This window comes from Parasphingopyxis lamellibrachiae, assembly GCF_003385775.1.
In the GTDB taxonomy this organism is placed as follows: Bacteria; Pseudomonadota; Alphaproteobacteria; order Sphingomonadales; family Sphingomonadaceae; genus Parasphingopyxis; species Parasphingopyxis lamellibrachiae.
Genome location: NZ_QRDP01000004.1, coordinates 1,957,243 through 2,010,613, shown reverse-complemented (window position 1 = coordinate 2,010,613; position 53,371 = coordinate 1,957,243). Strand labels below are relative to the sequence as shown.

General features: G+C 61.6%; 65 protein-coding genes (2 of these 65 running past the window's edge). 26 read left to right on the top strand and 39 right to left on the bottom strand.

The annotated features are described in order from the left end of the window. From sucC to DFR46_RS09985, 3 genes are all read left to right on the top strand, one after another. A protein-coding gene (gene sucC / locus DFR46_RS09995; protein ID WP_116236313.1) for an ADP-forming succinate--CoA ligase subunit beta crosses the window boundary here: on the top strand, positions 1–196 show its end. The gene continues 998 nt to the left of window position 1, outside the view; only the last 196 of its 1,194 coding nucleotides appear in the window; its start codon lies off the left edge, out of view; its stop codon occupies positions 194–196. 185 nt (positions 197–381) lie between these two features. Further along, positions 382–1,128 carry an electron transfer flavoprotein subunit beta/FixA family protein gene (locus tag DFR46_RS09990; RefSeq protein ID WP_116236312.1) on the top strand — a complete coding sequence of 249 codons (747 nt, stop codon included), beginning with the start codon at positions 382–384 and terminating at the stop codon, positions 1,126–1,128. After that, positions 1,128–2,057 carry an electron transfer flavoprotein subunit alpha/FixB family protein gene (locus tag DFR46_RS09985; protein ID WP_116236311.1) on the top strand — a complete coding sequence of 310 codons (930 nt, stop codon included), beginning with the start codon at positions 1,128–1,130 and terminating at the stop codon, positions 2,055–2,057. Before DFR46_RS09990 ends, DFR46_RS09985 begins: the two co-directional genes overlap by 1 nt. Positions 2,058–2,110: 53 nt before the next feature. Here the strand turns inward: DFR46_RS09985 and DFR46_RS09980 are convergent, their stop codons facing one another. Next, positions 2,111–3,088 carry an oxidoreductase gene (locus DFR46_RS09980; protein ID WP_116236310.1) on the bottom strand — a complete coding sequence of 326 codons (978 nt, stop codon included), beginning with the start codon at positions 3,086–3,088 and terminating at the stop codon, positions 2,111–2,113. Between the two features lie 122 nt (positions 3,089–3,210). Next, positions 3,211–3,777: a CarD family transcriptional regulator gene (locus DFR46_RS09975; protein WP_116236309.1), complete on the bottom strand. Its 567-nt coding sequence runs from the start codon at positions 3,775–3,777 to the stop codon at positions 3,211–3,213. Positions 3,778–4,307: 530 nt separating this feature from the next. On the opposite strand from DFR46_RS09975, the gene DFR46_RS09970 reads away from it, so the two are divergent. The 3 genes from DFR46_RS09970 (at position 4,308) to DFR46_RS09960 (ending at position 6,698) form a co-directional block, all read left to right on the top strand. Beyond that, entirely contained in the window at positions 4,308–4,490 is a 183-nt protein-coding gene (locus DFR46_RS09970; RefSeq protein WP_116236308.1) for a hypothetical protein, read from the top strand. A gap of 89 nt (positions 4,491–4,579) precedes the next feature. Next, positions 4,580–6,001, top strand: a complete 1,422-nt coding sequence (locus tag DFR46_RS09965; protein WP_162843460.1) for a radical SAM/SPASM domain-containing protein — start codon at positions 4,580–4,582, stop codon at positions 5,999–6,001. Between the two features lie 31 nt (positions 6,002–6,032). Further along, complete coding sequence (locus DFR46_RS09960) at positions 6,033–6,698, top strand: hypothetical protein (protein WP_116236306.1); 666 nt, start codon at positions 6,033–6,035, stop codon at positions 6,696–6,698. Positions 6,699–6,743: 45 nt separating this feature from the next. Here DFR46_RS09960 and fdxA read toward each other — a convergent pair whose 3' ends face one another. From fdxA to DFR46_RS09945, 3 genes are read right to left on the bottom strand one after another with little or no spacing between them, the layout of a single operon-like run. Continuing rightward, a complete protein-coding gene (gene fdxA, locus DFR46_RS09955; RefSeq protein WP_116236305.1) occupies positions 6,744–7,082 on the bottom strand; it encodes a ferredoxin FdxA in 339 nt (112 codons plus the stop codon). Positions 7,083–7,141: 59 nt separating this feature from the next. Beyond that, positions 7,142–7,426: a S4 domain-containing protein gene (locus tag DFR46_RS09950; RefSeq protein WP_162843459.1), complete on the bottom strand. Its 285-nt coding sequence runs from the start codon at positions 7,424–7,426 to the stop codon at positions 7,142–7,144. Next, positions 7,419–9,956 carry a helicase-related protein gene (locus DFR46_RS09945; RefSeq protein ID WP_116237271.1) on the bottom strand — a complete coding sequence of 846 codons (2,538 nt, stop codon included), beginning with the start codon at positions 9,954–9,956 and terminating at the stop codon, positions 7,419–7,421. The genes DFR46_RS09950 and DFR46_RS09945 overlap by 8 nt, the downstream gene beginning before the upstream one ends. A gap of 215 nt (positions 9,957–10,171) precedes the next feature. On the opposite strand from DFR46_RS09945, the gene DFR46_RS09940 reads away from it, so the two are divergent. Then, complete coding sequence (locus DFR46_RS09940; protein ID WP_245953799.1) at positions 10,172–11,740, top strand: M23 family metallopeptidase; 1,569 nt, start codon at positions 10,172–10,174, stop codon at positions 11,738–11,740. Between the two features lie 258 nt (positions 11,741–11,998). Here DFR46_RS09940 and DFR46_RS09935 read toward each other — a convergent pair whose 3' ends face one another. The 5 genes from DFR46_RS09935 to DFR46_RS09915 all read right to left on the bottom strand — a co-directional run bounded on the left by DFR46_RS09935 (position 11,999) and on the right by DFR46_RS09915 (position 17,992). Beyond that, a complete protein-coding gene (locus DFR46_RS09935) occupies positions 11,999–13,681 on the bottom strand; it encodes an ATP-binding protein (RefSeq protein WP_116237270.1) in 1,683 nt (560 codons plus the stop codon). A gap of 89 nt (positions 13,682–13,770) precedes the next feature. Further along, positions 13,771–14,532: a TIGR02186 family protein gene (locus DFR46_RS09930; protein ID WP_116236303.1), complete on the bottom strand. Its 762-nt coding sequence runs from the start codon at positions 14,530–14,532 to the stop codon at positions 13,771–13,773. Next, positions 14,529–15,443, bottom strand: coding sequence for a sulfite exporter TauE/SafE family protein (locus DFR46_RS09925; RefSeq protein WP_116236302.1), 915 nt, complete (start codon positions 15,441–15,443; stop codon positions 14,529–14,531). The genes DFR46_RS09930 and DFR46_RS09925 overlap by 4 nt, the downstream gene beginning before the upstream one ends. A 69-nt stretch (positions 15,444–15,512) precedes the next feature. Continuing rightward, positions 15,513–16,601 carry a hypothetical protein gene (locus DFR46_RS09920; RefSeq protein WP_116236301.1) on the bottom strand — a complete coding sequence of 363 codons (1,089 nt, stop codon included), beginning with the start codon at positions 16,599–16,601 and terminating at the stop codon, positions 15,513–15,515. After that, positions 16,598–17,992, bottom strand: a complete 1,395-nt coding sequence (locus tag DFR46_RS09915; RefSeq protein WP_116236300.1) for a glycosyl transferase family protein — start codon at positions 17,990–17,992, stop codon at positions 16,598–16,600. The genes DFR46_RS09920 and DFR46_RS09915 overlap by 4 nt, the downstream gene beginning before the upstream one ends. A gap of 159 nt (positions 17,993–18,151) precedes the next feature. Between DFR46_RS09915 and nhaA the strand changes: the two genes are divergently transcribed. The 3 genes from nhaA (at position 18,152) to DFR46_RS09900 (ending at position 21,097) form a co-directional block, all read left to right on the top strand. After that, a complete protein-coding gene (gene nhaA / locus DFR46_RS09910) occupies positions 18,152–19,459 on the top strand; it encodes a Na+/H+ antiporter NhaA (protein WP_116236299.1) in 1,308 nt (435 codons plus the stop codon). A 59-nt stretch (positions 19,460–19,518) separates the two neighbouring features. Further along, positions 19,519–20,241: a head GIN domain-containing protein gene (locus DFR46_RS09905; protein WP_162843458.1), complete on the top strand. Its 723-nt coding sequence runs from the start codon at positions 19,519–19,521 to the stop codon at positions 20,239–20,241. 97 nt (positions 20,242–20,338) lie between these two features. Continuing rightward, complete coding sequence (locus DFR46_RS09900) at positions 20,339–21,097, top strand: head GIN domain-containing protein (protein ID WP_116236297.1); 759 nt, start codon at positions 20,339–20,341, stop codon at positions 21,095–21,097. Between the two features lie 10 nt (positions 21,098–21,107). Here DFR46_RS09900 and DFR46_RS09895 read toward each other — a convergent pair whose 3' ends face one another. From DFR46_RS09895 to DFR46_RS09865, 7 genes are all read right to left on the bottom strand, one after another. Continuing rightward, positions 21,108–21,425, bottom strand: a complete 318-nt coding sequence (locus DFR46_RS09895; RefSeq protein WP_116237269.1) for a phosphoribosyl-ATP diphosphatase — start codon at positions 21,423–21,425, stop codon at positions 21,108–21,110. Positions 21,426–21,456: 31 nt separating this feature from the next. Then, complete coding sequence (locus DFR46_RS09890; protein WP_116236296.1) at positions 21,457–21,648, bottom strand: hypothetical protein; 192 nt, start codon at positions 21,646–21,648, stop codon at positions 21,457–21,459. 123 nt (positions 21,649–21,771) lie between these two features. Further along, positions 21,772–22,548, bottom strand: a complete 777-nt coding sequence (hisF, locus tag DFR46_RS09885; protein WP_116236295.1) for an imidazole glycerol phosphate synthase subunit HisF — start codon at positions 22,546–22,548, stop codon at positions 21,772–21,774. Positions 22,549–22,672: 124 nt separating this feature from the next. Then, entirely contained in the window at positions 22,673–23,404 is a 732-nt protein-coding gene (gene hisA, locus DFR46_RS09880; protein WP_116237268.1) for a 1-(5-phosphoribosyl)-5-[(5-phosphoribosylamino)methylideneamino]imidazole-4-carboxamide isomerase, read from the bottom strand. A 157-nt stretch (positions 23,405–23,561) separates the two neighbouring features. After that, a complete protein-coding gene (gene hisH / locus DFR46_RS09875) occupies positions 23,562–24,182 on the bottom strand; it encodes an imidazole glycerol phosphate synthase subunit HisH (protein WP_116236294.1) in 621 nt (206 codons plus the stop codon). Next, positions 24,182–24,772: an imidazoleglycerol-phosphate dehydratase HisB gene (gene hisB / locus DFR46_RS09870; protein ID WP_116236293.1), complete on the bottom strand. Its 591-nt coding sequence runs from the start codon at positions 24,770–24,772 to the stop codon at positions 24,182–24,184. Before hisB ends, hisH begins: the two co-directional genes overlap by 1 nt. Before the next feature lie 72 nt (positions 24,773–24,844). After that, on the bottom strand, positions 24,845–25,864 hold the full coding sequence (locus tag DFR46_RS09865; protein ID WP_116236292.1) for an AraC family transcriptional regulator: 1,020 nt from the start codon (positions 25,862–25,864) through the stop codon (positions 24,845–24,847). Between the two features lie 131 nt (positions 25,865–25,995). Between DFR46_RS09865 and DFR46_RS09860 the strand changes: the two genes are divergently transcribed. The 6 genes from DFR46_RS09860 (at position 25,996) to DFR46_RS09835 (ending at position 30,469) form a co-directional block, all read left to right on the top strand. Beyond that, positions 25,996–26,823, top strand: coding sequence for a DUF2306 domain-containing protein (locus DFR46_RS09860; protein WP_116236291.1), 828 nt, complete (start codon positions 25,996–25,998; stop codon positions 26,821–26,823). A 98-nt stretch (positions 26,824–26,921) separates the two neighbouring features. Then, a complete protein-coding gene (locus DFR46_RS09855) occupies positions 26,922–27,398 on the top strand; it encodes an SspB family protein (RefSeq protein ID WP_116237267.1) in 477 nt (158 codons plus the stop codon). 37 nt (positions 27,399–27,435) lie between these two features. After that, positions 27,436–27,843, top strand: coding sequence for a tetratricopeptide repeat protein (locus DFR46_RS09850; protein WP_147297664.1), 408 nt, complete (start codon positions 27,436–27,438; stop codon positions 27,841–27,843). A gap of 31 nt (positions 27,844–27,874) precedes the next feature. Further along, positions 27,875–29,269, top strand: a complete 1,395-nt coding sequence (gene fumC, locus DFR46_RS09845) for a class II fumarate hydratase (RefSeq protein ID WP_116236289.1) — start codon at positions 27,875–27,877, stop codon at positions 29,267–29,269. Between the two features lie 70 nt (positions 29,270–29,339). Then, positions 29,340–30,206 (top strand): mechanosensitive ion channel family protein, encoded by an 867-nt coding sequence (locus DFR46_RS09840; RefSeq protein WP_342769835.1) that lies wholly within the window; start codon positions 29,340–29,342, stop codon positions 30,204–30,206. Further along, positions 30,203–30,469 carry a hypothetical protein gene (locus tag DFR46_RS09835; protein WP_116236288.1) on the top strand — a complete coding sequence of 89 codons (267 nt, stop codon included), beginning with the start codon at positions 30,203–30,205 and terminating at the stop codon, positions 30,467–30,469. The genes DFR46_RS09840 and DFR46_RS09835 overlap by 4 nt, the downstream gene beginning before the upstream one ends. Here DFR46_RS09835 and DFR46_RS09830 read toward each other — a convergent pair. Together DFR46_RS09830 and DFR46_RS09825 are read right to left on the bottom strand one after the other, a co-directional pair. After that, positions 30,466–31,530 (bottom strand): transporter family protein, encoded by a 1,065-nt coding sequence (locus DFR46_RS09830; RefSeq protein WP_116236287.1) that lies wholly within the window; start codon positions 31,528–31,530, stop codon positions 30,466–30,468. The genes DFR46_RS09835 and DFR46_RS09830 overlap by 4 nt on opposite strands. Positions 31,531–31,589: 59 nt before the next feature. After that, entirely contained in the window at positions 31,590–32,024 is a 435-nt protein-coding gene (locus DFR46_RS09825; protein WP_116236286.1) for a hypothetical protein, read from the bottom strand. Between the two features lie 122 nt (positions 32,025–32,146). Here DFR46_RS09825 and DFR46_RS09820 point away from each other — a divergent pair, with 122 nt between their 5' ends. Then, positions 32,147–32,548, top strand: a complete 402-nt coding sequence (locus tag DFR46_RS09820) for a hypothetical protein (RefSeq protein ID WP_116236285.1) — start codon at positions 32,147–32,149, stop codon at positions 32,546–32,548. Further along, the gene (locus DFR46_RS09815; protein WP_116236284.1) at positions 32,545–33,738 is read left to right on the top strand and encodes a DUF418 domain-containing protein; all 1,194 of its coding nucleotides are present in this window, start codon (positions 32,545–32,547) and stop codon (positions 33,736–33,738) included. The genes DFR46_RS09820 and DFR46_RS09815 overlap by 4 nt, the downstream gene beginning before the upstream one ends. Positions 33,739–33,935: 197 nt before the next feature. Here the strand turns inward: DFR46_RS09815 and DFR46_RS09810 are convergent, their stop codons facing one another. Next, positions 33,936–34,490 (bottom strand): DUF2585 family protein, encoded by a 555-nt coding sequence (locus DFR46_RS09810; RefSeq protein WP_116236283.1) that lies wholly within the window; start codon positions 34,488–34,490, stop codon positions 33,936–33,938. A 48-nt stretch (positions 34,491–34,538) separates the two neighbouring features. Between DFR46_RS09810 and gmk the strand changes: the two genes are divergently transcribed. Both gmk and DFR46_RS09800 read left to right on the top strand, forming a co-directional pair. Next, a complete protein-coding gene (gene gmk / locus DFR46_RS09805; RefSeq protein WP_116236282.1) occupies positions 34,539–35,171 on the top strand; it encodes a guanylate kinase in 633 nt (210 codons plus the stop codon). Positions 35,172–35,239: 68 nt separating this feature from the next. Beyond that, positions 35,240–35,806: a hypothetical protein gene (locus DFR46_RS09800; protein WP_116236281.1), complete on the top strand. Its 567-nt coding sequence runs from the start codon at positions 35,240–35,242 to the stop codon at positions 35,804–35,806. 159 nt (positions 35,807–35,965) lie between these two features. Here DFR46_RS09800 and DFR46_RS09795 read toward each other — a convergent pair whose 3' ends face one another. The 6 genes from DFR46_RS09795 to crcB are packed head-to-tail and all read right to left on the bottom strand — an operon-like array spanning position 35,966 to position 39,623. Continuing rightward, on the bottom strand, positions 35,966–36,667 hold the full coding sequence (locus DFR46_RS09795; RefSeq protein WP_116236280.1) for an ATP12 family chaperone protein: 702 nt from the start codon (positions 36,665–36,667) through the stop codon (positions 35,966–35,968). Then, a complete protein-coding gene (locus DFR46_RS09790) occupies positions 36,664–36,897 on the bottom strand; it encodes a hypothetical protein (protein ID WP_116236279.1) in 234 nt (77 codons plus the stop codon). Before DFR46_RS09790 ends, DFR46_RS09795 begins: the two co-directional genes overlap by 4 nt. Further along, complete coding sequence (locus tag DFR46_RS09785; RefSeq protein WP_116236278.1) at positions 36,894–37,556, bottom strand: HAD-IA family hydrolase; 663 nt, start codon at positions 37,554–37,556, stop codon at positions 36,894–36,896. The genes DFR46_RS09790 and DFR46_RS09785 overlap by 4 nt, the downstream gene beginning before the upstream one ends. Beyond that, on the bottom strand, positions 37,553–38,149 hold the full coding sequence (locus DFR46_RS09780) for an FMN-binding negative transcriptional regulator (protein WP_116236277.1): 597 nt from the start codon (positions 38,147–38,149) through the stop codon (positions 37,553–37,555). The genes DFR46_RS09785 and DFR46_RS09780 overlap by 4 nt, the downstream gene beginning before the upstream one ends. Then, a complete protein-coding gene (locus tag DFR46_RS09775) occupies positions 38,149–39,249 on the bottom strand; it encodes an RluA family pseudouridine synthase (RefSeq protein ID WP_116236276.1) in 1,101 nt (366 codons plus the stop codon). Before DFR46_RS09775 ends, DFR46_RS09780 begins: the two co-directional genes overlap by 1 nt. Then, positions 39,246–39,623 carry a fluoride efflux transporter CrcB gene (gene crcB / locus DFR46_RS09770; RefSeq protein ID WP_116236275.1) on the bottom strand — a complete coding sequence of 126 codons (378 nt, stop codon included), beginning with the start codon at positions 39,621–39,623 and terminating at the stop codon, positions 39,246–39,248. The genes DFR46_RS09775 and crcB overlap by 4 nt, the downstream gene beginning before the upstream one ends. A gap of 71 nt (positions 39,624–39,694) precedes the next feature. Here crcB and DFR46_RS09765 point away from each other — a divergent pair, with 71 nt between their 5' ends. Beyond that, complete coding sequence (locus DFR46_RS09765) at positions 39,695–40,180, top strand: MgtC/SapB family protein (protein ID WP_116236274.1); 486 nt, start codon at positions 39,695–39,697, stop codon at positions 40,178–40,180. 3 nt (positions 40,181–40,183) lie between these two features. Here the strand turns inward: DFR46_RS09765 and DFR46_RS09760 are convergent, their stop codons facing one another. The 3 genes from DFR46_RS09760 to DFR46_RS09750 all read right to left on the bottom strand — a co-directional run bounded on the left by DFR46_RS09760 (position 40,184) and on the right by DFR46_RS09750 (position 42,345). After that, positions 40,184–40,963: a hypothetical protein gene (locus DFR46_RS09760; RefSeq protein WP_116236273.1), complete on the bottom strand. Its 780-nt coding sequence runs from the start codon at positions 40,961–40,963 to the stop codon at positions 40,184–40,186. A 134-nt stretch (positions 40,964–41,097) separates the two neighbouring features. Further along, positions 41,098–41,808: a hypothetical protein gene (locus DFR46_RS09755; protein ID WP_116236272.1), complete on the bottom strand. Its 711-nt coding sequence runs from the start codon at positions 41,806–41,808 to the stop codon at positions 41,098–41,100. 42 nt (positions 41,809–41,850) lie between these two features. Further along, positions 41,851–42,345 carry a hypothetical protein gene (locus tag DFR46_RS09750; RefSeq protein ID WP_147297663.1) on the bottom strand — a complete coding sequence of 165 codons (495 nt, stop codon included), beginning with the start codon at positions 42,343–42,345 and terminating at the stop codon, positions 41,851–41,853. Between the two features lie 118 nt (positions 42,346–42,463). Between DFR46_RS09750 and DFR46_RS09745 the strand changes: the two genes are divergently transcribed. Next, entirely contained in the window at positions 42,464–42,685 is a 222-nt protein-coding gene (locus DFR46_RS09745) for a hypothetical protein (RefSeq protein WP_116236270.1), read from the top strand. 15 nt (positions 42,686–42,700) lie between these two features. On the opposite strand, the gene DFR46_RS09740 is transcribed toward DFR46_RS09745, so the two are convergent. Then, positions 42,701–43,138 (bottom strand): DUF1330 domain-containing protein, encoded by a 438-nt coding sequence (locus tag DFR46_RS09740; protein ID WP_116236269.1) that lies wholly within the window; start codon positions 43,136–43,138, stop codon positions 42,701–42,703. A gap of 122 nt (positions 43,139–43,260) precedes the next feature. Between DFR46_RS09740 and DFR46_RS09735 the strand changes: the two genes are divergently transcribed. After that, positions 43,261–43,680, top strand: coding sequence for an ExbD/TolR family protein (locus DFR46_RS09735; RefSeq protein ID WP_162843457.1), 420 nt, complete (start codon positions 43,261–43,263; stop codon positions 43,678–43,680). A 51-nt stretch (positions 43,681–43,731) separates the two neighbouring features. Continuing rightward, a complete protein-coding gene (locus DFR46_RS09730) occupies positions 43,732–44,316 on the top strand; it encodes an SOUL family heme-binding protein (RefSeq protein ID WP_116236267.1) in 585 nt (194 codons plus the stop codon). Here DFR46_RS09730 and DFR46_RS09725 read toward each other — a convergent pair. The 4 genes from DFR46_RS09725 to DFR46_RS09710 form a co-directional block, all read right to left on the bottom strand. Beyond that, the gene (locus tag DFR46_RS09725; RefSeq protein WP_116236266.1) at positions 44,313–44,759 is read right to left on the bottom strand and encodes a hypothetical protein; all 447 of its coding nucleotides are present in this window, start codon (positions 44,757–44,759) and stop codon (positions 44,313–44,315) included. The genes DFR46_RS09730 and DFR46_RS09725 overlap by 4 nt on opposite strands. Before the next feature lie 103 nt (positions 44,760–44,862). Then, positions 44,863–45,237 (bottom strand): glycine zipper 2TM domain-containing protein, encoded by a 375-nt coding sequence (locus DFR46_RS09720; protein WP_116237265.1) that lies wholly within the window; start codon positions 45,235–45,237, stop codon positions 44,863–44,865. Positions 45,238–45,378: 141 nt separating this feature from the next. Beyond that, positions 45,379–45,918 carry a hypothetical protein gene (locus DFR46_RS09715; protein WP_116236265.1) on the bottom strand — a complete coding sequence of 180 codons (540 nt, stop codon included), beginning with the start codon at positions 45,916–45,918 and terminating at the stop codon, positions 45,379–45,381. A 101-nt stretch (positions 45,919–46,019) separates the two neighbouring features. After that, positions 46,020–46,352, bottom strand: coding sequence for a TraR/DksA family transcriptional regulator (locus tag DFR46_RS09710; RefSeq protein WP_116236264.1), 333 nt, complete (start codon positions 46,350–46,352; stop codon positions 46,020–46,022). A gap of 130 nt (positions 46,353–46,482) precedes the next feature. Here DFR46_RS09710 and DFR46_RS09705 point away from each other — a divergent pair, with 130 nt between their 5' ends. Further along, positions 46,483–47,106, top strand: coding sequence for a thermonuclease family protein (locus DFR46_RS09705; RefSeq protein ID WP_245953798.1), 624 nt, complete (start codon positions 46,483–46,485; stop codon positions 47,104–47,106). A gap of 48 nt (positions 47,107–47,154) precedes the next feature. On the opposite strand, the gene DFR46_RS09700 is transcribed toward DFR46_RS09705, so the two are convergent. From DFR46_RS09700 to DFR46_RS09680, 5 genes are read right to left on the bottom strand one after another with little or no spacing between them, the layout of a single operon-like run. Continuing rightward, complete coding sequence (locus DFR46_RS09700; protein WP_116236263.1) at positions 47,155–48,942, bottom strand: ATP-dependent nuclease; 1,788 nt, start codon at positions 48,940–48,942, stop codon at positions 47,155–47,157. 11 nt (positions 48,943–48,953) lie between these two features. Next, a complete protein-coding gene (locus DFR46_RS09695) occupies positions 48,954–50,003 on the bottom strand; it encodes a ribonucleotide-diphosphate reductase subunit beta (protein WP_116236262.1) in 1,050 nt (349 codons plus the stop codon). Between the two features lie 33 nt (positions 50,004–50,036). Then, a complete protein-coding gene (locus tag DFR46_RS09690; RefSeq protein ID WP_245953796.1) occupies positions 50,037–50,249 on the bottom strand; it encodes a hypothetical protein in 213 nt (70 codons plus the stop codon). Beyond that, positions 50,246–50,563, bottom strand: coding sequence for a hypothetical protein (locus DFR46_RS09685; protein WP_116236261.1), 318 nt, complete (start codon positions 50,561–50,563; stop codon positions 50,246–50,248). The genes DFR46_RS09690 and DFR46_RS09685 overlap by 4 nt, the downstream gene beginning before the upstream one ends. Continuing rightward, the gene (locus DFR46_RS09680; RefSeq protein ID WP_425453160.1) at positions 50,563–52,434 is read right to left on the bottom strand and encodes a ribonucleoside-diphosphate reductase subunit alpha; all 1,872 of its coding nucleotides are present in this window, start codon (positions 52,432–52,434) and stop codon (positions 50,563–50,565) included. The genes DFR46_RS09685 and DFR46_RS09680 overlap by 1 nt, the downstream gene beginning before the upstream one ends. Before the next feature lie 568 nt (positions 52,435–53,002). Between DFR46_RS09680 and DFR46_RS09675 the strand changes: the two genes are divergently transcribed. Beyond that, positions 53,003–53,371, top strand: the beginning of a protein-coding gene (locus DFR46_RS09675) for an Acg family FMN-binding oxidoreductase (protein WP_116236259.1). The gene runs 792 nt beyond the window's last position; 369 of the gene's 1,161 nt are visible here — the first part of the coding sequence; the start codon lies at positions 53,003–53,005; the stop codon falls past the right edge of the window.

Here is a 53,371-nt window from a genome sequence, read left to right as displayed (position 1 = left end):
GAAGTGCGACATCATCGCCGAGGGCATCGTCGCCGCGGCCAAGGAAGTCGATCTGGATGTGCCGCTGGTGGTGCGCCTGGAAGGGACCAATGTGGCCAAGGGCAAGGATATTCTCGCCAATAGCGGCCTGCCCATCGTCAGCGCCGACGATCTTGGCGACGCCGCGCGCAAGATTGTCGCCCAGGTCCGGAAATAAGACCATAAGCGACCTGAAACGAGCATAGGCTGAGCACGTCCGGGGCTATGGACGCAGCCTTGAACAGGCGCAGGGCGAGCGTGGCGGGATTGACGAGAGAGTTGATTTTTTGCAGTGCAACATGCTAGCTAGGTTTACGTGAACGTAAAGGGCGATAGAAAAGCAAGCCCAGGAGGAAGAAAGCAATGAAAATCTTGGTCCCGGTGAAGCGGGTGATCGATTATAATGTGAAACCGCGGGTCAAGGCCGACGGTTCGGGCGTCGATCTCGCCAATGTCAAAATGTCGATGAATCCGTTCGACGAAATTTCGGTTGAAGAGGCGATCCGCCTCAAGGAAGCCGGTAAGGCGGAAGAAATCGTTGCCGTATCGGTTGGTCCGGCCAAGGCGCAGGAAACGCTGCGCACCGCGCTCGCCATGGGCGCCGACCGCGCGATCCTGGTCCAGACGGACGACGAGGTAGAGCCTCTCGCCGTGGCCAAGATCCTGAAAGCCATTGTCGAGGCCGAAGACCCGGGTCTCGTGATCCTCGGCAAGCAGGCGATCGATGACGACAGCAACCAGACGGGCCAGATGCTTGCAGCATTGCTCGGCTGGGGCCAGGGCACGTTTGCCAATACGGTGGAAGTCGGCGACGGCACGATCGACGTGAAGCGCGAAATCGATGGCGGCCTCCAAACCGTACAGCTCAAGCTGCCGGCGATCGTCACCACCGATCTGCGCCTCAACGAGCCGCGCTATGCGTCCCTGCCGAATATCATGAAGGCGAAGTCCAAGCCGCTCGATCAGAAAACGCCGGCCGATTATGGTGTCGATACGGCGCCGCGCCTCACCACCAGCAAAGTCACCGAGCCGCCGAAGCGCGAAGCCGGTGAGATCCTCGAAGATGTGGATACGCTGGTCGCCAAACTCAAAGAAATGGGAGTCGCCTAATGAAGACGCTCGTATGGGTTGAGCATGACAATGCTCAGATGAAAGATGCAACGCTGGCCGCCGTCACGGCCGCGTCCAAGCTCGGCGAAGTCCACGCCATCGTCGCCGGTTCCGGCTGTCAGGCCGTGGCCGATCAGGCCGCAAAGGTCGCCGGGATCGGCAAGGTCCATCTTGCCGACGATGCCGCTTATGCCAATGCGCTGCCGGAAAATGTCGCGCCGCTGATCGCCGATCTTATGGGCCATCACGATGCGTTTGTCGCGCCGGCCACGACGACGGGCAAGAATATCGCCCCGCGCGTTGCCGCGCTTCTGGACGTTATGCAGATTTCCGACATTCTCTCGGTCGAAGGCGACAAGACCTTCACGCGCCCGATCTATGCCGGCAACGCAATCGCCACGGTCACGACGTCGGACGAAAAGCTCGTCATCACCGTGCGCGGCACGGCGTTCGACAAAGCCGCGACCGAAGGCGGCTCGGGCGAAGTCGAAGCAGTGAGCGGTTCCGGCGATGCCGGGCTCTCCGCCTTTGTCAGCGAGGAAATTGCGAAAAGCGATCGTCCCGAACTGACCAGCGCCAAGATCATCGTTTCTGGTGGCCGCGCACTGGGGTCTTCGGAAAAGTTCGAGGAAGTCATCACGCCTCTGGCGGACAAGCTCGGTGCCGGTATCGGTGCTTCGCGCGCCGCGGTCGATGCGGGCTATGTGCCCAACGATTACCAGGTCGGCCAGACCGGCAAGATCGTCGCGCCGGAAGTCTATATCGCCATCGGCATCTCCGGTGCGATCCAGCATCTTGCGGGCATGAAGGATTCCAAGACGATCATCGCGATCAACAAGGATGAAGACGCACCGATCTTCCAGATCGCCGATTACGGCATCGTCGCGGATCTCTTCAACGCCGTGCCGGAGCTGACGGGCAAGCTTTAGGCGCGATGCCCTGGCTAAAAAAAGAGAAGCCCCGGTTCGCGCCGGGGCTTTTTTTATGCCTCCGCCAGCAACTTCTCGCTGATTACCCATAGCCGCTCCGCCGCGTCATCGTCGCACACATAGGCCTCGACGCCCATGAACCGGGACATCGGGCTTTGCGGGTCGGTCGGCACGGCGATGTCGCAATCCTCGCAATAGACGCCGGGCTTGCCTTCCAGCCTGGGCGACGTTGCCGCCCAGAGGGTCGTCGAGCAGCCCTGCGCCGGAGTCTTGAAGCCCATCTTGGCAAGCTCGGACATGCTGCCATCTTCGTTGAGCCAGCCCAGTTCCACCTGTTCCTCGAGGGAAAGATGCCGCTGGAGCGGGGTGAAGATACCGCCGGGATGGACGGAGAAGGCGAGGCCGCCGCCTGCTTTCAGGCGGCGGCTCAGCGCATTGGCGAACAGTGCATTGGCCGTCTTCGCCTGCCCATAGGCATCCCATTTGTCATAGGGCGTGTTTTCGAACTGGATATCGTCCCACTGGATGTCACTGCGCTTGTGTCCGGTCGAAGACAGCGCGACGACACGGGCACCGGGGGTTTTCTCGAGCAGCGGCATCAGCCCGACGGTCAGCGCGAAATGGCCCATATGGTTGGTGCCGAACTGCGATTCCCAGCCCGGGCCGACCCGCGCTTCGGGGCAGGCCATGATCCCGGCATTGTTAATCAGGAGATCGAGGCTGTCGAGCTGGTCCACCATCGCATCGGCAAAGCGGCGGACCGAGACGATATCGCCCAGGTCCATATCGCCGACCTGAACATCGCCGTCGACCTCGGCAAGATTGCTCTCCGCCTTTTCGCGGTTGCGCGCCGGCACGATCACAGTGACGCCGGCGCCGACAAGCGCGCGCACGGTTTCGAGCCCGATCCCGCTATAGCCGCCGGTAACGATCGCGATTTTGCCCGCCAAGTCTATGCCCTTGATAACGTCCGCGCCGTCCGTCTTGGCCGGAAAACCGGACTCTGTCGGAATTTGGTCTGCAATTGCCATGGCGTGGTTCCCCCTGTTCGGTGCCTATCTTAAACGAAGAAGCCCGGCCGAACCACTGGGGTGCGACCGGGCTTCTTCCCACTCTCGCTTGCGCGAACTGTTTTGGCGCTTTCGCGGCCTGCTTAGCTGTTGGCAGCGGCTTCGGCCTTCGCGGCCTCTTCCTCGGCCTTGGCGGCGTTCCAGATGGCCGCTGCCTTGTTGAGGATTTCGAGAATCTTCTCCAGCGCTGCCGGTTCGTCCGTCTTTTCCATCGCCGCGAGTTCGCGGGCGAGGCGGCTGGAGGCCGCTTCGAAAATCTGGCGTTCGGAATAGCTCTGCTCGGGCTGGTCATCGGCGCGGAAAAGATCGCGCGTCACTTCGGCAATCGAGATCAGATCGCCGGAATTGATCTTCGCTTCATATTCCTGCGCCCGGCGCGACCACATGGTGCGCTTGACCTTGGGCTTGCCTTCGAGCGTCTTGAGTGCGTCCTTGAGCGTCTTGTCGGAGGAGAGCTTGCGCATCCCCACACCTTCCGCCTTGTTCGTCGGAACGCGGAGCGTCATCTTTTCCTTTTCGAACCGCAGGACGTAGAGTTCGAGCTGCATGCCCGCAATCTCTTCATTCTGGAGTTCGATGACGCGGCCTACGCCGTGTTTCGGGTAGACGACATAATCTCCGACTTCGAAGTCAAGCACCTTGCTAGCCATGCAGTAAGACCTTTCTTGACGGACAGCCGTGCGAATCGTGCAGAAGACCGTTGCCGACCCTCACTGCATTTTCGATTTTATCAGCCTTTTCCGTGTGTTAGACCATTTGCGGAACTAATTATTCCCGCTTCGCGACATTATGTAACACATTCGTAAGAAAATTTCCAGTGTTGCGCTGCGGCATGGCGCGGCCGGGCGCCTGTGTACGTCGATCGGGCGTTTCGCCCGGAGGCGCAGGGACTCGCCGGGTGCCGGGCCGTTGCCGCGCCATCAAGCGCAAGATGATCGGAAACGGATCAGCTTTCCCGCCGTTCGGGCCGCCCGTTGATTGACTCGATTGGGGGCGGAAACCACAATATTGGCACTGACGAGTCGTACTATAATATGCAGGTATTACTGCATTGAAACATGTATTGTTGCGTATAGTAGGCGTTGATTTGCTTGAAATGACCGGTTCCGTGAAAATGCTGGCTGTGTGCCGGCAGGGCGGAGCTTTGACAGGACAGTCTGACCCAAAAGGAGAATGACCAATGGCCAATGCAGGACATCTTCACCAACCCGATTATCTCAAAGGCCTCGCACAGCAATTGCGTGCGGAAGCCGATCGCGCCGAAGCGCGCGCCAGCCGGCTTGAAACCGGCGAGGAAGCCGTCGGATGCGAATCCGGCTGCTGGAACGTGCTGTCCACCTGTATCCAGGTGCAACCGCTCTAGAACATAACGGTCCGGCGCGCGCCAGCCGGTGCGCCGCCGGCCCAATCATCAGCCATTGTCAGGTCGCGTGCGGGGAACTGCCGATCCCAATGCGTGCCCCGACGGCAAGCGTTCAGGAGGCATGGACCATGGGCATCGAGCAGAATGATTTTATCCCCGCACTGAAATCCGATGTGCGGCTGAAGCCGATGAACGGCTATGCGCTGGCCCATGGCTATCATCCGTCTCTGATCCGGATGATCGACCCGTCCCACGCCTTTTTCCTGGCCCTGTGCAATGGCACCTTCCGGCCGGCCGAAATCGCCTATCTTTACGGCGAGACCTTTGGCCTGGACGCGGACGATGCGGATTATCAGGCGAGCCGCCTGCTCGACCAGCACCGCATGTTCCTGGATTTTGGCGGTGAACCCGGAGAGGCTGTCCGGTTCAGTCCGCAGGACTTCCTCTTTCCGGGCGACAAGGGCAAGATTGACGGCGCGGCCTATGGCAAATGGCCGGTGCCGGCAGGCATCAATGTGACTCTCACCTTCAAGTGCAATTTCAACTGCTCCTATTGCTATCAGGATCTGCTCCAGACCGGCGACAATCGCTGGGATCTCGGCAAGTGCCGCGAACTGGTCGAGGAAGCGGCCGACTGGGGCGTGGTGTTTCTCGGGCTGACGGGCGGCGAACCGACGATCTTCAAGGGCTGGCTCGAACTGATCGAGGCCGGGCTGAAACGCGGCATGATCCCGACCATGACCTCGAACGGAACGGTGATCGGCAGCGATCCGGAGATCGCTCAGCGTCTCGCGGCGGCCGGCATGGAGGAAATCACGATCAGCTTCGATGCGCCTTCGGCCGAACTGCATGACGAGATTACCCGGTCAAAAGGCCAGTTCCCGAAAGTGCTCAACGCTGTCCGCTATCTGGTCGATGCCGGGCTTCGCGTGGTGATAAAAAGCGTGCTGACGCCCAGGACGCAGCATTCGGTCGAGCCGATGATCGACATGCTGGTAACGATGGGCGTCCATGAGATCGGCATTTCCTTCATGGAAGGCGGGGCGATCGAGTCCGGCGCCAACGCCGCCGACAATGTATCGATGGACGAGTTGCGTATTGTTCGCGACCGGGTCCAGGCGAAGCGCGAACTCTATGCGGGCACGTGTGATATCCATCCGCCGAAGGATGCCGAAAAAGTCTGGAAGGACGGTGACTGGTATCCGTGCGGTGGGATCAATATGGGCATGTCGATTTTCCCGACCGGCGATGTATCGGTGTGCGACAAGATGCACGGGGTGAAGGATTTCACCTATGGCAATGTCTTCGACCGGGGGCTTGAGGCGATCTGGAACGGTGAAGCCTTTGCCGATCTGCGCGAGCGCACTGTCCAGCCCGACCTGATCGACCCGGACTGCGCCAAATGCAGCAAGCTCTATCAGTGCCGCACCTCCTGTTTTGTCGATGCCTATAACGCGACCGGCAAATATCTGGCCAAGGACCCGCATTGCGGCGGCCCCTTTTTCGATTAGCAGAGCGCCGCAATGGCGAAAGGAGAGCGCGATGAGCGTCCAGTTCGATATCGGCTATCACAGCGAGCTTACCTCCGAGGCGAATGACGGCGTGCTCGATACGACGCAGCTTGCCTATGTCGTGGCCGCCAATATTGCGCAGGATCTGCTACAGACTCAGAGCAAGGTCCATTTCGACAATTGCGACTTTCCGGGCGGGATCGACCATCTGGCCGCCGAATGGGCGGTGATCGACACGGTCGGCGACAAATATGCCGATAGCGCGCTCGGTGCGTTCGGCGCGCTGCTCCATACGACGCAGGATTTCTACGCCCATTCCAACTGGATCGAGCTGCATCAGGGCCAGTCGCCGGTCCCGGTATGGGATCAGACGCTCGCCAGCCTGCCCGAGGCCATTGTCAGCGGCACCTGGTGGATCGGCTCGCCCAAGCTGTGCGGGCCGAATGCGCCGACCCATAGTCAGCTCAACAAGGACAGCCCCAAATCGGCCGAAGGCAGCAAGATCGTCGATAGTGGACCGAATCAGGGCAAGACGCTGTTCGAGCTCGCCTATGAAACGGCGCTGGAAGCGAGCAAGCTGCAATATGCCCGGTTCAGGGCCGTCAGGATCGATTTCACGGGACTCGCCGAGGCGGCAGGCGGAACAGCGCTCGAAGAGATTATCGCGAGCAACCAGAAATTGCGCGATATCTACTAAAGCCGGTTGCCAGCCTGTGTCTCAGGCCGGAATTCCTCCAGGCGATCAATCGCCCTGGCCGGGTTCCGGTGAGAAATATTTCTCATATTTGCCTTCTTCGCCCTTATGCTCGTCCGCGTCTTCGGGGGCTTCGCGGCTCTGCGTGATATTGGGCCATTCCTCGGCAAATTTGGTATTCAGCTCGAGCCATTTTTCCTGGTTCGGCTCCGTGTCCGGGAGGATGGCTTCGGCCGGGCATTCAGGCTCACACACGCCGCAATCGATGCATTCGGCCGGGTGGATGACGAGCATATTGTCGCCTTCATAGAAGCAGTCCACGGGACAGACTTCCACGCAATCCATATATTTGCATTTGATACAGGCATCGGTGACGACATAGGTCATTGGCGCGGCTCTCCCTCGCTGGTGCGCATGACGCTGCTAGCCACTTGTTGACGCTGCCGTCAACGCTTTCTGTCATCAAGGCTTTCCACGGTCCGATAAACCTCAGCTACCAGCTTCGGAGATACCCGTCGTTCGGGCAGTGTATCGATGCGGATAACCCGCACACCGCCGGGCATCGGCACGCTCAGCACGTCGCCGGTGCGCACCATGGCATGGGCCCTGTCGATCCGCCGGCCCGCACAGCGGATATGGCCTTTCTGGGCGATCTTGCGGGCCAGGGCGCGGGTCCGGGCAAGGCGGGAGAACCACAGAAATTTGTCGATCCTCAGCCCGTCCTCAGCCATGGCCCAGATCGAGTTCGGCGAGTTTGGCGAAAGCGTTGCCGGGAACCGGTTTGCGCGTCCTTTTCTTCGGTGCGCGCCGGCCGCGCCACACCCATTGGGCGGGGCTGTCGCCGACTGTCTTGCGGATAGACTGGAAGCCCAGCGCCTGCATCAGCCGGGTGAGCGCCGCATCGCTGAGACCCAGCGATGTCGAGAGTGCCGGATCGGGCACGAAGGGCTTCTTGCCGTCGCGGGCATCATGTGCGGCCCGGGCGATCCGTTCGGCCATGTCGACCCGCAGCATCTGCCCGGCAAAGCCGCGAAACCCGGCGGAACGCCAGGCTGCAAGCGTCCTGCCTTTGGGCTCCGGTACGAGCGTCGCACCCGCTGGGGGCAGCTCGGGCATCTTTTGGTTATTCAGCACGGCGGCCAGCGCCGCGCGCCAGCGCATCGCTTCGGGCTTGAGGAGCTTGGGATGGAATATGTCGAGCGCGCCAATGATCAGTCCGATCCGGCCGATACGGTACCGTTGCTCCTTGTCGAGCGCGCCGAGCGGTTCCAGCGCCGCCTTGCGCGGGAGAATGCCGCCCGCATCTGTGAGCGGTGCCAGCAGGGCGCGAATGGCGGGTGCCGTGCCGGGGGCTTCGAGCACGGCCTCCATCTTGCGGAGCGGCCCGAGTATATGGGCAAGGGTCCGCTCGAGCCAGCCGAGCAGCCGGTCCGCGATCCGCCCCTGCTGAGTGGCGGTCAGGGTGCCAAGCGAAGCGTCCAGCGCGATCTCGGGCCTCAGCAACATCCTGCCGGGGGTCAGCCGCGCCACGGTTTCGCCATGCCAGGCCAGGGTGGCGGTCTCGCCCGGTGCGGCGACAAGCGCGAAGGCATCGTCGTCATCGGCCGCCAGTGCTGCCGTGCGGGCAGCCCATTCTCCGCCCAGACGCCGTTCGGCCGCGGCCAGGAGGCGCTTCGTGTCGGCATGGTTGGTGCCGGCATCGACGTGAAAGCGAAAGCCCGATACCCGGCCGATCGGTTCGTCGTCGACGGTCACGATGCCCTCGGTATCGACATGCACAGGCAGCGCGTCTTCGTCGCTCGCGCCGAGATCGCGCATCAGGATGGTCGTCCGGCGGTCCACGAAACGCTGGGTCAGGCTGTCATGCAGCGCGTCGGACAGGCGCTGCTCGATCTGCTGGGTCCGCGCAATTCCCCTGGCCGGGTCGGCGAGCCAGTCTGCGCGGTGTGCGACATAGGCCCAGATGCGGATCGCTGCGAGCCGGCCAGCCAGCGTTTCCACATCGCCCGCCAGATTCTCGAGCACACTGACCTCCTGGGCGAAAGCCGCGCCGGGAATATGGCCCTCGCCTTCGGAGAGATGCCGGAACAAGCGGCCGACGAGCCGGGCATGGCCGTCGACACCGGTCTTGCGAAAATCGGGCAGGCCGCAGGCCGACCAGAGCCGCTCGACAAGCGCCGGCTGGACCGTGCGCTCTCGTACCCAGCCCTCCTCGGCCAGCTTTCTGAGGACAGCGAGATCGGTCGCTTCGGGCGCGGCCTGCAGCACCGCATCCTGCGGCTTGGCCTCAAGGTCGGCGATCAGCGTATCGAGCGTCTCGAAGCGCGGGTCGCCCTCGCGCCAGTAGAGCTGGCGCAGAGGCGGGAAATCATGCGCCTCGATGCGCGCAACTTCCTCATCGGTGAAGGCGGTATGGCTCTCTCCCTCCAGCCCCAGCGTGCCGAATGTCCCGTCGCGCTGGTGCCGGCCTGCGCGCCCGGCGATCTGCGCCATTTCGTGAATATGGAGGCGGCGGCGACGGCGGCCGTCAAATTTTCTCAGCGAGGCGAAGGCGACATGGTGGACATCCATATTGAGGCCCATGCCGATCGCATCGGTCGCCACGAGATAATCGACCTCGCCGGCCTGGAACATCGCGACCTGCGCATTGCGGGTGCGCGGGGAAAGCGCGCCCATCACGACCGCCGCCCCGCCCCGCAGCCGCCTGAGCATTTCCGCAACGGCATAAACCTCCTCGGCGCTGAACGCGACGATCGCCGAGCGCGGGGGGAGGCGGGAGAGTTTCCTCGGTCCGGCATAGGAAAGCGTCGAAAAGCGCGGACGCGAGATGATATCGGCCTCGGGCGTCAGCGCGGAGAGCATCGGCCTCAGGCTGTCCGACCCCAGGATCATGGTCTCCTCGCGGCCGCGCATATGGAGCAGGCGGTCGGTAAAGACATGGCCGCGTTCAGGGTCTGCCGCCAGCTGCGCCTCGTCGAGTGCGACAAAAGCCACATCGCGGTCGCGTGGCATCGATTCCGCCGTGCACAGCAGCCAGCGCGCTTTTTCGGGCAGGATTTTTTCCTCGCCGGTAATCAGCGCGACGCTTTCCGCGCCCTTTGCCGCAACCACCCGGTCATAGACTTCGCGGGCCAGCAGGCGCAGCGGAAAGCCGATCATTCCGCTAGCATGGCCCATCATCCGCTCAGCGGCGAGATGGGTCTTGCCGGTATTGGTCGGGCCAAGCACGGCGGCGAGCGGTGCGCGGGCGAAATCACTCATGGCTGCATGATCGGGGATGATGGATGCAGGCGCAAGGCATATGGCCCCCAAAAAGCAACAGGATTCGGCTTGTCGCCGCCGAGTCACGGCTCGCCGCATCGACGATTCACCCTGTCCCACCTTAATTTGACTTTAACACTTTTTAACCACAACGCTCATACCCGGATTTGCGCCCGATGCGCCCGGGCCAGAAACAGTTTCAAACGGGGTCGCTCTTGTATCAGCGCAACGAATTCGAAGGGTCACAGGGCAGCGGTACAGCCGCTCTCTCCATCGATTCAGCCGTTTCCGATGGAAAACCCGGAAGAACTCCGATTTTCGGTGAAGCGATGCGATCGACCCAGCCCGGCGGCGGCTGGCGGGATATCGATCTCGTTGTCGATCTTGGCGCCCAGGTTGGCAGCAAGCTGTGGTGGCGCGGCGCGCTGACCTGCGCGGTGCTGTGCGGTACGACCTTCCTAATGGCACCAAGCGTCGAAGCCATCCCGACCATGATCCAGCCGCTCGAGGCCGGGCAATGGGACGAAGCTCGCGCCCAGGCGATAACACCGCTGGCGCTGGGTGGGGATACCGGCCGCCGGATGGCCGCGACCGACGCCGTGGAGCCGCTTGCCGGCACACCCGAACGTCCGCGTATCGAAATGTCCGCAACCCTTGGCCGCGGCGATGGGCTGCGCAGCGTATTGCAGCGCGCCGGCGTAGCCCCTGGCGAGGCTGCGGAGCTTGAAGGAATGATATCGGACGCCGTGCCGATGGAGGATATCCGGCCAGGCACGGTTATGGACATTGTTCTCGGCCGCCGACCGAACCGCACGGTGCCGCGGCCGGTTGACGCAATAGCTTTTCGCGCCCGTTTCGATCTGAAGGTCGAGGTTGCACGCGTCGATGGTGCGCTGCGTCTCAACCAGATCCAGATCGCGGTCGACGATACACCGCTGCGTATCCGGGGCCGGGTCGGTTCAAGCCTGTACCGATCGGCACGCGCCGCTGGTGCGCCGCCTGCGGCGATCCAGGAATATCTGCGGGCGATCGGCACGCGCATGTCGGTCAATCGCGACATCGGCGCCGATGCGATCTTTGACATCATCGTCGACCATCGCCGGGCCGAAACCGGCGAAACCGAGACCGGCCGGCTGATCTTTGCCGGTATCGAGCGCGGAGATCGCGAGACGCAGCTGCTGCGCTGGTCGGTAGGCGGGGACGATCAATGGTTCGAGGCATCGGGCGAAGGCCAGCAGACCGGGCAGATGCTGATGCCGATCAATGGCAGGCTGACATCGGGTTTCGGTTATCGCCGCCATCCCATTCTTGGCTATCGCCGCCTCCATACCGGGCTCGACATTGCCGCCGTGCGCGGTACGCCGATTCGCGCCGCCCAGTCGGGAACGGTCAATTATTCGGGCCGCAATCGCGGTTACGGCAATTATGTCCGGATCAACCATGGCGGCGGTATCCAGACGGCCTATGCGCATATGAGCCGGATCGTCGCCTCCAACGGGTCGCGCGTCAGCCAGGGGCAGATTATCGGCTATGTCGGCTCGACCGGCATGTCGACAGGTCCGCACCTGCACTATGAGCTGATCCGCAACGGCACCAAGGTCGATCCGCGCTCGGTCAGCTTTACGCGGCAGGCGCAATTAACAGGTGGTGAGCTCCAGCGTTTCCGCGCCACGCTTGCCAATCTGCTGGAAGTCGAACCGGGAGCCGCGCTGGCCCGCCGCGAGGATCGCGAAGACAGTGAAGTCGTCGCAAGCAGCAGCCGGTCCGCACCGCCGCGCAGCTAGGTTAGAATTTTGGAATTGCCGGATTTTGGCTGTGTCTTAGGCGGAGCGCCGGATTTACTTTGTCAGACTCACCCTATCGGTTGAGCGCCGCACCGCCCTCCGATGGCATCCAACGACGCTTCGCGCCGCCGGAGCCTTTGCCATCTTCGCCCACTCCCCCACCCGGCCTCCCATAGAATATACTGAGTGGGAGGCCGGGTGGGGAAGTGGGCCGGTGCGGCGATTTCCCGCGAGCGAAATTCTGACATATACGAGAGCCTAACGCCCCTGGTTGCGCCAGCGTGTGATCGTCCGGGCCACGATGCCGGGCTCGTCGCCGACTTGCGTCCAGAGATCGGAGAAGACGGGATCGCCCGAAGCGGGCCGCTTTTCCTCTTCCAGATTGTCGAAAGCGATGCGGATCGGCACCGATACGCCCTCGCCGCAGACAATGCACTCGCGGTTGCGCAGGGCCGGGATCACGTCGAGAAACCCGCGTGCGCCTTCTGGCATTGCGGCGCGGACATGCGCCTGATCGCGATCGTTGTTGAGCCGCATGGCGATAATCGTGCCGCACTGGGAAAGCACACCTTCCGCCAGATCGGACGGACGCTGCGTGATAAGCCCGAGCGATACGCCGTATTTACGGCCTTCCTTGGCAATCCGGCTCAGAATGTTGCCGACCGAGGAGTCGACATTGGCCTTGTTGGCCGGAATGTAGCGATGCGCTTCTTCGCAAACCAGCAGGATCGGCCGCTGCGCTTCGTTGCGCGACCAGATCGCATAGTCGAACACCATCCGCGAGAGAACGGCGACAACCACTGACGTAATGTCCGAAGGAACGCCCGATACATCGACGATCGATATCGGCCGGCCATTGCCCGGAAGGCGGAACACTCGGCTAATGAATTCCGACATGGTGTCGGCAACCAGCATGCCGGAGAACATGAAGGTGTAGCGCGGATCGGCCTTCAGCTCCTCGATCTTGCTCTTCAGCCGCATATAGGGCGCGGTGTCATTGGCGGTATCGAGATGGCCCATCTCGGTTGTGATCAGGGCGAGCAGGTCGGACAACAGATAAGGGATCGGGCTGTCCACGGTCATTTGCGGAATATCCTGGGCAAGGCGACTCTTGTTGCGCGCTGCCAGCAGGCATTTTGCCAGAATGTCCCGGTCACGCTGCTTGTCCGCCCCCGATGTGGTGATCAGGACTTCGCAATGTTCCTCGAAATTCATCAGCCAATAGGGGAGCGCGATATTGTTCACATCCAGAATTTCGCCGGTATTCTTGAAGGCCGCGCTATACTCGCCGTGCGGATCGATCATCACGATATGGCTTTCGGGCGCCAGTTCGCAGATCCGGTGCAGGATTAGTGCGACGCTTGTCGATTTGCCGGTACCGGTCGATCCGAGCACGGCGAAATGCTTGCCGAGCATGGCGTCTATATAGAGGGCGCCGCGAATGTCCTTGGTCGGATAGACGTTGCCGATTTCGATATGCGGCCGGCTTTCGGTTGCAAACATCTGGCGCATATCGGCATCGGACACGGCCAATACGGGCATGCCGGGTATGGGAAAGCGCGTTACGCCGCGGCGAAAACCTTTCACCCTGCTTGATCCTTCCACGACCATGCCTTCGCCGAGAAAATCGATATAGGCGTCGACCGAACTGGCATCATGGGTGTCGGCGGCAAGCGTGCGGATGTTGGCGACGAGCCATGTATCGCCGACCCTGATCTTCACCTGGCTGCCGACCTGGCCGGCCATGGCCAGCGTCGGATCGGGTTCCGAACGGACGGCGTTGAGTGTTTCGGCGTCGACCGCGATACGCGAACCGGATCCCGCAATCTCCGTCACCCGGCCGATAACGATGCCCTGCTGCGACGAATCTCCGTCCGGTTCGGCCGTTGCAATCGGTGTCTGGTCGTCAGCTACTGGCCGAAAGGCGCCGATATCTTCCATATTTATGCCCTGCTCAATCCTGTGTTCTTCCAACAGCGGAAAGCCTAGCAGTACAGGGGTAAATTTTTCGCTTACTATAACGAAATGGCTCAAATTCGCCGAAAAAGGATGCCCGCGAGCCACCCGAGGAGCAGCGAGACGAGAACGGCAGCAAGGCCGTAGAGAAAGCCGTGTTCGGCCGCCGCTGTGGCAACGAACCGCTCGAATCCCGATTTGGTGATCCGGATATCCCGGACTTCGCCGGCCAGCACTCGGCCATTCTGGATCAGGAAAGTTTCTGCGGTATATTCGCCGACTGGCACACGGGCGGGAATGTCGATCCGCGCATTGTACAACACGCCCTCGGTAACCTCGACCGCGTCCAGCTGCTCGACATACAGGCCGCCGCGCCCCCTCAGGTCGACAAGGCCCTCGTCGAAGCGCTGTGCCTCTTCGGGCGGATTGGCGCTGGCCGGCGACAATTGCAGGCTGTCTATCCCCAGCTCGTAGATGGCGGCCGTCCGCTCATCGACAATCTCGTCAATCGGGCGTGCGCTGGCCAGCGCATAAAAGGCCGGCGCCGAACGAAAGCGCGCCTGGGCGACATTCATCCAGATACCCATGCGCTGCTGCTTCTCGCGGACGAGGATCGATTGTTCCGGGCCTTTGAGGACGACCACAATATCGACAGGCTCGTCTGGCACGCGCCCGTTCGGATACAGAATCGCGCCATAGACCATCAGCTCGGCACCGGTGAAGCTGTAGATGATCTCGATCTGCTCCTGATCGACTGCGGGGACGAGCCGGGGCCGGGCCTGTCCCATCAGCATCGGCACGAGCGCCAGAAAAAGGAGGATGCCCAGCCTGTTCATGTGATCTGGATCGAGTAGATTTCATCGGGCCGCCAACCCAGGCCCAGGCCCATGCGAACCGCGACCAGAATGCACAATGCTGCCAGGAATAGCCGCAGCCATTCGGCGTTGATGCGCGTGGAAAGCCGCGCGCCGATCTGCGCGCCGGTCACGCTGCCGAGCAGCAACAATATGGCGAGAACGATATCGACCGCCTGCGTGGTCAGGGCGTGGACCATGGTGGTGGCCGCCGCGACGAACAGGATCTGGAACAGGGATGTGCCGACGACCACCCGGGTCGACATGCCGAGCAGATAGATCATGGCGGGAACAAGGACGAACCCGCCGCCAATGCCCAGCATCACCGTCAGGGTGCCGACAAGAAAGCCGACACCGAACGGTGCAAGCGGCGAGATGTAGAGCCCCGATCCGTAAAACCGCCAACGCAGGGGCAGGGCGGCGACCACGGGATGATGGCGGCGAACGGGCGGTTTGATGGGGATGCCGGTGCGCCGCGCCTGGATCACCGTCCAGGATTCACGGACCATTAGCGCGCCGATCCCGGAAAGCAGGATGATATAGAGAATGGCGACCACGACATCCACCTGCCCGGCCTGCTGCAATTGCAGGAAGAGGAAGCCGCCGGCGATCGTTCCGACTATGCCGCCCGCGATCAATACGCCGCCCATGCGAAAATCGACGCCCTTGCGCTGGGCGTGCGCGGCGACGCCCGAAACGCTGGCCCCGGTGATCTGCGTCGTGGCGGAGGCGACAGCCACTGCGGGGGAAATACCGGAAAAGATCAGCAGCGGCGTGGTCAGGAATCCCCCGCCGACGCCGAACATGCCGGACAATATCCCGACAACGCCGCCAAGCAGGATGATGACGAGGGCGTTGACGGAGATTTCAGCGATAGGAAGGTAAATATCCATGCTGTGCCCGGCCTACCGATTTTGGCGGGGAAGCGGAAGGTAGAGTCTGCGCGGATGAACGGATTCATTCTAGAAATCGGCACCGAGTGCCAGCACCGGTCCCGAGCCGGGGGCGGCGAACCCGGCGACGCGCTCGCGCCAGCTCAGCGAAAGCCGGATGCCGCCATCGCCGGCCGGAAGACGGACACTGGCTTCGGGGCCGATGTCGACGCGCGAGGCGCCGGGCTGCGCGCCCGCCCAGACGCCGCCGCCAATCGAGAGCGTGCTGCGCTCCGAAAGCGGCACGGGCCGCGAGACGACCAGCGCGGCATCGCCGTAAAAATCGCGACGCCGGGCGCCGACAATCCCGGCCTGGGCATAGCCGTCCAGTTCGAAGCCCAACGGCAGGGGTTGTCGGTAGACGCCGCCTGCAATGCCCAGGGACCAGGCATCGCGCCCGCCATCGTCCAGTCCGATCCGCCGTTCGGCTATCAGCTCGACGGGTATCCGTTCGGCCGGGCGCAGCGCAATGCCGATGGCCGCTTCCGCTCCGTTCCCATGGTCGATCGGGCGGGACAGGCGCGCGGCCAGCGCCGCCTCTGCACCGGCGCCGCGCCAGACCCGGTAGCGGGCGGCAATTCCCGCCTGGCTGCCGCCCAATTCCCCGTCATCGGCCAGCGCACCGATCCCGTCGCCCGAACGCCATTGCGCCCATGCCGAAAGGCTGAATGCGGGGGGCAAGGCCGGATTTGCCTGCGTCGCCAGCCGACTGCCGGGCGGGATGCCGGACCGGCGCCGGGCAAAACGCATCAGCATGGCCTGGCTGAGCGGCGGTATATTCGCAGCGAGCAGCATGCGCGTACACCTGGCACCGCAGCGTTCACCCCGGGGTTGGCGCGCTACGGCAAACACGCGCTTCGGATAGAGCGTCGGCGGCTGCGCATGGCGCGCGCCCGGCGCTGTCGTCTGGTGCGGCTCGCGTGCGCCGGGTGCGCCGCCCGCCTCATCCGGGCTCAGTGCGCCGAACGCCGGAAGGGCAGGCAGGCCCGGCAGGAAAGGATTGGGCATCTGGAGGAGCCTTTGCGGAATATCGGCGGGGGTCCAGAATATTATCCGCAAGCCGATCCAGAGTGTCAGGACGGAGGCGACAAAGCGGACAGGCGGGGTGAAGCGGATCATTGCAGGGCGGCGGTATCCGGGAAGGTGTGCTGCGTTTTATCCCATATCGGGGGTTCGTCGCGCCGGGCGAAGATATAGCGGGTCATGGCCCGCCGGGCGGCCATCATTGCAATGATGTTCGAGACAAGGGCGCGCGGTATGGCCCGCAATCCTTCGCGCCAGCCGTAGCAATAGCCGGTGAAACTTGCGCGGACGGCCAGTCGCCACAGCAAGAGCCAGAAATTGGCGATGAGGATATAGGTGAGGACGGGTGGCATCTCGGGCAGGGCGTATGGCGTCGTGGCGGTTGCGATCAGCAGTCCGAATCCCAGAATGGCTGCAAGATAGGCGGCCAGCAATATCATCGAGGCCAGGATGGCGCTGCGGTCGCGGGCGCGCATCCAGAGGTCTGCAATACCCGCATGCCAGCCGAGCCTGTCCCATCCATGGAGGGCGATCCCGGCGATCCAGCGCGTTTTTTGCCTTACGGCCTCGCTCAGCGTCCCGGGGAAATGGGCATGGACGGCGATCAACGCATTCGTTCGCTTGTCGTAACAGCGCATGAAGGTTCCGCACCCGCCATTCTCGGCCAGCGACAGGCCAAGCTCATAATCTTCGGTCAGGCTGTCGGCATCGAACGGACGACCGCCGCGCTCATGCGCCAGCCTGCTGAGCGCCTGTCGGGAAATCGCGCAGCCCACACCGGCCGAAGGTACGCCCGCGCCAAGACTGTCGCGAACCACCAGATCCTTGCCATGCGCTTCGGCAAACTCGTCGCAATAATGGCCGGCGATCCAGGGCGAATGCGCATCCGGTAAAGCGATCACGGGAATCTGAACGAGATCGTGATGGTCGATGAGCCTGTCGAACAAGGGGATCTCGGCCCGGTGCACGACGTCCTCGGCATCATGAAGGATTACTGATTTGAAGCGCCGGCCTGTGCGCCATTCTTCGCGTTCCAGCTCTGCCCAAAGGGCGTTGAGGCAATCGGCCTTGGTTGTCGGGCCGGGGTTGGGACACACGACCGTCCGGATAGTGGAAACCTGGCTTGCGACGGCTTCGATTTCGGCGATCGTATCCGGGTCGTTCGGGTAGCAGCCAACGAAGAGCACGCAATCCTGCGCCACAAAGCGCCGGGCTGTGTTTTCCAGCATTGGCCCGATAACGGAAGCCTCGTCCCATGCCGGGATGAATACCGCATGACCGCCGGGGCGCTTGGCCGGTGGCAGGTCGGCGAGGTACTGCCGTTTCCCGTCGCGGCGGGCCGCCCGGCGCCGGATGGTTCGCCAGAACCACAAAAAGTCGACCGCAAGCGTGTCGATCGCCCCGAGCAGAAATCCGAAGGCGGCGAACAGGGCCAGCTCGCGAAAAGCGAGTCCGGCAAGCTCCAATAGCAGTCCGCCCCCCTGCATGCTCCCCCCGTGCTCGTACCCCCATGAGCGTTATCCGTGTCTATACGATGAAAAGCCAATCTACGGAAGATGTTAGGCAAAAGGGGCTCAGCAGCGACTCATGACGGTTTTCATCGCCCCCATTACCCATTAGAGCAAGGCGCCAAAGAGGGAGTGAATATGGCTGAACGTTTGGGTGTCCGATCTGCGTTGCGCACTTTTCTGAAAAGCGAGGCCGCTGGCGGCATCGTTCTTATGGTGGCGGCGATATTGGCGATGGCGGTCGCCAACAGCAGTTTGTACGATGCCTATCACCATATCCTGCATGACAATATGGGGCCGATTTTCAGCCCTGAACTGACAAGCAAACTGGGGCCTATGTCGCTCCATTTGTGGATCAATGACGGGCTGATGGCGATATTCTTCTTTCTCGTCGGGCTCGAGATCAAGCGCGAATTTGTCGACGGCCGCCTGTCGAGTTGGGAAAAGCGCCGCTTGCCGATTATCGCTGCTGCTGCCGGCATGGCGGTGCCCGCCATCATCTTCCTCTTTTTCACGTGGGACTATCCGGAACTGGCCAATGGCTGGGCGATCCCCGCGGCGACCGATATCGCCTTTGCGATTGGCGTGCTGGCGCTGCTCGGCAAGCGTGCGCCGACATCGCTCAAGCTGTTTCTCGTGACCGTTGCGATCGTCGACGATATGGGCGCCGTTGCGATTATCGCGCTGGTGTATACGCCATCGCTGGCCACGATCTGGCTCTTCGCCGCGGCGATCGTCCTCGGCGTCATGTATTATCTGAATGCCACCGGGGTTAAGCGCCTGCTGCCCTATATCCTGCTGGCGATCCTGCTCTGGTATTGTGTGCTGCTGTCCGGCGTCCACGCGACAATTGCCGGGGTGCTCGCGGCGATGCTGATACCCATCACCAAGACGCCGGGCGCGCCCGATGCCGTGGATAGCCCGCTCCACAAGATGGAACATGCGATAACCCCCTGGAGCGCCTTTTTCATCGTGCCCATTTTCGGCTTCGCCAATGCGGGCGTGAACCTTTCGGGCATGGGCGTCGAACATATTCTTGCCCCGCTGCCGCTCGGCATCGCGCTGGGCCTGTTCGCAGGCAAGCAGGTCGGAATTTTCGGTAGCGTCTGGCTTGCGGTAAAATTCGGCATTGCCGGCAAGCTGCGCGGGGCCACCTGGCTGCAGATCTACGGGACGGCCATGCTGTGCGGTATCGGTTTCACCATGAGCCTGTTTATCGGCGGCCTCGCTTTTCCAGGTAACGCGCTGCTGATCGAGGAAGCGAAAATCGGTGTCCTGCTCGGATCCGCTTTTTCAGGTGTGGTGGGCTTCCTCGTGCTGCGATTTGCGCCTCTCCATGTGCATCATGCGGAGATCGAAGCGGACGAAGCCGGCGAGATCGACCGCGATGGCGATATCCGCAATGTCTCCGAAGCGGTGCCCGCAAAACCGGACGCTAAGGGCTAGGACTTGTCAGCCGTGCTGCATTGCTGTATTAAGTAAACAATACAGTCAGGAGAATGAAGATGCGCGCGCTTTTGGTATCGCTTTCGGCATTGGCACTGGCGGCATGCGGGCCGCTGGTTGAGATGGGTGGCAGGGACTCGGGTCTGTCCAACGGACAGTCGCTTGCCGAACTGACCCTGGAGGAATTCGATTCTGTATCGCTGCGAGGGCCCGACAATGTCGTGATCGCCCTGGGCGACGAATTCGACATCCGGGTCGAAGGGGATGACGATGTCGTGGCCAGGGTCGAGTTCGAAATTCGCAATGGAAAGCTGCGGATCGGACGCGAAAGCAGTCATGGAATTACGATAAACGAGGGCGTGGCCACGGTGCATATCACCATGCCGGTTCTGAACGGCGCGTCGCTTGCCGGTTCGGGAGACATGCAGATTGCCCGTGCGGCGTCGGATGATTTCGAAGCCTCGATCGCGGGGTCGGGCAGCATGGCGATCGCCGCACTCGAGGCGGCGCGGGCCGAATTCGATATTGCCGGTTCGGGCGACATGACCGTGGCCGGTACCGTTGCCGATCTGGAAATCGGGATCGCCGGATCGGGCGATGTCGAAGCCGCGGAACTTCGGGTCGAACGCGCCGATGTCGATATCGCCGGGTCCGGCAGTGTCGAGATTTTCGCAACCGAGACTGTAAGCGGCAGCCTGATCGGGTCCGGGGATGTTCGTGTGAGCGGCGGCGCCGATTGCCGGTCGAACTCGATCGGCTCCGGCGAAATGCGCTGCAGCTAGTGGCAATCCGACCAACGCCATCAGGCAATCGATAAACGGCACTTGTCGTAATTGGGGTTATGCCGTACTGATCGTCCCTGCGAACAGGGAGGTTGGCATGCGAGTTATAGCTTATGGATTGGGCGTTGCCGCGCTGATCGGGTGCACGAACAGTGCAGCACAGGAAAGCCGGGCCGCGCCCGGTGACGATCAGGCCGAAAGGCGCGTGGCCGCCACGGAAACGCGCCGGGACTATGATCTGTCCGGCTTCGCCCGGGTCTCATTGGCGACGCCCGATACCGTTGAAATCAGGCAAGGTGCTGTTTTCTCCATCCGCGCCGAGGGCCATGCAGAGATACTCAACGAGCTGGAACTGACGGTCGAGAACGGTACTTTGCGGATCGGTTATCGCGACGATCACGACAGGCGCCGCTGGAGGCGTCCCGATCACAGGCCGGCCACCATCTCGATCGTGATGCCCGGCCTAAACGGTGTTTCCTTGGCTGGATCCGGTGACATGGATGTCGGCCAGTTCGCTTCGCAGGGTTTCGAAGCCTCTATTGCCGGCTCGGGCAATATAGCGATCCAGTCTCTTCAAACCGATCGCGCCGCATTTGAAATCGCCGGCTCTGGTGATCTCAGCGTTGCCGGGACGGCGGACAGCATCGAACTGGATATTGCCGGCTCCGGTGATGTGGCGGCCGGAGAATTCCGCGCCCGGACCCTTGATGTCAGTATCGCGGGTTCAGGCGACGTCGAAGCCTATGTAACCGAAAACGTCGAAGCCTCCTTTATCGGGTCGGGCGACGTAACGGTGCGCGGCGGGGCGCAATGCCGGTCAAGCGCGATCGGATCGGGCGCGCTGCGTTGCAGCTAGGGCTTTTGCGTCAGGATTTGCGCGCCGCTTTTTCGTCCAGCCCGGACACGCCTTCGCGCCGGTCCAGCTCGGCCAGCACGTCGGCAAGCCGGACATCGCGTTCGGCCAGCAGGACAAGCAGGTGGAAGAGTGTGTCGGCGGCCTCGCCAACCAGCGCGGCATCGTCCTCCGTCAGCGCCGCGACGATCGTCTCGACCGCTTCCTCGCCGAATTTCTGGGCGACCTTTTCCCGGCCTTTTCCCATCAGTTTCGCGACATAGGAAGATCCCGCATCGCCGCCCTTGCGGGCATGGATGGTCGTTTCCAGGCGGGTGAGTATCTTGGCCATTGCCGTCATCTGCGCGGGCAGGCGCGCCGCGTCAACCGGGCTTGTCAGACCCGTTCTTTTTCCGGCGCTTGCTGACCTGCCGCCCGACAAGCAGCCCGACCACCCCCAGCCCGAACAGCATGACATCGCCCGGCGCATCCACGCTTACCGCGCTCGCCATGGCCGGCGTTGCGCCAATCGCGATGGCGGCCAGAAATGCGGCAATAAGGCGGGCGAAAGGCATGCGCGCTCCGAAAAGTGTGAACTTTCCGCCTACAACGCAAGAATTCGGCCAATTTCAGGGCAATAAGCTCCGACCAGCGCTCCGATGGTTAACTGCCGCCTGAAGAATATGGTTAGTGTAAAGTTACCCGACGGATTCCCGCCTGCGGACGGGGATATGGGCGGCGGCGAGCGCTGCGCGCGCATCCGCGATGCTGTATGCGCCGAAATGGAAGATCGAGGCGGCGAGTACCGCATCGGCATGGCCTTCACTGATCCCTGCAACCAGATGATCGAGCGTGCCCACGCCGCCTGACGCGATCACCGGCACGGACACGCTGTCGGCAATGGTCCGGGTGAGAGCGAGGTCATATCCGTCCTTGGTTCCGTCCCGGTCCATCGAAGTGACGAGCAATTCTCCGGCGCCGAGCGAAGCGAGCCGCTGCGCATGCGCGATCGCATCGACCCCCGTTCCGCGCCGCCCGCCATGGGTAAAAATCTCCCAACCGCCCTTGCCGTCCGCCCGGGCGTCGATCGAGCCGACCACGCACTGGCTGCCAAAGCGTTCTGCCATCTCACCAATGAGTTCGGGCCGCGCGACGGCCGCGCTGTTGACGGCGATCTTGTCTGCCCCGGCAAGGAGCAGTCTTCTTGCATCGTCCGGCGTGCGTACCCCGCCGCCCACGGTCAGCGGCATGAAGCAGACCGCCGCCGTGCGCTCGACGATATGGAGCAGCGTGTCGCGCTCTTCATGGCTGGCGGTGATATCGAGAAAGCACAGCTCGTCCGCTTCCGCCGCATCGTAGACGCGCGCCTGTTCGACCGGATCGCCGGCATCGGCAAGATCGACGAAATTGACGCCTTTGACGACGCGGCCATTGGCGACGTCGAGGCACGGTATGATGCGCTTGCGGACGGTCATGAGTAACGTCGCGCAATCCCGCTCATCCTGAGCTTGTCGAAGGGTTGACCTTCTCTTGAACGGGAGAAAAGGCAGGACAGGGCTTCGACAAGCTCAGCCCAAACGGAGCGAGGAGTTCCCAACTTCACTTGGCCGCCAGCGCCAGCGCGGTCGCCAGATCCAGCGTGCCATCATACAGCGCCCGCCCCGTGATCACGCCTTCGATGCCGGTTTCGGCATGGATGTTGAGCGCGTGGATATCGGCAATGCCCTTGACGCCGCCCGAGGCGATGACCGGAATATCCGTAGCGCGCGCAAGATCGACCGTGGCTTCGATATTGCAGCCCTTGAGTAGGCCATCGCGCCCGACATCGGTGAACAGCAGGGAGGCGACGCCCGCATCCTCGAACCGGCGCGCCATGTCGATCACGCTGACTTCGGAAGTTTCGGCCCAGCCTTCAGTTGCGACAAAGCCGCCTTTAGCGTCCACAGCGACAACGATGCCGCCTTCATATTCGCGGGCCACATCCCTGACGAAATCCGGGTCTTTAAGGGCCGCCGTGCCGATCACGATGCGCGCCACGCCAAGATCGAACCAGCGCTCGACATCGGCGCGCGTTCGGATGCCGCCGCCCAACTGCACATAGCCGGGGAAGCGCGCGACAATGGATTCCACCGCGGCCGCGTTTTTCGCTTTGCCGGCAAAGGCGCCGTCCAGATCGACAACATGGACATGCTCGGCACCGGCCTCGGCAAACAGCTCGGCCTGATGGGCCGGGTCGTCGCCATAAATGGTGGCCCGGTCCATATCGCCCTCTGCAAGGCGAACGACCTGTCCGCCCTTGAGGTCGATTGCGGGGAAAACGATAAGGCTCATGGAGAAATCCTTGTTGTCAGAATTTTCTTCGCAGAAAATCGTGGCACCCGCCCGCTCCCCCTCCCGGCCTCCCATTCAGGGTACACTCGTGGGAGGTCGGGAGGGGGGGCGGGCTGGTACCGCGCTCGATCGTCAGGTCGAGTCTGACAATATAACGTCATGGTCGCCACGCCAGGAAACGGGACAGAAAATCAAGGCCATAGCCCTGTGATTTCTCCGGATGAAACTGTACGCCGATCATCGTGTCGCGGCCAATGGCTGCCGTCACCGGGCCGCCATGATCGGTGATCGCATAGGAGTCTGCCGGGTCGGCCAGCGCGACATGATAACCGTGCAGGAAATAGGCCTCGCCGCGCTCGATCAGCGGCGGCGCGCCGTGCGGCGTCACATCATTCCAGCCCATATGCGGGATTTTGAGCTGGGGATCGACGCTGGCCATTGGTTTCACCGTGCCCGCAATCCAGCCAAGCCCGTCATGCGTACCATGCTCCTCGCCGCGCTCGGCCATCAGCTGCATACCGACGCAAATGCCCAGAAAGGGGCGCTTCTTCTCGACTGCCGCGTCATGAAGGGCATCCACCATACCGGGAAGCGCGCTGAGTGCCTGCATACAGGCCCCGAAAGCGCCAACGCCGGGCAGCACGATCCGGTCTGCGGCAGCTACATCGCTGGCGTTCGCGGCAACATCGACGGCTTGGGCACCCGCTGCCATCAGCGCATTATGCACCGAACGGAGGTTCCCCGCGCCATAGTCGATCAGCGCAATGCGCTCACTCATCAGCCGAGCGTACCCTTGGTCGAGGGGATCGCGCCCTCTTTGCGCGGATCGATCTCCACCGCATCGCGCAGCGCGCGGGCCAGTCCCTTGAAAACGCTCTCGCAAATATGGTGGTTATTGTCGCCGTAAAGGGTTTCGATATGGAGCGTTATGCCGGCAGAGCCCGCAAAGCTGTGAAACCAGTGCTGGATCAGTTCGGTGTCCATCTCGCCGAGCCGCTCCTGAGTAAAACCGGAATTCCAGACGAGAAAAGGCCGCCCCGAAATATCGAGCGCGACGCGGCTCAGTGTTTCGTCCATCGGCGAATAAGCCGATCCGTATCGACGGATCCCGGCCTTGTCGCCCAGCGCCTCGGCCACCGCCTCGCCCAGCGCGATCGCGCTGTCCTCGGTCGTGTGATGCTGGTCGACATGGAGGTCGCCTTCGACCGTGAGCGACACGTCGATCAGCGAATGGCGGGAGAGCTGTTCGATCATATGGTCGAGAAAGCCGATCCCGGTGGAGATGTCATAGGTGCCGGTCCCGTCGAGATTGATCTCGACGGCGATATCGGTTTCCCCGGTCTTGCGAGCGATTTTTGCCGTCCTCATGGCGGGCGATATAGCTGAAACGAGCGTTCAGGCAATCGGTCATGTCTCGCTTAGCCGATCCGGCTTCCGTGGCTATCCTGCCGTTGCGGCGAATTGTCCGGGGCTTTCCCCGGTCCAGCGCTTGAAGGCGCGCGAAAATGCGCTGGGGTCGGAAAAGCCGACGAGATAGGCGGTTTCGTTGATGCTGACCTTGCCACCCTTGAGATATTCGAGCGCCAGCCGGTGCCGTAGATCGTCGACTATTTCCTTGAACCGGACACCCTCGGCACGAAGCGCGCGGTATAGCTGCTGCCGGCTCATGCCCATCTCGCTTGACACATCCTCCAATCCCAGCGTGCCGGTGTGGAGGATCGGCATGAGATGGCGTTCGATTTCGGCGCGCAAGGTCTTCATCGTTTCCAGTTCCGCCAAAAGCTTCGCGGCCTGTTCGCTGAGCATGCCGAAAACATAGTTCTTTTTCGGATTCAGCTTCAATTCGAGCAACGAAGGATCGATTTCCATCGCGTTGTGCGTACATCCAAATTCGACTGGAATGCCCAGCAACTCGTCATAGAGGGGTGCATATTCGGGTCTCGCATGCGTCACCTGTGCGGATCGGTAATAATGGCGGTCGGGAAAGTAACGGTTCACGCCGCAGATGAATCGGCCGAGGGTCGATTCGGTCAGTTCGGGAAAGCTGTTTGGATACATACGGATATCGTCGATCCAAGTCCGGCCGTCGCGGCGGACGATCTGGAACCGGTCTTCCGCCCCGATCCCCTCGACTTCGATGATCAGGCGGCCATAGCGGTTCATTTCCCGGAACGCGTCTTCCATCGTCGGAGCCGCCCGGCTGATCAATCCGACCAGCGACAATTGATCGAACGCAATCTGAGCCCCGAAATAAAGCGCCAACGCAGGTTCGCCGCACAGCGATTGACCCTCGCGCATCAGCATTTTGAACGTGTCGAAGGCAATACGCCGATGCGGGTCATCAAAATCTCTCGGACGAACCCCGGTCCGAGCCGTCAACATATTGCGATCCGCGCCCTTTTCGACCGCAAGGTCGAATAGCGCCCTGGCATAAGCCGCGGAAACGGTCGGTTCAGACATGCGCGGTCTCACATAGCCCGTCCTGGCTGTTGATGGCGCGGATCATGTTTTTGAACGATGCGGTCATGGGCTCTGCTTGAATATCGCCTTAATACGGTAACACGGTGAATATCAGACTGGAAAGCAAGTCAATGGAAATAGCAGGTTCGGTCTCCGCGCGCGCGGCCAATCTTCATGGATCAGTGCGTATCTTGTCGATAGCGGCTGCGGCTTGGTTTGTTGTGACCGCCATCGGCCAATGGATTTTCGTTTTCTATGTCACGGCCTTTTACGGCCCGTTGCTGTTCGGCAAGGGATTGGCGGGACTGGATGAAACCCATCTCCCGGCCGGATATGTTCCCGGCGACCTGATGGGGAATCTGGCATTAGGGTTCCATCTCCTCATCGCTATCGTCATCATCGGTGGTGGGCCGCTTCAGCTGATACCGCAGATTCGCGCGCGCTTTCCCGCCTTTCACCGCTATCTGGGGCGGACCTATGTGGCGATGGCGGTTCTCACCAGCATTGCCGGCCTTTTCCTTGTCTGGACGCGGGGCGTGATCGGCGGAAGCGTAGCGCACATCGCCATCAGTCTGGACGGGCTGCTGATCATCCTGTTTGCGGTCATCGCGCTGCGCCATGCGATTGCGCGCAAAATCGACAAGCATCGCCGCTGGGCGCTCAGACTGTTCATGGTCGTCAGCGCAGTCTGGTTTTACCGGATTGGCCTGATGTTCTGGTTCATGACGACCGGAGGCATCGGCATCGATACCGAAACTTTTACCGGACCGTTTCTCACCTTCCTGTTCTTTGGCCAGATGCTCGTTCCGCTCGCCATCCTCGAAATCTATCTGCGCGCCAAGGATGGCTCCAGTTCGGCCGGCAAATTCGCGGCAGCGGGACTGATCGGGATCGCGACCTTCGGCATGGTGATCGGCATATTTGCCGCGACAATGGGCATGTGGCTTCCGCGGATCTGATATTTGCATTCGCGCTGTCGGGGCGGCCATTTGGGTGAGAGCCGTCCAAATACAATCTCATCTTGACCCTGCGCTTCCAGCCGTTCACCAAAACACGCATGACCGACGAGACGCCCGACAGCCTGATTCCCTATGACGAGATCGTGCAGGAAGCGCTGCGTGCGGTGGTCGGCCGGGTGCTGAGCGAAGTCGGCGATGCCGGCGATCTGCCCGGCGAGCATCATTTCTACATTACCTTCAAAACCCGCGCGCCGGGCGTCGACATTCCCGGCCATCTTCTCGAACGCTTTCCGGACGAGATGACTATCGTCCTGCAGAAGCGCTTCTGGGACCTGACGGTCGATGAAGAAGGGTTTTCGGTGGGACTGAGCTTCAGCGACATTCCCTCGACCCTCGTCGTGCCGTTCGCGGCGATTACCGGCTTTGTCGATCCGGCAGTGAACTTCGCCTTGCAGTTCCAGGCGCAGGGCGATGATCGCGCGCCCAATGATCATGCGGAAAACGATCCGCCCGCCGCCGAGCCTATCGAGGACGGCTCCAATGTCGTCGCGGTGGATTTCAAACGGAAGAAATAGGTTGTTCCTGAAAAGGCTTAGTGCTCGCATTCATCTCATGCGGGCGCACATTTTTTATCTGCGAGAGAAATTTGATCAGGCCGAGCGTGCTCTCGATAGAGACCTCAAGGAAGTTCCCCAATGGTTGGTCGCAGAAGCGCTTCTGGCAACCGTCTACGTGCGTCAAGATCGGGATGAGGAAGCATGGAATCTTTTCAAACGGATCATTCTTGATCTAGAAAACTTGGCGCAACGCACTGCGCGAGAGGAATATGTAAGGCTTTATTCGAGATCCTATATCGAGTGGCTGGCTGGCAATGACTCGGATGAGTACATTGCGAAGGCCGCGCACTGCGAAGTGGATCGTTGGGTCAGAGGTTTCTTGCCATTGAGAGACGGCTATTTTTGGGAATTTGCTGACGGGAAGAAGCGTTTAGAGTTTATTGAGTTCAACCAGATCGGCTAATTGGATCGAGACACAGGATATCAAGGACAATATGACCACCGAAACCCGTACCGAAACCGACTCTATCGGCCCGATCGAGGTAGCAGCCTCCGCCTATTGGGGCGCGCAGACACAGCGGAGCCTGGAGAATTTTCCCTTCGGCGCAAGCGAGCGGATGCCGATAGGCATCGTCCATGCCCAGGCGGCGGTCAAACAGGCGGCGGCGCGGGTCAACAAGAAGCACGGCCTCGATGCCGGACTGGCCGATGCCATCGAGGAAGCGGCGACCGCGATCCGCTCTGGCAGCCATGATGGCGAATTTCCGCTGACCATATTCCAGACGGGCAGCGGCACCCAGACCAATATGAACGTCAACGAGGTGATCGCAGGGATCGCCAATGAGACGCTGGCCGGTACGCGGGGCGGCAAGGAGCCTGTTCACCCCAACGACCATGTGAACATGTCGCAAAGCTCGAACGACAGCTTCCCGACTGCGCTCCACGTCTCGACGGCGATGGCGACGCGTGATCAGTTGATTCCCGCGCTGGATATCCTGATCGCCGCGCTGACGGCCAAGGCCGAAGCCTGGGATCATATCGTCAAGATCGGCCGTACCCACACCCAGGATGCAACACCGCTGACTTTGGGGCAGGAGTTTTCCGGCTATGCGGCCCAGCTCGTCAGCTGCAAGGCGCGGATCGAAGGCGCGCTTGCCGGCAATATCGCGAAGCTCGCCATTGGCGGCACGGCGGTCGGCACCGGGCTCAACGCCCCGGTAGGCTGGGCGACGGATATGGCCGGGGCGATCAGCGACATTACCGGTTTCGCGTTCGAAAGCGCGCCCAACAAATTCGAGCAACTCGCCGCAAAGGACGGGCTCGTCTTCTTCTCCGGCGCGCTGAACACACTGGCGGTCGCGCTTAACAAGATCGCCAACGATATCCGGTTCCTCGGGTCTGGCCCGCGTTCGGGGCTTGGCGAACTGTCTCTGCCCGCCAATGAACCGGGCAGCTCGATCATGCCGGGCAAGGTCAACCCGACCCAGTGCGAAAGCCTGACCATGGTCGCCGCGCAGGTTATCGGCAATCATCAGGCAGTCACGGTGGGCGGCATGCAGGGGCATTTCGAACTCAATGTCTTCATGCCGCTGATCGGCGCCAATGTTCTGCGCTCCATTGAGCTGATGGCGACCGGGATGACGAGCTTTGCCGAACGCTGTGTCGAGGGGATCGAAGCCAATGAGGACAAGATTGCCGAACTGGTCGGTCGTTCGCTGATGCTGGTGACCGCGCTGGCGCCGGAAATCGGCTATGACAACGCCGCCGGCATCGCCAAACATGCGCACAAGAAAGGCATGACGCTGAAAGAGGCGGGGCTTGATCTCGGCCTGGTCGATGAAGAGACGTTCGACCGGGTTGTCAGGCCGGAGAAAATGCTGGGCCGCTAAAGGCGCCTCCAATAGCGGGGAACAATCGCCCCTGCGCCCCGTTTGTTAAGGGTATGATATAAGAGGGGCGATGATGGACGCGAATTTTCTGACGATATTGCAGGACCAGCTCGGCGATATGGCCGAGACGACCGTGCGGATGCTGCCGCAGCTGGCGGTCGGACTGGTCATTCTCATCCTTACATGGCTCGTTGCCAAGGGCGGGCGCAAAATAGCGCACCGCTTTATCGGGCGGACCGATATCCGGCCCAGCCTGCTGACCCTTGTCGAAACGGCGGTGACAATCCTGATCTGGTTTGTCGGCCTGTTTGCGACCGCGGCCATCATCCTGCCCGGCGTTACCGCGGCGAGCATAATTGCCGGTCTCGGCATCGGAGCGGTGGCAATCGGTTTTGCCTTTCAGGATATTTTCGAAAATTTCCTCGCCGGTGTGCTGATCATGATCCGGGAGAAGATGCGGATCGGCGATGTCATCGAATGCGAGGGCATTTCCGGCAAGGTCGAGGCGATCAACCTGCGCGAGACCTATGTTCGCAAGCTCTCCAACGAAGTCACGATCGTTCCCAATTCCATGCTGTTCAAGAACCCGGTCGAGATTTTCACCGATATGGACGGGCGGCGGCACGAAGTCGTCTGCGGCGTCGCGTACGATGTCGATCTCGATGAAGCGGCCAGAGTGATCGAAGAGGCGGTCAGGGGCTGTGACAAGGTCGATACGGATCGCGGCGTCGATGTCTTCGCGAAGGAATTCAATTCCAGCTCGGTCGACTATCTGATCCGCTGGTGGTCGGGCTCCACGCCGCGCGCGGGCCATGAAAGCCGCGATCAGGTCGTCCGCGCCGTAAAAGCCGCGCTGGACAGGGCCGGGATCGAAATTCCCTTTCCCTATATCACCCATACGTTCAAGGAACCCGTACCGCTGGAGAAGAAGAAATGAGCATTTTCAGGGAAATCGCCCGCGGCGCGCTGGGCGGCCATGTCCGCAACCGGACGGCGGGGCGCGGGCTGCTCGGTGCGGGCATCGGCCTGATCGCAGCGCGCGTTGCGACGCGCTCCCTGCCCGGGGCCGCCCTGGTCGGCGGCGGGCTGGTGGCCAAATATCTGTGGGACAGGAAGCGTGAACGCGATGAAGCGGACGCCCCCGGCGCCGGTTCCGCCGAAACGGAAACCGCGAGCGCCGGAGGCGATACCGCCGGCTAGAAGCTGCCCTGCCAGCCGACCGTCAGCGACCAATCTCCGGTCATTTGCGGGCCGTTCACGTCCTGATGGATGGGCGCACCGATCTCGATACCGAGTCGCTGACCATCAAGTGATCCCTGGGCAGCGAGGTTGATACCGAAAAAGGCGTCGACGCGTTCGCCGCCCTGGAAATCGGGGTTGGCGGCCTGGTTCGGGCCCATGATTGCCGGGTCCATACCGTCGATCCTGCCGGTCGTTCGCGCCGCGAGCCGGCCGGACAGGCTGATCCAGCGCGCCGGTTCGTAGCTGACCCAACCCGTCACCTCATGCACGTCTCCCCGGCTATAGCCCTGGTCGTTCGTACCGAGCCGGATCGTCGCATTATATTGCGCACCCCAGCCGATCTGGCCCGCATAGCCGCGATAGATGATGGCGGGCTTGAGATCCCATGTCCCCGATCCCGGCTGCATCGGATAGGCCAGCCGCATTGTCCGGGTCGTGCCCATCGGCGTCAGCATCTCGCCGGTCTGGGTTGTCGAGCCGGTCGGGATGCTGATCGCGGCACGGGCGACGATTTCATGATCGCCTTCCACTTTCGACAAAGGAAAGAGCGCTCCGACGACCATGTCGCCAAAACCGTTGACCGAGAGGTCGGAGCCGCCAAGCACGGTGGTCCCCATACCGCCCTGATAGGTGGTCGATTCCATTTCCCGGGTCATGTAGCGGCCGGACGCGATCAGCGTCATCCAGTCGACAGGCGCATACATCATGCCGATCATGTGCATTTCCATGCGCATTTCCTGCGGAACGACGCGCAGGGTAGGCGGCTGGCCGGGCATGCCGGCGAAGCGGTTCGGAATGGCGGTGACGATATCGTCGGAGGAAATGGAGTCCGTGCCGACCTGGTTGCCAGACCCTTCCATATGCATGAACCTGTAGGAGAACATCACCTCGCCGGCATTATGGGTATGGTCTCCCATGACGCCGATCGGCGCATGGCCATTGGCATGGGTGCCCTCATGGGCGGCGAGGGGAGTCGAGAGAAGCGCGGCCGAAAGGACCGCAAGAGAAGCGTATTTCACAAAATATATCCTTGCTGAATCGAAAATAGCTGCACCCGGAAAGGCGCATATTGGTCGGTTCAGAAGGTGGCGGGCGGCCCGGTCTGCGGCGGCGGGGGAGCGGCGAGCCCGGCCCCGATGGCGACAAGGCCGGCGGGCGGGAAAATGCCGTCGATCCGGATGACCGGTACCGCCGCGCCCGAAAAGGCGGGCGGCACGCTGATCGGGTTGGGCGCCGCCGCATAGTCGCAGGGCGCAGTATCGGTTTCCGCCGGCGTCTCGTTATCGTCGAGCGCTTCGGCGAGAGCAAGCATGGCGGCCGAGGCGTCGGCGGGCAGGGCGGCGGCCTGAAGACCCAGCCCCTGCCCCGTGCACAGCATGATCGTCGGTCCGTCTTTTGCGAATACCGGCATGAAGCCGTTCGGGACGATCGCCTGGGCAAACAACAGCATCGCCGCAAGGATCGTGAACCGGTCCTTGCGCAGCAGGCCAAAAAGGGAGCGCTGAGTCGCCATCGCGGGCCCTATGCCCGATGGAACTGCTCTAGACTACCCCTTGCCGCGCCAGCGATTGCGTTGATGCCGATCGGCATCTATCGCGGGGAAAAGGGGGAACCGTCATTACCGAAAATCCTGCTATGCGCGCGTTTACGCGGCGCTCTTTCCTGTCCCGTGTGGCCGGCGGCACGACGCTGCTGATCGGTTCGGGCGCACTGGTTACGGGCTGCAAGGCTCCGGAGGGCAAAACCGTCGGGGCCGCGGGTCTCACCGATTGCGATGGCGGTGCCAATGCCGACGAGGCCGGGGCTGGTCGCACGGGCGGCCATACCGGCGTCAGCGATAGCGATGGTGGCGCGACGGCCGATCCGGCCGGGTGCGGCAATGGCAACGGCCCGATCACGGACAGCGACCGGGGCCGCCATGCCGATCCCGTCGGCGAAGGCCGCGGGGCCGAACGCCATACGGACCGGGATGTCGGGTTCAGCGCCGATCCGATCGGCCGCGGAACCGGCCCGAACCCGTCCGGTGAAACGCAATGACTGGTCAGGAGGAGGCAGTCGTCCAATCCCGGCCTTCTGAAACGCAGCCCGCCGAAGAGAGCCGCACCGCGCGCCGCATCGTCGGCTTCGATATTGCCCGCGCCTTTGCCATTTTCGGCATGATCACGGTCAATTATCGTTCGACCTTCCATATCACCGGCGATAGCCCTGCCTGGCTCGAAACCGTCTCCGGCATGGTCAATGGCCGGGCCGCGGCCTTGTTCGTGCTGCTCGCGGGGATCGGGATCGCGCTCCTGTCTCGCAAGGGGCGGCTCTCCGGGGATCGCGCAGAAATTCGCGAGGACCGGTTCAACCTGCTGCGCCGCGCGGCATTCCTTTTGGCGATCGGCCTCCTGTTCCGGCAGATCTGGGAATATGACATCCTGCACTTTTACGGCATCTATCTGATGTTCGCGGCTGTCCTGCTTACCGTTTCCAACCGGAATCTCGTGATTGCCGGCCTGTTCGCCACCCTGGCCTTTCCGGTCCTCTATTATGTCCTGCCCGCCCAATATGGGATTCCCTTCTGGGCAACGACGAGCGAGTTCACGGTCCGCGAAGTGCTGATCGATTTCTTCTTCCAGGGCTATCATCCGGTAACGCCCTGGATCGGCTTCATGATCGCCGGGATGCTTCTGGGTCGGCTCGATATGAGCGATCCCGCCATCCGCCGGAAAATGCTGATCGGCGGGATCGTGCTGGCGCTGGCGGCTGAGGGCATCGCTTATGTCGCGCTCGACATGGGACTCTTCAAGCTGATGGAGGATGTGTCGCAGACGATCGATCTGGAAGAGGCGAGCCTGTTGCTCGGCACCGCGCCCTATCCGCCGATGTCGCTCTTCCTGGCGGTCGGTATCGGCTGGGGCATGGCCATCGTGTCGCTGTGCCTGTCTTTCGGGGATCGCTTTGCCGATCGCCGCTGGATCACGCCGCTTGTCCATACCGGGCAGCTCGCGCTGACCATCTATATCCTGCACGGCACGGTCGGTGTCTGGGCGGTCGGCTGGGCCGGATACAAGCCGCACCAGACGCTCGAATGGATCATTGGCTATTCGGCACTTTTCTACGTCGCCATGATCATCGCCTCCACGCTTTGGCGCCGCCGGTTCGACCGCGGCCCCGTAGAGGCGATCATGCGGAGGCTGACGGATAGCTGGAAAAGCGAGATCAATCCGGAGGAAAAGGTTTAGATTGGCGGATGCTTTTGTCAGACTCAAGCTGACGGCCGCGCGCGGCACCGGACTTAACTTGTCAGAATTTCCTTTGCAGGAAATCGCCGCACCGGCCCGTTCCCCCACCCGACCTCCCACGAGTGTATCCTGAATGGGAGGTCGGGTGGGGGAACGGGCCGGTGCGGCGAGGTTGCGCTAGCAACGTTCTGACAAACCTAAGCCCCGCCCTGCCATACCCTGACCGCGTCAATCGGCCAGACCAGCATCAGCACATTCAGCGTCAGATTGTCGCGGATCATCCAGAGGGTGAAGAGTTCGAGGACTACGGCGATCGCGACCGTCGGCCACAGTCCGATGCGCCGGGCGATCAGGAAGCCCAGCGCCATCCAGCCGATATCGGCCAGCGAATTGAGGATCGAATCGCCGGTATAGCCGAAGGCCGCCGTCGCCTCGCGATAGCGGTCGATGATCATCGGCGAATTTTCGAGGATCTCCCAGCCCGCCTCGATCGCAACGGCCAGGCAAAACCACAGACCCACCGATTTCTCCCGCAGCAGCCACCAGCCCAGTCCGCAGAAAATAAAGCCATGGACGATATGGCTCGGCACATACCAGTCGGCCAGGTGCTGGCTGTTGTCGGGGCCGTGCACCTCGCCCACCCAGAGCCTGATCTCACCGCATTCGCAGATCGGATTGCGGCCCATAAGAGTGAGGATGATCGCGGCGGCGGCCACGATGGCGGCGGCGATGATCCAGTGAATACGCGTGATTTCGCCTCTCCATCTTGACCTTGCGGCGCGCTTGGGCGAACCGGGTCCATGGCCGATCCGATACAGCTTGAACGCCGCGGGCTCCTCTATGTCCTTTCATCGCCGAGCGGGGCGGGCAAGTCCACCATCGCGCGCAAGCTGCTGGAGGCCGACAGCGAGATCGCGCCATCAGTTTCGGCGACGACCCGGCCGATTCGCCCGGGCGAGACGGACGGCGAGCATTATCATTTCGTCACCGATGCGGCGTTCGATCAAATGGTCGAGGAGGATGCCTTTCTCGAATGGGCGCATGTGTTCGACCGGCGCTATGGCACGCTCAAATCCGAAATCGGCAGATCGATCGATGCCGGGCGGGACGTGCTCCTCGATATCGACTGGCAGGGGACGCAGCAGCTCAAACAGGTCGATCCTGATATTGTCCGCGTCTTCATCCTCCCGCCTTCAATGGAGGAGCTGGAAAGCCGGCTCAGGGGGCGGCGTACGGACAGCGATGAGGTCATTGCCGGACGGATGGAGCGGGCGGCGGCCGAGATCAGCCATTGGGCCGAATATGATTATGTGCTGATCAACGACGATGCGGAGCGCTGTGCTGCCCGGGCCCGGGCGATCCTCGAGGCCGAGCGTCTGCGCCGTGCCCGCCGCACGGGTCTGGTCGATTTCGTGCGCGGCCTGACCGGATAGGCACGGGCGGGCTTCCCATACCCCTGCAACAGGCTTAGCTTCGCAGCCAGCTACAGGGAGAGGGTCTTATGATACGCGTTGCAATTGGCGCGGTCGCGGCAGCGATCGCCATGTTCGTCATCGGTTTTCTGTTTTTCGCAACGCCGCTGGGCAATATCCCGGTGAGCCAGATCGACGACGAAGGCGCGGCCACTGTCCAGCAGGTTCTGGCTGAGAATATGGGAGCGGATGGCCCGGCCACCTATGTCGTGCCCGGGATCAACGGCGAAGCGCAACAGCGGCTCTATATCGATGGCCCGATCGCCATGGTGCATTATAATCCCAACGGATTTGCGCTGGGCGATACGGGCGCGATGATCGGCGGCTTTATCCAGTTGCTGATCACCGCGCTGCTTCTGGGCGTGGCGCTTTACGGGTTGTCCGGCCATGTGCGGACCTTCCCCGAGCGATTGAAGATTCTGATCTTTTTCGCGCTGGCCGCTGCCGTCTTCATGCATCTGGGCAATCCGGTCTGGTGGCACCAGGGCTGGGTATTCCATGGCTATCTGTTCGTCGCCGATCTGGTGAGTTTCATTGTCGGCGGCGCAATTATCGCGCGCTGGTTCCTGCCGAAAGTGGCTGAGGGCGAAGGATAGGGAAATTTTGCTTTTGTCAGACTCAACCTGACGGTTGAGCGCCGCACCGGCCCGCTCCCCCTCCCGGCCTCCCATTCAGGGTACACTTGTGGGAGGCCGGGAGGGGGAGCGGGCCGGTGCGGCGACATTGCGTTAGCAATGTTCTGACAATCAGAACTCCTAGTCCCCGGCTTCCAGCAGCCGCAGGAACCGCATTCCGGCGCTGAATTCCCTGCGGCGGGCGTCGCGTGTTTCGATCGCCTCCTGGTCTTCGCCCCATTTGTCGGCCTGCCAGTCTTCGTCGACCCGCGTCGCCGCCCAGACGGTATCTTCGTCGAAAGCATTTTCCGCCAGTGCCAGCGCCGCAACCAGCGATCCGCCGATCCGCACAACGGGGGAGAGCCCGGCCAGGTGAAAGGGGCCATAGGCTTCGGTCGCCGCCCTGAGCCGCGCAACAGTGGCTTCGGGTTGCGGACGATGGACGATGCCTGTGGTCGTTTCAAAGGCGATATCGAAACGCCGCGCCGCCCATTCGAGCAGCGGATCCCAGGCCGCGCACTGATTGGCTACCAGTTCTGCAGGGCTGTCTGCGCGGTAGCATAAGAGGTCCGTATCGCCATATTCAGCAAGCTCGGCTGCAAAATCGGCATGGCCGGGCGTAACCCGGTCGATGGCAGCGTTGGCGAGCCCGGTAAGCGGCATCGCCGCCGGATCGATGAGTTCCTCCTGACCTGCCCATTCGGCGGCGATGGCGTCGGCAAGCTTGCGTGAGGCCATGGCCAGCGGTTTGCGGCCCGGCGTCTTGACCGTCCGTTCGTCCAGCGCCACAGCCCAGCCATCGCTGGTCCGTACCGCGTCCGCCTTGTCGTAAAATCGTTTCATTCTTGCGGTGGGCTTTTCCATTTTTTGGCCAGGATGATCGGCAGGACGAGCGCCTCGAAAATGCCGAGAGCGAATATCGGAACGCCGAGCATCGGCCACCCGCCGATGCGCAGGATATCGCCGGCCCAGATCCACATGCCGATGATCATGACGATGATGCCGGTAAAGCGCAGCAGTTGCATCGTCTGCCAGCGCGATTTGGCCAGAAATTCGCGGTCTTCGGGGGTCATGCAAGCTCCTCGATAATGGCGGCCAGGTCATGCGCGCTGTCGATCACGACATCGGCGCCCGCAGCCTCCAACTCATCGGGATCATGATAGCCCCAGGCAACGCCCACGGCCATAACATTCGCGGCTCGGGCCATCGCCATGTCGAACGTCGTGTCGCCGATCATCACGCTGCTTTCGCGCGAAGCCCCGGCATCGGCCATGCAGGCGTCGATCATCGACGGGTGCGGCTTGGAGGGATGCCGGTCGGCGGTGTGCAGGGTCACGAACCGGTCGGTCAGGCCATGCGCCTCCAGTACGAATTTCAGGCCCCGGTCGGACTTTCCCGTCGCCACGCCGAGCAGCCAGCCGGTTTCGTCCAGCGCCGTGATCGTCTCGACAATGCCGTCATAGAGCGGTTCATGGACCGTTCCCGCGCCGCGCATCCCGGTAAAGGCCTGTTTGTAGGCCTCCGCCATTTCCCGGTGCTGGTCTGTACCGGCTTCGGGGAGCAGCGTTTCCATCGCCTCGACAAGGCTCAGGCCGACGACCCTGCGCGTGGCTTCGCGCGGCGGCGGGGCCAGTCCGGCCCGCTCGAACGCCAGTTCCATCGCCATGCAGATATTGGCCTGGCTGTCGACAAGCGTTCCGTCGCAATCGAAAATGGCGAGACGGTTGCTCATGTCGAGAGGTTGCGCATCCAGTGCGCGATCGCCGGGCGGCCATTGACTTCGATTGCATCGGCGGCGCTGGAGATCGCTTCGGCCGACTTGTTCTGGCCCAGCTTCGTCGTGCCGCGCCAGGCCTTTGGTTCGAGCGCAAAACCGGCAATCCCGCCAAGCATCTTCTCGAACAGCCCGTCGCGCATCTTCGCGCGCGTCCAGGGCGTTTTGTCGAACCGGGCTTCCTGGGTGGCAGACAAACCATCGATTTGCGCGACCAACTCGTCCCGGGAAAGGGTGGAGACGGGGCCTTCCAGCTCAACGGAAACATAGTTCCAGGTCGGCACCTGATCGGGCTCGCCATACCAGTCCGGGCTGACATAGGCATCGGGGCCGTTGAAAAGGAACAAGGCGCTCTGCCCATCGAGATGCTTGGATAGCGCATTGCCCTTTGCCAGGTGGAAGAGCAGCCGTCCTTCCTCCAGGATGGCCGGCACATGCGCGACACGCGGCCCGTGCGGGGTCTCGGCGAAGACCATGCCGAAACCCAGCGCGCCGATGAAATCGGCCATCGCCTCGCGGTCCTGCCAGTGAAACTGCGTATTGGGATGCATTATTTCCGGTCCCGCATTCCGCGACCGCGCCGTTCGCCGCGGCGCGCCTTGCGCTGGTCCTTGGCATAGGCTTTGGCCGCCCGTTTCTGCGCGACCTTCCGGTCCTCGGCGGGCGGCTCGGCAAACACATCGTCGCCGAGTTCGGGCGAAAAGCCGAGCGCGGCGAGGCTGTTTGCGAAATGCTCGGGCAGGTCGGCGGTGACGTCGAGGATCCGGCTGTCGGGATGCGGCAGGCGCAGCCGCCGTGCGTGCAAGTGCAATTTGCGGCTGATGCCGCCGGTCAGGAAAGCATCCGCCCCGCCATATTTGCCGTCGCCGACGATCGGATGGCCGATCGCCGCCATATGAACGCGCAGCTGGTGGGTGCGGCCGGTATAGGGCTGGAGCGCGACAAAGGCGGCGCTGTTACCGGCCCGTTCGATCACCTGATAGCGGGTCTTGGCCGGCTGGCCCTCATCGAAAACATGCATTTTCTCGCCGCCCGTTCCGGGCTGTTTGGCGAGCGGCAGGTCAATCACCCCGTCCTGCACTTCGGGCACGCCCATGACGATCGCCCAGTAGATTTTGGTCGCTTTGCGCGTCGAAAACACCTTGGAGAAGAAGGCGGCGGCCCGCGCCGATCGCGCGACCAGCAACACGCCGCTCGTATCCTTGTCGAGCCGATGGACGAGCTTGGGCCGGGTGTCGGCGTCATAGGTCAGCGCATCGAGCAGTCCGTCAACATGATCCTTGGTCTTGGTCCCGCCCTGCGTCGCGAGACCCGGCGGCTTGTTGAGGACAAGCGCACTCTTGTCGCGATGGAAATCCAGCGTCCGGGCAAAGTCGATCTGGTCCTGACTGAGCGGCGGGCGTTCTTTTTTGGGTTTGAGAGTCTTGGGCGCTTCGGCCGGGGGCACGCGGATCACCTGGCCGGTCTCGATCCGGTCGCCTGGCGTCGCGCGTTTGCCGTCCAGCCTGAGCTGGCCTGTGCGCGACCAGCGCGAGACGATGTTGAAATTGGCTTCGGGCAGGTTGCGTTTGAACCAGCGATCGAGCCGGATGCCATCATCGTCTGCGCTCACGATGAACTGGCGCACATCGTCGCTGAAGGTCTTGGTCATGCCGCCATCCTTACGAGCCAGAGCCCTGCGAACAAGGCCACTACCGAACCGATGACGGAGACGAGCGCATAGCCGGCGGCCAGCCCGACCGCGCCGCGCTCGATCATATTGGTTACTTCGAGGCTGAAGGCGGAGAAAGTCGTGAACCCGCCCAATATCCCGACGCCGACAAAGAGCCGCCATCCCTCGCCGCCGCTCCCGAAGCGCGCGAGCAGGCCGACCAGCAATCCCATCGCCAGCCCGCCGGCCAGATTGACGGTCAGCGTTCCCCAGGGAAAGCCCGGGCCGAACTGGTGCAGCGTAAAACGTCCGACCAGGAACCGAAGCCCTGCACCGATCGCGCCGCCCGCCATGACAAGAAGAAGATGAGGCATGGCCGCCCTTTACCGGAGCGTGCGGCGCATCGCCAGTCGAACTATTTCTCGTTTCATGTATTGATAGATATATGGAAGCCATGTTCACACCCGTTTCGCTTGGCTGGGGTGAGATGCTGACGCGTCTCGGCGCCGCCGCCCTGTTTTCCGCTGCGCTGGGGATCGAGCGCTACAAGAACAGGAAGCCCGTCGATTTTCGCCCTTTCCTGATCATCGCGGTGGTGTCCGCAGCGCTGATGATTGCGATCACGGAATTCGCGACCACGGCGAGCGACGAAACCTTCTCGATAGACCCTGCCAAGGTGTTCAACGGTATCCTGACCGGGATCGGCTTTCTGGGGGCGGGCGCCCTGTTTCGCGACGACAATGTGGTCCGCGGTGCCGGATCCGCCGCTGCGATATGGGCGAGCGGGGGCATCGGCATCATGTGCGGGCTGGGCTATCTGTGGCTGGCCGGCGTGATCGCTGCCGGGGTTGTGCTGCTGCTTCTGCTGTCGAACGACCTTGCCGACGTGCATACTGCGGAACAGGCCCCGGAAGGCGATGAAGACGATTAGGGGCTAGATCCCGTTATTGGCGACAATGTCGACATCGGTGCCGCCACCGGCGCGCGGGGCGAAGATGATGTAATAGGCGCCTTCGTCGCGTGTGCGGTAGCCGCCAAGCACATTATTGTCGTGGCGCAGCTGGTGCTCTGACGAATATCCGGTGCGCACAGCGCGTGTATAATACCAGTCGAGCAATCTCTGCATGGATGCGTTGGTCCGGAAGCTCACCACGCGCACGCGGCAGCCTTCCGCATTATGGCCTGCGGCCTCGACGACCTCCGAACCCGGATAGACGCTGAAAGCGCGCGGCAGGGCGTTGGCCCATTGCATGCCATATTCGACCGGTGCCGTGCAGGCTTCGAACTGCGGTTCGCCAGACTGGCGGCTGGCGGCTGCGCCCAGCGTTGTTTCACCCTGGCCGGCGCTGCGGCCATCGCATTCGGCGCATTCTTCGCCTTCGGTCGGCGCCGGGGCGGAGAGCAACCGGCCTGCGCTGATCGCCTCTTGCGCGTCGGCGGCCGTGTGGAGCGTTTCGGGAACCGGTGAACCGCTCACCGCATCGCCGGGCAATGCGGCGTTGGCATTGGACTGCCCGGCCAGCTCCTGATCGACCATGATCTGATCTTCGAGCGCGGTTGTAAGCGCAGGATCGCTGTTATCGACCTCACCGAGCAGCGCCGAATCGAGCGATTCCGCGTCGGCATCGGTATCGGTCTGCCCCGTGCCGCAGGCGGCGAGCGTCAGGCTCAGCGCAACGGCGGTGGCAAGGGGAGAGTAACGATTAAGCATCATGGTCCGCAGCTCCTGATCGGAAGCGACGGATTTTCGCGGGTAAAGGTTACCAAAGCGTTCAGAAACATGGTGAACGGGCGAATATTTTACGATTTCTTCACCATTGCCTGCCCGCGGGCCCCATTCAGCCAGCCTTATTCATAGGCCTGCAACTCCACCTCGGTCGCATGGTCGCCCCGGAAAGGCTCTCCGCTGACAACGTTCAGGTTGGGCATCTGTCCCGTCTCGTCGATCGCCCGCATGGCCAGCCGCGAGACCGTAAATCCGTTTCCAGAAAAGGCGCTGCGATAGAAAGCGAGTATGTCGGCCGCCGATGCCTCGGCCGTAAAGCTAATTTTGTTCGCATAGCCCATTCCCTCTTCGACCGTCACATCGGCCGGATCGACGCCGGGAAAGGCGGGCACATCCACGGCCATGTCCGCGCCGGGCGTGTTGATCATCTCGGCATTGGTCAGCATTTCGAACCGGCTCAGTCCGTCATTCGAGTCACGAACGGTGAAACGGCCCAGCTGTTCGCCGGTGCTAGTCTCGGCGGTCAGCCCGAAATGATTGAGCGTGTAGCCCCGGTCCCCAAGCACAAAGGCGTAATAGTCATAGACATCGCCAATCGCGTCGTTGGTGCGGAATTTCGTCCGCTGCGTACCGCCCCCAAGCTCGTCCATTTCGACGGTTTCGGCATCGGCGGCGGCATAGCCGGGTGTGCCATTGGAGAAATCTTCAGCCGGTTCATAGCTGACAACCTCGGCCGCCTGTTCGCTGCCGGTGCCGCCGCTGCCCTCTTCCGCCGTTCCGCTACAGCCTGCCAGCGTTACCAGCAGCACAGCCAGGCCCATCGCCTGTTTCATCGCATCTTCTCCTGTAAATCCGGTAAATTCTTCGCCTGAGCGCTAGCCTTCCTGGCCGGCGATGATCGACACCGTCGTGCCCCGGCCGCCCGCACCCGTCGCCGTGATCTGGATGCCGCCGCTATTGTCCGGCCGCGAAGCCGAGATCATGTGCGTTTCGCCAAAATCCATGTTCGCGGCGATCCGGTATCCCCCGCGTTCCAGAGCCGCTCTGTAAAAGGCGATCACGTCCGCCGGAGAATCGCTCGTCTGAAAGCTCGAGATCTGGCCCGATCCGCCATCGCGGCCCGTGCTGTTGATGTTGAGGCCGCCGGCGGTTTCGGCGCCCGGATAGGCGGGGAGGCCGGCCGGCATCGCCGCACCGGCCTCTCCGGTGGTGATCGTCGCCTCGCCGTCTGTGCTGCTATAGGTCGTGGTGCCGTCGCCGCCGCGCTCGATGCGAACTTCTTCGCCATCGGGGCCGGTAAATACCTGCTCGTCCGATCCGCCGCATGCCGTGAGCGCAAGCATCGCCAGCGCAATATATCCCGTCCGCATATCGTCTGTTTCCCCTTCAGTGTCGTAAATGGCATATCGCATAACGGCCTTGATCCGCAAACTATGTGACCTATATCACTAATACAGTCAGTGTTCACGAACCACAGGTGCCAATGCGATGCTCAACATAGTTTCAATCCTGGTCGGGCTTGTCGCGGCTTTACTGGCCTTTGTCGGCCTCATCCCGCTACTCGGCTGGGTCAACTGGCTCATGCTCCCCGTGGCCTTTGTCGGTCTCGTCCTCGGCCTGCTTTCGAGCAGCAATGGCGGGCGCAACCTGTGCATGGTCGTCATCATCATCGGAATTTTGCGGCTGATGCTGGGCGGCGGACTCTTCTAGCGCCGCTTTTTCGCCCTAACCGAAGCCCTTGCCGGCCTCGCGCAGCTTGTGGCGGATCAGACGCGAAGTTTCGACCGCAGCCTGGCGATGGACGACGGCTTTGCGGTATTCGGGATCGGTCACCATGGCAAGAAACGCGCCGGCCGTCGGGTAACGGGCGACGAACGCCGTGTCCCAGCGCTCATCCTCCGGGCCGATGACCATGGTCTGGGGCTCGCCTGACCAAAGCACCGTTCCGCCCACCCGCTCGAAGACCGGGCCGCTATCCTTGCCATAATGGGCATAGGCTTCCGCGCCGCTCAGGCCCTTGCCGGCGAGCGGATGGCCTTCGGGATAGGCTGCCTTTTCGCGAAAACGCACAAGATTCAGCATGGCGACCGGTTCGTCGCGGTCGAGGGCCTTGAACGCCTCGAAATTGGCGCGGCTCGGATCGATATAGCCGGTGTCTGTCATGGCAATGAAGGTTGCGCGCCACGGCCTTTGCGTCAAGCCGAAAGCCGCCGGATGAGGTCATTTCTCATTATACAGAAGATATGGTATATCATCCAAACTGGAACCAGAAAGGGATAATGACGATGGCAAGTCTCAAACCGTTTCCGAATGCGGAGCCGATGCGGGAGATCAATACGACACCCTTTATCGATGTGCTGCTCGTGCTTCTTGTCATGTTCCTGCTTGCCTTGCCGGTGATGAACCACAAGGTACCGCTCGAGCTGCCTGTCGGCCCGGCGACCGCGGGCGTGCCGCCGCCCTCCCATGCGCTGGCGATCGGCCCGTCGGGCGCGCTCAGCTGGGATGGCGAGGCGGTATCCCGGGCCGGCCTTGTCGCGAGGCTGGAGCGGATGGCGGCCGATCCCGGCCTGCCGCTGCTCGAGATAATGGCTGCTCCGAACGCCCGGTACGAGGATGTCGACGAGATTCTGGCCGATATCAGCCGTGCCGAGGTAACCAGGCTCGGCTTTGTCGGTAATGCGGCCTTTGCCGACGGCTTCTGATCCGCGTCGCTTTCCTTGCGCCGGGCCGGAAATCCCGGCACAAGCGAGCCTATGGGAAAAGCACGATGGATTGCCGCAGCAGCGGCTGGCACGGCGGCGGTGGCTGCGGCCGCCTATTATCTCAACGAGCGCAACAACGAGAAGCCGGATTACGATCTGCTGATCGACGAGGGTCGGTTCGCTTTGCGCGCCTATCCGGCGATGATGGTCGCCGAAACGGTGCAGAACGGCCAGCGCGAGACGGCGCTTGGGAACGGATTCCGGGTGCTAGCCGACTATATCTTCGCCCGTTCCCGGCCGGGCAAGAAAATCGCGATGACATCGCCTGTCCTCTCCAACCGCGCGGATGAGGGCTGGCGGACCCGTTTCGTCATGCCGGCGAAACTCGGCGAAGCGGACCTGCCCGATCCTTCACCGGGCGTGAAGCTGAACGAACAACCGGGTCGCAAGTTGGCGGCCATCCGTTTTTCGGGCAATGCCGACGATGCGGCGCTGGCCGAAAATGAGGCGGCGCTGCGCGAATGGATGGCGGCGAACAGCCTCGAGCCGGCTGGCGATGTCGAATATGCCTTTTACAATTCGCCCTTTATCCCGGGGCCGATGCGCCGCAACGAGATCCTGATCCCGGTCGCCTAGAGCACGTCTTTCCGGGCTTTCATGGCAAGATTGCCCGCGATGATTATGGCGACTGCACCGACAAGAAAACCGGTAAAGCCGCCGATCGAAATTCCCAGCACCATGAAGACCGCAAAGCCGAACATGCCGACTTGCATGGGGGTTATCTGCTTATCTTCCTCGCCGCCGGATGCAGGACGATAGCGAGCATTGACTGCTTGCTCGAACCGGTCCGTTATATGGCTTGCCATTCCGCTTTGCTCTGCCGACTGCGACCCGGCCTCCGTGTCGGCGGCATGGTCCCGTAACAGCTCGCTGGCCGATATGCGCTCGGGCAGGCGGTCCGTCGCCCGGCCCGGATGCATGTCGGCGGCCTGTTTGGGTGGCAGGTTGGTGCGCGCGTCGAGGACGATAAGCTTCCCGTCCCTCTCGATCACGCGATACTGTGTTGGCGGTGCGTCCACTCCATCCTCCGCTGCCCGGTCCGGCTTTCCCGGAGAGCTTCAGGCCATAACCGTCTAGGCCGGGCCGGGCGGCAGGGGAAGAGCGCGGCTGGGGTGCAGGCCCCTATTCGCAGCGGGAATCGCTGCGATCGATTTCGCGGCCGATCAGCGCGCCGGCCGCAGCGCCGACAATGGTGCCGACCGTCCGGTCGCGGCCGCCATCGATTTCGCGGCCGACAAGGGCGCCGGCAGCGCCGCCGATCAGCAGGCCGACAGTGCCGTCTTCCCGGCGGCAGCGATAACGGCCCTCGTCGTCGCGCCAGATGCGGCCCTGATAGCCGCGATGGCGATCCCGGTCGCGGCGATAGACGATGGGGGTTACCTGCGCTTCGTTCGCGCGCTGGCCCCAGGCGGGAGCATGGGCGGGCGGCCCGGCCAGAGCCGGGCCGGAGGTGGCGGCGAGAACTGTCGCCGCAAAAGCGAGACTGGCAATACGCATCGGAAATTCCTTTCGTGAACAGGGCGTCGCTGTCGGGGCCTCAACGCGCAGGGGGCCGCCCGGTTTCATGAATATGAGACAACGGTCGGAAATTCGTGGGCGGAGGGGACGGGCCGTTGTCCCCGTACGCCGAAACGGGCCCTATTCACCCTCTGCGCGGACGAACCGCTGGCGGTTGCCGAGGCTCCATGTCTGGCCGCCATCGGTCGACCGTTCCATGCGCGAGCGGAAACTGTCCGGCGTCACATCGTACCGGGTGAAGCGCAGCATGAGGGTGGACCCGTCCACCATCACCGTGTTCGGCGTCGTGCGGGTTTCGCCGTCATCGGGGCCGATCATCCGCCACAAATGGCCGTCCGCCCCGACCGAGGCCATCTCGATCTCGCTGCGCCCCGGGCGGACGAAAAAGAGGATCGCCGATGCCTGGTTGAGTTCCGGGATCGTGCTCATGCCGGAAACCACCCGGTCCGGTACGACCCAGCCGAAGCGGTACTGGCCGATAAGGGTGCGGGCCACGCTGCCATCGGCGGCGACGAAATCGGTTTCCACATTCCACAGGCCGATCGCATGGCGCAGCTGTTCGACGGCGACGGAGGCAGGTTCGGGCGGCGGTGCGGGCTGCGCCGCCAGCGGCGCGGCGCCAACGGCCAGCAAGGCTGCGAAAAGGGTCAGCAAACGCATCGAACTTCTCCAAATTTGTCTGTCAGGACTTCCTTAGCAGGAAATCGCCGCGCTCGCCTGTCAGGCATAGGCTGGCCTGTCAGGTATAGAGCGCCCTCTTCCTACCCCTCTTTCGACGCGCAGGCGATGCACAGCGCCGCTTCGGGCCGCGCATCGAGGCGGGCCGGGTTGATATCCCCGCCGCAGCGCACGCAGATGCCATATTCGCCCTCGTCGATCCGGGCGAGCGCGCGTTTGACCGAGGTAATTTCGCGCGTGACGAGCAGCGCCTGCGCCTCGAGCGACTCATCATCCTCCATCTCGACCGCCTGTTCGCTGGAATCGGCGTTGAGCGGCTCGGCCAGATCGCGCGCAATATGCGCCTTCCGCGCCTCCAGCTCGGCAAGCTGCGTTTCGAGGCGCGGTTTCGCGGTATCGGGGGAAAGGCTGGTCATGACAATGGCTCCTGGATTGTAGGGTTCATGGGCAATATCTGGCCGCAAAACCCGCCCGCTACCTTGATCTGGCTCAAACGGGATGGGGGGTTAACGCGAATTTTGTGCTTTGCGGGGCAGGGTGGCTGGCATGGCAAGACTGCCCTATCCCAAGCGGAATAGCCGCTACCGGAGGCGCGCGCCGCGCCGATACCTGTCGCCGCGCTATTATCTGGCCGGGCATCCGGCGAGTTATCGGCAGGGCGGGCGGCGAAAACAGCCGCTGGGCTGGCCCTATATGCTGATGCTGGCGCTGATCGCAGCGATTATCGGCATGTGGGGGCTGGAATGGGCGGAGCGCAGCGGCAGTTTTGAAGGGGCCGCGCCCTTCTCTGCACCGCAATCGCTTCTGTCAGGCGGTGCGCCCGCGATCCGTTTCAGCATGTGCGGATCGGGGCGGCGTATCAACTGCGTGGTCGATGGCGATACCTTCTGGATGGAGGGCGAAAAGATCCGCATCCTCGATATCGACACGCCAGAGCTGCACCCCGCTCGCTGCGCCGAGGAAGAGCGGCTGGGCCAGGCGGCCAAATCCCGGCTGCATGATCTGCTGAATTCAGGCGCAGTCACCCTGCACAGGGCAGGCCGCGACCGGGATCGCTATGGGCGGCTTTTGCGACGGGTAGAGGTGAGCGGCCAGCCGGTGGGCGACATGCTGATTGGCGAAGGGCTGGCCCGGCCCTATGCGGGCGGGCGACGGAGCTGGTGTGGGTGAGGGTAAAGATACTGCAATCCGGCAATTCCAAATCCATTTAGGAACGATTTAATCGGCAAATAGATCGATAGGCAACGCTGCTTTTCGTGAGATACCTTTAATGAAATGCGCAAGTTCAGGATCAATCTCGCTCATCCTAGCCTCTTTGCATATCGCTAACGGTGAAAAACTAACTCCAAATTCCCGCTGACATGCGGCAGAAGCTGCACTTAAAATCTGTTTGCCTGAGTAAATATCTCGGATGCCAATACCACTCTGTATTTTATCTTCCACAAGCGCTTCGGCTCTCTCAAAAGCAGTAGACGGTTCTATCCTTTTCTTTTCAAACTTATAAATACTTTTTTGAATCACATCAGAATAGCAACCTGTGAGCTTTCTCCTACAGTCCGCTTCAATGTCAGAGATGATTTGCTCAACCCTCAATAGGATTTCATCAGGCACCTTTTCTACATTATCCGATATATATCTCGCGATTACCTTTGGAATAATAAAGTAGTTCTCTATCTCTTTATTGTCCCAAATTTTCAGAACCAAGCCAACTTTCTTTGCTTTTTCAAAATAATCTGTGCGCTCAACATCAAGCATGTAGTCGTTGTCTAGTAGCAGTGCAGTTTGCACATCCCCCGAGGACGCCTCCGTTAAGCCCTTGGCGGCACCGAGGGCGAGTTCCCAATTTCCCTTTCCCTGAATGCTGTGAATGGCGATTTGGGTTAAGCTGTCGAATTCTCGACTTCCCAACTTGTATGCCACGTCAGTCAAGAATGGCTTATCTTCGCCTTCGACGAACAAGAGTAAGCCACGTTGAGCAAGCTTGGAAAGCTGTATGCTGTGCAGACTTCCCATGCCACGAAGAGACTCTTGAATTTCCGCAACTTGGTTAGCCGGGCCGGAAGTTCGAGCTGCTTTTTGAACAACTATGACATCTTGAAAAGGCACGTCTGAGATAATTTCGGGTGAATGCGTAGCGATTATTGACTGACGAAAATTGAGATTTTCTATTACCTTGATGAGCTTACGTTGCAGGTCCGCATGAAGATATACGTCAGGCTCGTCCAAAACGACGGTCGCATCTTTTGACACGCGGGCCAAAAACCAGATTGTTTGCATCCAAGCCTGAAGACCGTGACCGTGCCAAGAAACCTCTGAAATGTATCGTCCTTCTCGCACCAAAAGCGAATATTCATTGCGCGCTGGCCCATGATCATTCTCAAAGTGCTGAATTTTTAGTCCTTGCCATGTTTCCTCAAGGAGGCTCTCGAAGATTCGATATTCTGGTTGTCGTTCCCAAAGTTGATTGCGAAAATGGCGATAAGCCAAATAGCCGTCTAAGTACTTGTTTAGCCGATCTTTTGCTATCCGCTTTTCATTTGGGAGTAGTGATCCGATCGGCGGCATAACCTTCGTGATACCGAAAGTTCGTGGTCCGACGTCAGCTCGCTGATGAACAACTTTTGCTCGCCCTTTTCGCAACTGAAAAAATACTTCGGAAGGAGATGTCCCGATGTAGGCGTGGACCTCATTATTGTTTCTGAGCTTCGCCCTGATTATCGCTGGGCGTTCCGTGGCATATGCATGTTGTACGTTGGTGTAATTGAAGTCGATTGTATCTAATGAGGCCTTGAACCCAGCGCCGGTGCAATGGCCATCTAACCATTCTGGACAAGCAATGAAAATTGCGTTGTGCGCGCGGGCTTGGGCCACGGACAAAATACGCAAAGCTTCAATTACGGTAGTTTTTCCAGCGTTATTTCGGCCAATAAGAATATTCTCAAGACCAAGATCAATTCGATGATTTGAGAAACCTCGAAAATTCTCAAGACTGAGAGACTTCAGCATTCAAGCACGGCCTACTCCGCCGCTACGCTCTTCTCGCCGAACATATCTTCGCCGTCATCGGCGGTTTCGTCGTCATTGGCCTTGCCCTTTTTGCGCTCATCGAACGAATCCCAGACCTGGTTCCAGTCGCCTCTGGTGGCGCCCTTGGAATATTCGGTCGCCCGCGTTTCGAAGAAGTTGGCGTGCTCGACGCCGTTCAGCAGCGGGGCTAACCACGGAAGCGGGTGGTCTTCGATCATATAGACGGCGGGCAGGCCGAGCTGGCCGAGGCGCCAGTCCGCGATGTAGCGGATATAGCGCTTGATCTCTTTCGCCGTCATGCCGGGCACCGGGCCTTCGGAGAAGGCGAGATCGATAAACGCATCCTCCAGCCGCACCGTTTTCTGGCAGCAATCGACAATCTCTTCCTTGACGTTTTTCGTCAGGCAGTTCCGCTCCGCGCAAAAGGCGTGGAACAGCTTGATGATGCCTTCGCAGTGCAGGCTCTCGTCGCGGACGGACCAGCTGACGATCTGCCCCATGCCCTTCATCTTGTTGAAGCGCGGGAAGTTCATCAGCATGGCGAAGCTGGCGAACAGCTGCAGCCCTTCGGTAAAGCCGCCGAACATGGCGAGCGTCTTGGCGATATCCTCGTCGCTGTCGACGCCGAACTCGTTCAGATAATCATGCTTGGCGGACATTTCCTCATATTCGAGGAACATGCCGTATTCGCTTTCCGGCATGCCGATCGTGTCGAGAAGATGGCTGTATGCGGCGATGTGCACGGTTTCCATGTTGCTGAACGCGGTCAGCATCATTTTTATTTCCGTCGGCTTGAACACCCGGCCATATTTGTCGTGATAGCAATTCTGCACCTCGACATCGGCCTGGGTGAAGAAGCGGAAGATCTGGGTGAGCAGGTTGCGCTCATGCTCGGTGAGCTTCTGCGCCCAGTCCCGGCAATCCTCGCCCAGCGGCACTTCCTCCGGCATCCAGTGGATCTGCTGCTGGCGTTTCCAGAAATCGAACGCCCAGGGATATTCGAAAGGCTTATACTGGGTGCGGGCTTCGAGAAGGGACATCTTTGGTTTCTCCTGGGCTTTCTGTCTGGGCGTCTAACTGTTGAAACTGAGGGTGGCGGCGAAACCGCCTACGAACAAGCCGGCGGCGAACAGCATCGCGCCGATGATACGCAGCGCATAAGCCGCGCCTTCGCTCTCGCTTATCGAGAGCAGGTTGCGGACGGCGGCGGGGCGGACGAGCAGGGCAAGGCCGCTGACCGTCAATGTGCCGCTGATCGCGGTCATCAGGGCAAGGCTGCGCGTCACCGGCGCCTGTCCCGATAAACGATCACCCGCTTGGTGCTGCTGCGCGCGCCGACGCCGATGAACACGATCCCGACAAAATAGCCGAAATCGTACCAGCCGCCATTGTTCGGCACCGCATAGATGGCGACGCTGTCCACAAAGAGCGAGACCACCCAGGCGACCGGGAAGATAAAGCCGTGCCACACGCCGAGCAGGAAGCCCGGTGCCTCCGGCGCGACCCCCGCCCCCGACTGCTGCGCCGCGCAGGCGGTGAGCAGGATGAGCGGCAGCAGCGCCGCGAGCGGACGGAAGGGAGAATTGCCGGGGCGTGCCATCACTGGCACGCAAGGCACTCGTCATAATCGGTGGTTTCGCCGGTCATGAGTTCGACCTTGGCCGGATCGAGCGTGTTGTCGGCCTCCACGCCGCCGGCAAAGTCCGCGCGCTGCACGGATTTCGAGCGGAGATAGTAGAGCGATTTGATGCCCAGCTCCCAGGCGCGGAAGTGGAGCATGAGAAGGTCCCATTTCTCGACATCGGCCGGGATGAACAGGTTCAGGGACTGCGCCTGATCGATATAGGGCGCGCGGTCGGCGGCGAGTTCGAGCAGCCAGCGCTGGTCGATCTCGAAGCTGGTCTTGAAGCTGTCCTTCTCTTCCGACGTCAGGAAGTCGAGATGCTGGACCGAGCCGCCATGTTCGAGGATCGAGTTCCAGATATTGGCGCTGTCCTTGGATTTCTCCTGCAGCAGCTTTTCGAGATGCGGGTTCTTCACGACAAAGCTGCCGGACAGCGTCTTGTGCGTATAGATGTTCGCCGGGATCGGCTCGATGCACGCGCTGGTGCCGCCGCAGATGATGCTGATCGACGCGGTCGGCGCGATCGCCATTTTGCAGCTGAACCGCTCCATCACGCCCTGGTCGGCTGCATCGGGGCAGGGCCCGCGCTCATTGGCGAGCATCATCGAGGCTTCCGACGCCTTGGCCTGGATATGCTTGAAGATTTTGAGGTTGTAGCTTTTCGCGAGCGCGCTTTCGAAGCCGAGGCCGCGGGCCTGGAGGAAGCTATGATAGCCCATCACGCCAAGGCCGACAGAGCGTTCCTGCTCGGCCGAATATTTGGCGCGCGCCATTTCCGGCGGGGCGCGGTCGATATAGTCCTGCAGCACATTGTCGAGCATGCGCATGACATCCTCGATGAACATCGGGTCCTCGCTCCACTCGTCCCATTTTTCGAGGTTGAGCGAGGAGAGGCAGCAGACCGCCGTGCGGTCGTTGCCGTGCTGGTCGACGCCGGTGGGCAGGGTGATCTCGCTGCACAGGTTCGAGGTTGAAACCTTGAGCCCGACATCGCGCTGATGCTTGGGCATCATGCGGTTCACCGTGTCGTTGAAGACGATATAGGGCTCGCCGGTGGCAAGCCGCGTCTCGACCAGTTTCTGGAACAGCGAGCGCGCATCCACCGTGGCGCGGGTTTCGCCGGTCTTGGGCGAGGTGAGGTGCCATTCCTCGCCATTGCGCACGGCTTCCATGAAGGCGTCGGTGACGAGCACGCCGTGATGCAGGTTCAGCGCCTTGCGGTTGAAATCGCCCGAGGCTTTGCGGATTTCGAGGAATTCCTCGATCTCGGGGTGCGAGATATCGAGATAGCAGGCGGCCGAACCGCGGCGCAGCGAGCCCTGCGAAATCGCCAGGGTGAGCGAGTCCATAACGCGAACGAACGGAATGATGCCGCTGGTCTTGCCATTGAGGCCGACCGGTTCGCCGATGCCGCGCACATTGCCCCAATAGGTGCCGATGCCGCCGCCGCGCGACGCGAGCCAGACATTCTCGTTCCAGGTGCCGACAATGCCGTCCAGGCTGTCGGATACGCTGTTGAGGTAACAGGAGATGGGCAGGCCGCGCCCGGTGCCGCCATTGGAGAGCACGGGCGTCGCCGGCATGAACCAGAGCCGGGAGATATAGTCGTACAGGCGCTGTGCATGCTCGGCATCGTCGGCATAGGCCGATGCGACGCGAACGAAGAGGTCCTGATAGCTTTCATCGGGGAGGAGGTAGCGGTCTTTCAGCGTTTCCTTGCCAAACTCGGTCAGCAGCGCGTCGCGCGAATCGTCCTTCTCGATCGGGTGCAGCTGCGGGCGGATAGACTTGCTCGTAAGCTCCTCTTCCGCCTTTTCGTCCGTTTTCGGTGTGTCCATTGCGTCCATCACGTCTTCCACGGTGACTTCGCCGTTATTCGCCAAATCCATCGCCTCAATACCCCTTATACACCATTCCATATAGGAATGTTCCTACTTCGTTCGAGTCGGAAACTTCGTTCCTACACCCCTTTGCCGGCCGTGAGGGAACTCATTCGCACTTGTCCCCGATATCCACACGGGGCGGTTGCCAGGGGCAATTTCCCCCACATCGCCAATATCGATAGCACCACAACCTGTTGCGTAGACCCCCGTCCGAACCACTAGTCATAGTGTCTTAACCATGAGTCGCATACAAGGGGGGATATGGTAAAACCGTGACTCGTTTCATCGCCCCCCTGACTCGGTTCGTCGCAGTCCGGCGTCTTCGCAGGTGCAGCGACGCACGGGGGAAACTGCCGTTGCGCGATTGCAAGGGGACAAAAGAAGAACAAAAAAATATCCTGCGCCGCACCCGGGTTGGGAGCGGCGTGTACGAATTCCGGCTGCGCGTCCCATCCGATCCCGGTCCGCCCGCAAGGTGGACAAAATATGTAGTTGTCTATATAATAGACGTATATGCAATTGGGGATTCGCCATGCCTACACGCCGCGCTCTTCTCGTTACCGGGGCCGCAAGCGCGGTGATCGTCGGCGGCGGCCTGTTCGCCTATGATATCTTCTCGCCGAATCTTTCCCGGGCCCGTGAACCCTGGCGCGCTGCGGCCGAGGGGTTTGGCGATACGCGGCTCGACATATTGGCCTATGCCATCCTCGCGCCCAATCCGCACAATCGTCAGCCCTGGATCATAGAGCTGATCGGCGAGGATGGTATCCGCCTGACGGCCGACCTTGATAGAATGCTCCCCGAAACCGATCCGCCGAATCGCCAGATTACGATCGGCTTTGGCGCGTTTCTGGAGCTGCTCCGGATGGCTGCGGCGGAGAAGGGGTATCGCGCGGCGATA

Coding starts and splice junctions, on each gene's coding strand:
- DFR46_RS09890 (WP_116236296.1), bottom strand. CDS start 21,648: ATGCCTTTCGCCCGCCTTATTGCCGCATTTCTGGCCGCCATCGCGATT.
- DFR46_RS09765 (WP_116236274.1), top strand. CDS start 39,695: ATGGAAGCCATGTTCACACCCGTTTCGCTTGGCTGGGGTGAGATGCTG.
- DFR46_RS09745 (WP_116236270.1), top strand. CDS start 42,464: ATGCTCAACATAGTTTCAATCCTGGTCGGGCTTGTCGCGGCTTTACTG.
- hisB (WP_116236293.1), bottom strand. CDS start 24,772: ATGAGGACGGCAAAAATCGCTCGCAAGACCGGGGAAACCGATATCGCC.
- DFR46_RS09970 (WP_116236308.1), top strand. CDS start 4,308: ATGGCCAATGCAGGACATCTTCACCAACCCGATTATCTCAAAGGCCTC.
- DFR46_RS09965 (WP_162843460.1), top strand. CDS start 4,580: ATGCGTGCCCCGACGGCAAGCGTTCAGGAGGCATGGACCATGGGCATC.
- DFR46_RS09840 (WP_342769835.1), top strand. CDS start 29,340: ATGATGGACGCGAATTTTCTGACGATATTGCAGGACCAGCTCGGCGAT.
- DFR46_RS09975 (WP_116236309.1), bottom strand. CDS start 3,777: ATGGCTAGCAAGGTGCTTGACTTCGAAGTCGGAGATTATGTCGTCTAC.
- nhaA (WP_116236299.1), top strand. CDS start 18,152: ATGGCTGAACGTTTGGGTGTCCGATCTGCGTTGCGCACTTTTCTGAAA.
- hisH (WP_116236294.1), bottom strand. CDS start 24,182: ATGAGTGAGCGCATTGCGCTGATCGACTATGGCGCGGGGAACCTCCGT.
- DFR46_RS09755 (WP_116236272.1), bottom strand. CDS start 41,808: ATGAAACAGGCGATGGGCCTGGCTGTGCTGCTGGTAACGCTGGCAGGC.
- DFR46_RS09750 (WP_147297663.1), bottom strand. CDS start 42,345: ATGCGGACGGGATATATTGCGCTGGCGATGCTTGCGCTCACGGCATGC.
- DFR46_RS09895 (WP_116237269.1), bottom strand. CDS start 21,425: ATGGCCAAGATACTCACCCGCCTGGAAACGACCATCCATGCCCGCAAG.
- DFR46_RS09860 (WP_116236291.1), top strand. CDS start 25,996: ATGGAAATAGCAGGTTCGGTCTCCGCGCGCGCGGCCAATCTTCATGGA.
- gmk (WP_116236282.1), top strand. CDS start 34,539: ATGGCCGATCCGATACAGCTTGAACGCCGCGGGCTCCTCTATGTCCTT.
- DFR46_RS09980 (WP_116236310.1), bottom strand. CDS start 3,088: ATGGCAATTGCAGACCAAATTCCGACAGAGTCCGGTTTTCCGGCCAAG.
- DFR46_RS09945 (WP_116237271.1), bottom strand. CDS start 9,956: ATGAGTGATTTCGCCCGCGCACCGCTCGCCGCCGTGCTTGGCCCGACC.
- DFR46_RS09795 (WP_116236280.1), bottom strand. CDS start 36,667: ATGAAACGATTTTACGACAAGGCGGACGCGGTACGGACCAGCGATGGC.
- DFR46_RS09715 (WP_116236265.1), bottom strand. CDS start 45,918: ATGCGTTTGCTGACCCTTTTCGCAGCCTTGCTGGCCGTTGGCGCCGCG.
- DFR46_RS09820 (WP_116236285.1), top strand. CDS start 32,147: ATGCGCGCGTTTACGCGGCGCTCTTTCCTGTCCCGTGTGGCCGGCGGC.
- DFR46_RS09925 (WP_116236302.1), bottom strand. CDS start 15,443: ATGGATATTTACCTTCCTATCGCTGAAATCTCCGTCAACGCCCTCGTC.
- DFR46_RS09985 (WP_116236311.1), top strand. CDS start 1,128: ATGAAGACGCTCGTATGGGTTGAGCATGACAATGCTCAGATGAAAGAT.
- DFR46_RS09825 (WP_116236286.1), bottom strand. CDS start 32,024: ATGGCGACTCAGCGCTCCCTTTTTGGCCTGCTGCGCAAGGACCGGTTC.
- DFR46_RS09695 (WP_116236262.1), bottom strand. CDS start 50,003: ATGTCCCTTCTCGAAGCCCGCACCCAGTATAAGCCTTTCGAATATCCC.
- DFR46_RS09760 (WP_116236273.1), bottom strand. CDS start 40,963: ATGATGCTTAATCGTTACTCTCCCCTTGCCACCGCCGTTGCGCTGAGC.
- DFR46_RS09800 (WP_116236281.1), top strand. CDS start 35,240: ATGATACGCGTTGCAATTGGCGCGGTCGCGGCAGCGATCGCCATGTTC.
- DFR46_RS09735 (WP_162843457.1), top strand. CDS start 43,261: ATGGCAAGTCTCAAACCGTTTCCGAATGCGGAGCCGATGCGGGAGATC.
- DFR46_RS09730 (WP_116236267.1), top strand. CDS start 43,732: ATGGGAAAAGCACGATGGATTGCCGCAGCAGCGGCTGGCACGGCGGCG.
- DFR46_RS09775 (WP_116236276.1), bottom strand. CDS start 39,249: ATGACCAAGACCTTCAGCGACGATGTGCGCCAGTTCATCGTGAGCGCA.
- DFR46_RS09850 (WP_147297664.1), top strand. CDS start 27,436: ATGCGGGCGCACATTTTTTATCTGCGAGAGAAATTTGATCAGGCCGAG.
- DFR46_RS09865 (WP_116236292.1), bottom strand. CDS start 25,864: ATGTCTGAACCGACCGTTTCCGCGGCTTATGCCAGGGCGCTATTCGAC.
- DFR46_RS09905 (WP_162843458.1), top strand. CDS start 19,519: ATGCGCGCGCTTTTGGTATCGCTTTCGGCATTGGCACTGGCGGCATGC.
- DFR46_RS09700 (WP_116236263.1), bottom strand. CDS start 48,942: ATGCTGAAGTCTCTCAGTCTTGAGAATTTTCGAGGTTTCTCAAATCAT.
- DFR46_RS09815 (WP_116236284.1), top strand. CDS start 32,545: ATGACTGGTCAGGAGGAGGCAGTCGTCCAATCCCGGCCTTCTGAAACG.
- DFR46_RS09705 (WP_245953798.1), top strand. CDS start 46,483: ATGGCAAGACTGCCCTATCCCAAGCGGAATAGCCGCTACCGGAGGCGC.
- DFR46_RS09935 (WP_116237270.1), bottom strand. CDS start 13,681: ATGGAAGATATCGGCGCCTTTCGGCCAGTAGCTGACGACCAGACACCG.
- DFR46_RS09990 (WP_116236312.1), top strand. CDS start 382: ATGAAAATCTTGGTCCCGGTGAAGCGGGTGATCGATTATAATGTGAAA.
- hisA (WP_116237268.1), bottom strand. CDS start 23,404: ATGAGCCTTATCGTTTTCCCCGCAATCGACCTCAAGGGCGGACAGGTC.
- DFR46_RS09930 (WP_116236303.1), bottom strand. CDS start 14,532: ATGAACAGGCTGGGCATCCTCCTTTTTCTGGCGCTCGTGCCGATGCTG.
- DFR46_RS09920 (WP_116236301.1), bottom strand. CDS start 16,601: ATGATCCGCTTCACCCCGCCTGTCCGCTTTGTCGCCTCCGTCCTGACA.
- DFR46_RS09950 (WP_162843459.1), bottom strand. CDS start 7,426: ATGGCTGAGGACGGGCTGAGGATCGACAAATTTCTGTGGTTCTCCCGC.
- DFR46_RS09780 (WP_116236277.1), bottom strand. CDS start 38,149: ATGCATCCCAATACGCAGTTTCACTGGCAGGACCGCGAGGCGATGGCC.
- DFR46_RS09720 (WP_116237265.1), bottom strand. CDS start 45,237: ATGCGTATTGCCAGTCTCGCTTTTGCGGCGACAGTTCTCGCCGCCACC.
- DFR46_RS09685 (WP_116236261.1), bottom strand. CDS start 50,563: ATGGCACGCCCCGGCAATTCTCCCTTCCGTCCGCTCGCGGCGCTGCTG.
- DFR46_RS09900 (WP_116236297.1), top strand. CDS start 20,339: ATGCGAGTTATAGCTTATGGATTGGGCGTTGCCGCGCTGATCGGGTGC.
- DFR46_RS09785 (WP_116236278.1), bottom strand. CDS start 37,556: ATGAGCAACCGTCTCGCCATTTTCGATTGCGACGGAACGCTTGTCGAC.
- DFR46_RS09740 (WP_116236269.1), bottom strand. CDS start 43,138: ATGACAGACACCGGCTATATCGATCCGAGCCGCGCCAATTTCGAGGCG.
- DFR46_RS09855 (WP_116237267.1), top strand. CDS start 26,922: ATGACCGACGAGACGCCCGACAGCCTGATTCCCTATGACGAGATCGTG.
- DFR46_RS09680 (WP_425453160.1), bottom strand. CDS start 52,434: ATGGACGCAATGGACACACCGAAAACGGACGAAAAGGCGGAAGAGGAG.
- fdxA (WP_116236305.1), bottom strand. CDS start 7,082: ATGACCTATGTCGTCACCGATGCCTGTATCAAATGCAAATATATGGAT.
- DFR46_RS09915 (WP_116236300.1), bottom strand. CDS start 17,992: ATGCAGGGGGGCGGACTGCTATTGGAGCTTGCCGGACTCGCTTTTCGC.
- fumC (WP_116236289.1), top strand. CDS start 27,875: ATGACCACCGAAACCCGTACCGAAACCGACTCTATCGGCCCGATCGAG.
- DFR46_RS09835 (WP_116236288.1), top strand. CDS start 30,203: ATGAGCATTTTCAGGGAAATCGCCCGCGGCGCGCTGGGCGGCCATGTC.
- crcB (WP_116236275.1), bottom strand. CDS start 39,623: ATGCCTCATCTTCTTCTTGTCATGGCGGGCGGCGCGATCGGTGCAGGG.
- DFR46_RS09960 (WP_116236306.1), top strand. CDS start 6,033: ATGAGCGTCCAGTTCGATATCGGCTATCACAGCGAGCTTACCTCCGAG.
- DFR46_RS09710 (WP_116236264.1), bottom strand. CDS start 46,352: ATGACCAGCCTTTCCCCCGATACCGCGAAACCGCGCCTCGAAACGCAG.
- hisF (WP_116236295.1), bottom strand. CDS start 22,548: ATGACCGTCCGCAAGCGCATCATACCGTGCCTCGACGTCGCCAATGGC.
- DFR46_RS09790 (WP_116236279.1), bottom strand. CDS start 36,897: ATGACCCCCGAAGACCGCGAATTTCTGGCCAAATCGCGCTGGCAGACG.